The organism is Aquibacillus sediminis (genome assembly GCF_005870085.1).
Classification (GTDB): Bacteria; Bacillota; Bacilli; order Bacillales; family Amphibacillaceae; genus Aquibacillus_E; species Aquibacillus_E sediminis.
In genome coordinates this window covers 1-57671 of record NZ_SZNM01000021.1, presented here as the reverse complement: position 1 = coordinate 57671, position 57671 = coordinate 1, and the positions used below count along the sequence as shown (strand labels likewise).

Genomic DNA, 57671 nt, shown 5'->3' with positions numbered 1-57671 from the left:
TAGCGCATCACCTCAATTGGTTGTTGAAGCTGATTAAATATACTGTCCTGCCGATGCGCTAAGGTAGAAGTTTTGCCGTGTTTAATCGTTTCGGCATGTGCAATTGTTGCTCCATACGCCGCCCCAATCGCCTGGTGTCCTAAACAAATACCAAGAATCGGAAACTCCGTCGCAAGTTCACGAACGACTTCGATACAGATACCCGCATCCTGTGGTGTCCCAGGACCTGGTGACAGAATAATTGCTTCTGGACTTAGTTCACGGATTTCCTCTAATGTGATTTTATTGTTTCGTACGACCTTTACTTGTTTGCCTAATTCCGATACATATTGAAACAAGTTATACGTGAATGAATCATAATTATCAATCAACAAGATCATGACTGTTCACCTCCAGTAGTGATTTGGCTTTATTTAACGTTTCTTGGTATTCACTAGCTGGATCTGAATCGTAGACAACCCCTGCTCCCGCTTGCACGTATGCACTTTTTCCTTTTATAACGAGCGTTCGAATTGCTAAAGCTAAATCGATATCGCCATTCATATTGATATAGCCAATCGCCCCTGCATAGGCACCTCGTTTTTTCTGTTCGAGGTCATTAATAATTTGCATGGCGCGGATTTTTGGTGCTCCCGAAACCGTCCCAGCTGGCAAGGTAGAAATCAGCGCATCAATGCCGTTGTAATCTTCTGACAACTGCCCTTGTACCTCTGATACGATGTGCATGACATGTTGATACCGTTCAATCGTCATATACTTCGGAATCGTAATGGATCCTATTTCACAAACCCTACCCAGATCATTCCGGCTTAAATCAACTAGCATTTTATGTTCGGCCAATTCTTTTTCATCTGCAAGTAGTTCTGTTGCTAACTGTTCATCCTTTTGACTTGTTTTTCCACGTGGCCTTGTGCCAGCAATTGGGTTGGTTATCACTTGTTTTCCGTTCGTTTTTATTAAACTTTCTGGCGAAGCTCCCAATACAATATAATCTTCAAAATCAACATAAAACATATATGGGGACGGATTCGCGCGTCGAAGGCTTCGATAGAAACTAAATGGATCTGTATCAAAATCAGCCTTCATTCGTTGCGACAAGACAACTTGAAAAATATCCCCATCAACAATATGCTGTTTTGCCTTTTCCACCATGGTCATAAATGTTTCCTTATCAATCGATGGTTCAAAGGAAATATTGGGTTGGTGGTGGTCTTCCATAACTAGTGTCGCAATGTCCATTTTAACCGTTTTTAAACTTTCCTCCATCTGCTCGTCTGTACGCTTTCCTGTTAAATTAATCGCTAGTACTGTCACGGTTTGCCGCAGATGATCAAACACAATCACATCTTGATAACACATTAAATGGACATCAGGCATCTCAATTTCATCTTCATTTAACACACCAATATCCTCATACTGACGGATTGCATCGTAACCGATATAGCCAACCGCTCCACCATAAAATGCAAACGGTAATGGCAACTCCTCATTTGGGATATGTTTTTTTAAAATTTCTAATGGTTTGCCTTGTTCCACAACTGTCTGCTCTTCATGTACATCACGTACTTTTGTTTCCCTTTCCGTTCCAATGATCTCTTTGTACGGATTTAAACCAATGAATGAATAACGACCTTTTTCATCGTGTTTTACAGAGCTTTCTAATAAAAATTTCTTCTTGCCCTGCAGTCGATTAAACACAGAAATTGGTGTTAACGTATCACCATTCAATTGAATGCTCTTATAACGAACCGTCGAACATGTAGATTGTGCCATTCTCCACTCTCCTTTACTCATGCTTCCTTCCTAATTAAACTCAACTCAACTTTACTTTGACAGGGAAAATTCCCCCTAGGGCAATCTACTAAAAAAACCCTATAAAAACAGAGCAATCATTGATCTGCTTTTATAGGGGACGGTTCTGTCACCGCGGTGCCACCACTATTTGAAGGATTGTTCCTTCCACTCTATCCCGATAACGGAGGAAACCGAATCTCCCTACTGCAAGTTCAGGAGACCACTCATAAGTCCATTCCGCTTACTTATCATACTGGCATTCCAGCACCACCAGCTCTCTGTTATGACACAGTAAGCGTACTACTCTTAGTCGTTGATTTGTTTGTATTTTATTTTAGCTTGAGGTTGTGCATATAAGCTGTATTATACGAATCACTTTCAACTTCCTTTAAAGGATGAGTGCTAATAGATCGCTACGGAAATACACTACGCTTTCCTGTGGGGGGCTGGTGAGCTCGGGCCAACACGATGTTGGTCACGTAGGCGTTGCCACAGGACGTGGCGATCTTAGCCTTCGCTCCTTACCAATCACTGCGGGGTCTCACCGATGATAAATTAAGGATCACAGGCTAAAACCGTCCTTGTCGGACAACGCCTGCATAACCCTTGCCGGGCCTCGGGAGTCTCCGTGTATTTCCTCCGCTTTTTCCAGTAATCTGAAGTTTGATAGTGCTTTGCTTAAAAAATCATATAATATAAAATTATCTATGTTAATTGGCATGTTGTAACATAACCTTGCAGTAAATTCGTTACTTTTGAATTTATAAAGTTTAACACCTATTACTCATCAGAAAACTTATATCAGCGTAGGCAGAATACGGAGACTCCTATGGGAACAGCACGAGCTGAAGATCCACTTGGTAAAGTGGTTTTCTTTACCAAGTTAGCTGAAGCCGTGCCCATGGAAAGCGGAGTATTCTGCCGAAGCGAGAGTATAACACTCATTTCAATCAGAATGAAAGAAAGTAAAGTTAATGCATATAATACAGCTTATATGCATTAACAGTAATTTATAGACCTAAAATGAACAGCAATACAAAAAGGGTTTCCGCATCCGAAAAGGACGAGGAAACCCGTGGTACCACCTTTGTTAGCCATATCAATAACAGCTCACTTTAGCAGTATCAAGCTCTTACACTTAATACCTGTCTCAGATAACGATGAGACCGTTCGCCAAAGCCTACTGTTTTGTTTAAAAGTTCGGTTTGGGGCTCAGAAGTCCATTCACTCACATTCTCACGCTGGTTCACACCACCCACCAGCTCTCTTTAGTGATTTTATGAGTTACTACTCTTCATCATAGCCAAAAAGTTTTTTTGATGTTGCTTAATATCTTAGTACTTTGGGTACTATTTGTCAACACTAATTTATAGATTTATTTAAATTTTCTAAATACTAGCTTTGTTAGGTATGTGTATCATCTTATTTTTGCAGTTGCTTATGTTGAACATTTTAAAGGTAGACGTTGCTAGAAACTCCGATCTAACTTTTATATGTCGCCTCCCCTTTAATCACAAAGTTTTAAATAAGCGACATAAAATTAGAGGGAGAGGTGTTTTGGTGTCGTGAATCCCTTAGATGCGACATGAAATCTCAGGGTAATTGATTTTCGTGTCGTAAACACTTTAAATGCGACTCGAAATCTAAGGGAGCAGAAGTTTTTAAGATCTGTAATTGAAAAACGCAAACTACTAAACCTATAATAAACATTTTTAAGAAATCGACATCACAACTCCACCTTCGCAACTACTTGCAAATTCCAAGAGTATTTTATATTGGCCGGGTAAACCCACCGTTTCCTTTTGTCTGTTAGCTTGCGGCTAGTGATATCCCAACTTTGGGCATACCAAAATGCTTGCCACACAAACTTGGAACAATAATTATGAGAAACATTGTTTAATTTCGGATCAAATAGATAACGTTTTACATAAGGAATATTGTTTTGTGCCCACATTGCTGCTTCTTCTGCTCCAACTCTCGGGCGAAAAACGGTTAGCGTTCCTCCGAATTTATGTCGAGACAAATAGGCTCGTAACGATTCAGCAAAGCCCCCTCGTGGATGTGAATGGTAAATTAACAAATCAGGTCCAACAATACCTACATGCCCTACTAAAAAAGTTGACCAACCTTTGGATGAATAAAGAATATCCCCAGGCACTATTGGCTCATTTGTCTGGGGATAGTTGTTTGCTGTTTTTTGGGTAGTATATGCCATACACTCTCTACCTCACATTAAATTTCTTTTCGATTAATTTTACGCTTGATTCCCTTTTCAATTATTTTTATATATTGACTATCTTTGGAAGCAACAAATGTGATCGCAATTCCATCACCACCAGCACGGCCAGTCCGACCAATCCGGTGAATATAGCTTTCTACATCATGTGGAATATCATAGTTGATTACATGCGTAACCCCTTCTACATCTAACCCTCTAGCCGCCACATCGGTCGCAACTAAATACTGTGTTTTCATCTCTCTGAACCGTTTCATCGCCTTTTCCCGTTTAGCTTGGGATAAATCCCCATGAAGTTCATCCGTTTCGTACCCATGTTGCTGTAAAGCCTGATTTAACTTAATTGCTCTCCGTTTTGTCCGGCAAAAGATAATCGCTAAAAATGGGCGGAATTGATCTAATACACGCATTAATTTTTCCTGTTTCTCACGGTCTGTTGTTTCAATCACGATTTGTTTCACGTCATCAACCGTAATATTATTGCCTTTGACTCGAATATCTTTAGGGTGATCCATATAGTTTTTCGCCAATGCCCTTACCTCATTTGGCATAGTAGCCGAGAACAATAATGTCTGCCGCTTTGTCGGCAGCTGTTCGATTACTGTTTCTACCTCTGGCAAAAAGCCCATATGTAACATTTGGTCCGCCTCATCAAGAACAAACATCGACACTTCTGATAAACGAATTGTTTCTCTTCGCAAATGATCCAATAACCGCCCTGGGGTGGCAACAACAACTTGGACATTTCGTTTCAATTTCTTTAACTGCCCCTCAATGTCCTGGCCACCATATACGGCCAAAGTATGAATATTCCCCGTTGGTTCTGTTAATTTGTTTAGTTCCTTCGTAATTTGTAAAGCAAGCTCTCTAGTTGGTGTGAGAATTAGTGCTTGAATATTCGGATTACTTTCGTCTATTTGCTCAACTATTGGTAATAAAAACGCTAGTGTTTTACCTGTACCTGTTTGTGCTTGTCCAATTATATCTTGTTTGTTTAATACTACTGGAATTGCTTTTTCTTGAATTGGGGTTGGTTGATATACACCATTTTCATGTAAAAGATCGACCCATTCTTGTCTAATTCCAATTGATGAAAAATCAGTCATTGTCTCACCTTTTTCTTTAAGCTGTATTCTTACTTTTTTATTCCCGTATTTCAGCTGTACTCACACTTTGCTTTCCCAAAGGAGGCTTCGGATATGCAGGGTTGATGATTGTTTATTGTTTTACGGTTTTTGCATAGTACATTTGGGATGACTTTAAGCTAGATATGCATGCTTATTTCGTTTTCGTCTATATCTATAGGATATTTAGGCTCTATTATGCACGTTTCTCTCGTTTTCGTGCACATCTAGCTAGCTTTTCGGCTCTAATATGCACATTTCTTCCTTTTTCGTGCACATCCACCGATCATTTCGGCTCTATTGTATGTGCATCCCTTATGTTTTCGTAGAAGTTATAGCATTCCGATTACATCCCCTGTCACAAACCCATCAATACTCCTCTATCTCTTCTTCTATTTTCTCTCCTAAGTGACGTCCTGGTTCATCAGGAATCGCCATGATCTGGTCACCAACTTCAAGGTCAACGACTGCTTTTGCCTTACCTTGTTCTGTTAGCACATGAACGCTATCGGATTCCTGCAATGTTGCTGAAATCTGTCCAGTTTCTGTTTGACAAACTACACGAATAAACTTTCTTTTTTCAACTTTTACTCGTCCAACAGTGACCTTGCGAATTTGGTTATCTTTTAAAATCGGTACTTCCATTCCTGGTTTTACTTCAGATAAGTATGTAGTTTTGTTTTCCCCAAACGAAATATATTGATGAATGGCACCACCGTTGATTCGAAAAGGTCTTGCAGGGTACGTTTCAGTCGCGCGATTTTCTGATAATACGATTAAATAACCATGACCAGTGTTGCCGACTGCGATTCCTTCTAACGGATCTAATGTATCAATCATATCTAAACATACACGTGTTCCAAGACCTACTCGTTCAATTGCAACAACTTCGGCTATCATTGACTGTAGCATGTAATCCCTCCTATGCATAATCTATATTATCCCATAGAATTTTTTAAGAAACGAATAATTTGTAAACATTTTCCTATATTATTCATAGTAGAATTCCTTTACAATGAAATATAGATTTCACAAACAGGAGGCGGCTTCTTTGAGGAAATTATTAGTTGTATTATTTCTGTTATTAATTACAACCTTTAGTATAATTGGCTATTTAGATACCTCACAGCCTGATAATGTTCAATCACCAGCAAATAATATGGAGATCGTAAATTAAAAAACGTGGAAAGCGCGACAAGGCACTTTCCACGTTTTTTCTTTTTAATAAGGGTCGGCTTCATGGCCTTTTTCGACAGCATCATCCGTTGCTTTATTGGTAGCTAATGAGCCTTGTCCAAATTTTGATTGTCCTGCTTCACGGCCCGGAACTTCTTTTGTCATATTTTGCAATTCTTTCATCTTCATTTCAAGACCTTCTTTGACACGACGACCATAATCTTCATCTGCTTTGGTGAAATGATCAATCATCGCATCTTGGATTTTTTTGTCACATACGGCAAGTGCTTCGGAGAGATTTTTGATTAATTCATCGCGCTCCCAATCTTTAAAGCTTCGATATGTTTCGCCCGCTTGTCCATAATTATTAGGTCGATCAATTGGTGCACTCATTGCTGCTGCATTATAGGTTGGCCGATGAGGTGTACGCCCCTCTGAATCTGCTTCTTTAAAGCCTCCAAGCATGGATGGTTCATAGTTAATATGTGGATTTTCTCCAGATTCTCTTGGGTCACGAACGTCCATTTGCCCACGTTCTTGATTGGTACGAATCTTTGTTTTAGGTTCATTTACTGGTAGTTTTAAATAATTCGCCCCAATCCGATAGCGTTGCGTATCAGAGTAGGAAAACGTACGACCTTGCAACATTTTATCATCTGAAAAATCCATCCCATCAACAAGTACCCCTGTTCCAAAAGCAGCTTGTTCAATCTCTGAATGGAAATCTTTTGGATTACGATCCAGTACCATTCGTCCTACTGGTAACCACGGGAATTTATCCTCTGGCCAAAGTTTCGTATCATCTAATGGGTCAAAATCAAGTTCGGGATGGTAATCATCCTCCATGATTTGGACAAACAGCTCCCACTCTGGATAATTTCCTTCCTCGATTGCTTCGTATAAATCCTGTGTTGCATGCCCAACATTTTTTGCTTGAATTTCATCCGCCTCTTCTTGGGTTAAATTACGGATTCCTTGTTTTGGTTCCCAATGATATTTTACTAGAACGGACTCACCTTTGTCGTTCACCCATTTATAAGTGTTCACACCGGAACCTTGCATATGGCGGTATGTAGCCGGAATACCCCATGGAGAAAATAGAAAAGTAATCATATGGGTTGCCTCAGGAGAACGGGAAACAAAGTCAAACATCCGCTGTGGATTTGGAACGTTTGAAGCTGGATCTGCTTTAAATGCATGAATCATATCAGGAAACTTCATCGCATCGCGGATAAAGAAAATTTTTAAGTTGTTGCCAACGAGATCCCAGTTTCCATCTTCCGTATACATTTTCACCGCAAAACCACGAGGGTCACGGTCTGTTTCTGGTGCATGCTTCGATCCTGCCACAGTAGAAAAGCGAACCATTAACGGTGTACGCTTACCAGCACCAGAAAATACTTTTGCACGGGTATATTTTTCTACTGGTTCATCCCCAACTTTTCCATACGTTTCAAAATAACCAAATGCGCCAGATCCACGTGCGTGTACGACACGTTCTGGTACTTCCTCCCTATCAAAGTGGGAAATCTTCTCAATGAAGTGATAATTCTCAAGTGTAGCTGGACCACGGTTACCAATGGTTCGGATGTTTTGATTATCCGACACAGGATGGCCTTGACGGGTTGTCAATGTCTCACGATTTTCATCTTTGTTTGGTTTGTTTTTATCGTTGTTTTCTGACAAAATGATTCCCTCCTTAATAACATTCGCCAATAGTTTTCTCTTATAAGTTTGAACTATACAATGGAGTAGAAATAGAAACAGATACTTAATTTTCACCTTTTTAGGACTGTTTTTTTAGAGATTGATTTTTGTATAAAAGCTATATTTATGCAGTAACGTTTACTTGTTTTTCGCTTTGGCGCTGATCTAAGACATGAGGCTTGTCCCATATGAAACGGAGGTCCTGCTGAAACGAGTTCACAATTTTTAGTCACTAAGTTTATATCTCGCTTAGTACTCGGCTAATTTTCTTTAAAATGGAGTTCAACCTACTTAATTAATGGTTGGATAATAAATAACTGCGTATTATAATGAACGTATTAGTGCTTGAAATGAGGATAATCATGTTTACAAATGAACAAATTGCCGGTTTTTCAGAATTAGAATTTGCTTTATATAATTATATTATTTCAAACGAAGAAAAAGTCGTTTACATGAGGGTACGTGATTTAGCACAGGAAACACATGTCTCCACAACATCTATTTTGCGTTTTTGTAAAAAAATAGGCTGTGATGGATTCTCTGAATTCAAAGTAAAGCTCAAACTTCACTTAGAAAAAAATAACAACGATGATCATACAATTATAAATCCTAAAAGTGCTGTAAATGAATTTTTACAACGAACCTTAACACATGACTTTGAGGATAACATTCAGCACATTGCTTCCGTTATTGCCAAGGCGAATAATGTTATTTTTATTGGGGCAGGAAGCTCTGGCATTCTAGCGGAATATGGTTCCCGATATTTTTCTGGTTTTAAAAAGTTTGCCCTTTATATAAAGGATCCATTTCTGCCGATACACGGAAACTATTTAAAAGATAGTATTACGATTGTCCTGTCCGTTTCAGGTGAATCCCCAACGACTCTGTCACAGGTCAATCAATTTAAACAAGAAGGCAGTAAAATTGTCAGCATCACCAATCACTCCGATTGTTCCTTAGCCAAAATATCTGATTACAATTTATCTTACTATATCACCACTGAGTACATTGGCGATTCCAACTTAACAACACAAATACCAGTCGTTTATTTACTGGAGAGTCTTGCCAAAGCAACCTATCAACAGACACAGGATACGAACTGAATAACAAAACTTTTTCTATAAGATTATTGTTTTGCCGCAATAACGATAAAATTTGTGTAACATTTCACTTTTTAATAAGGAGTACCATGTGAAAGATTCTCCACCACTGACTGCATTGTAATGCGTAAAATCGTGTGTGATAAGCATTTAATCAGCTTGATCTCATGGTAAATGCACTTAACCGCGTTAGATTAGCTCTTATTCTTACGCGGGCTCTCTTTAAAAGCGCTTAACCGCGTTAGAATAGAGTCAAAAACCCCCAAAAAAGCAAGACATCCACTCAACCAGTGATGTCCTGCTTTTTTAATCGTATTTAATTCCGATCCACTAGTCCATTTGCTTTTATGACATCTTGGTACCAGTAGAAACTTTTCTTCTTAATCCGACGCAAGTCTTTTGGACCATCTTCATCACGATTTACATATACGAAACCGTAGCGTTTTTGGTAACCATTTAACCAACTTAGTAAGTCGGTAAATGACCAGGTGCAATAGCCTAATACATCAACACCATCACTAATAGCACCCTGGATTTCATCTAGATGGCTTTCAAGAAAGTCAATTCGATAATCATCGTTCACGACATCCCCATCTTCTAACGTATCGAAGGCGCCAAGGCCATTTTCTGTAATAAGGATTGGCAGTTGGTAACGATTAGCAATTCGACGTAGTGCGACTCTCAATCCTTTTGGATCAATCGTCCAATCCCAGTCTGTTGTTCCAAGGAAAGGATTTTTAATCGTTTTAAACAGGCCTGGTACTCCTGTATCGGAAGAACTCCCTTTTTTACCAGTTGTGTTCATTTTTGCTTCTCCAATTCCATCGAGTGGATTATACTCGTAGGTTGCCGTCTGGTAATAGTTTAATCCCATAAAATCAGGCTTCGCACTTGCTAGTAGTTCCATATCTCCATCTTCAATCGTTGGAGCTAACCCATGGTCTTCTAAGTAATTCCATATAGCTTGCGGATATTTGCCCCATGCATAGATATCCATCCACCAATGACTGTTCATTTCCTCTGCATTTTCAGCCGCAATCACATTGCTTGGATCACTGTTATACGGATAGGCTGGAGAGTAGGCAAAACTTGGGCCAACTTTACCATCTGGAACAAGTTTTCTAAATGATTGAATCACTTTAGCATTTGCTACGTTCGCTATATGATTTGCTTGATACATCCGCTTTAAGTCTTTCACACCTGGTGGATGTACGCCTGAACGATAGCCTAATCCAACAAAAATATTTTGTTCATTTAAAGTCACCCAGTGTTTAACACGGTCACCATAACGTTCAAATAAAATCGAACAATAATGGTTGAAGTCCTCAATAATTTGACGGGACTCCCATGCGCCATAGGCATCCATTAACGCTTGTGGCACATCCCAATGATAGACCGTTACAACTGGTTCAATGTCATGTTTAAGTAATTCATCGATTAACCGGTCATAAAATTTCAGACCTGCTTCGTTCACCTTTCCGCGACCTTCAGGTAGGATTCTGCTCCAGGCAATTGAGAATCGGTATGCTTTTAGCCCCATTTCTGCCATCAGTGCCACGTCTTCTTTATATCGATTATAGTGATCCACAGCTACATCACCATTTGTACCCTTATACGTTGTTCCTGGTTCTTTTGTATAAACATCCCACACAGATGGGCCTTTTCCATCTTGGTCCCATGCTCCTTCAATTTGGTATGCAGCCGATGCGGAGCCCCAAAGAAAATCGGCTGGGAAAGATTTCATTTTTTTATGTTCCACTATAGGTACCTCCTTTGGAAACTTACTATTTACAGGATAACGAATTACTAGATTCGAATAAATAGAACGAAACAAACCTGTACTTAATTCCACCGATAGAAACCTGTTCCACACATGTAACAACTCGTTCCAGTCTAATTCATTTGATCACTTTCCAATTTTGATTACATGCGGGTGCTATTGTTTCCCGTTTGAACAAGTAATCAGTGATTAGCTCTGGCATATCTGTGGAAATTTCTTTTATCACAGGTTTACCTTGAAACATCGTGTAATTCCCTCCACCAGTAGCCCGGTAGTGATTCATTACCACATCAAATTGCTGGTTTTGATCGACTGGTTTTCCATGATAATTCAATTGCACCACTCGTTCACCGACTGGATTGGATATGCTTAATTGATAGTCAATCCCTTCCCACATATCATAGTTGTAGTGTTGCGGTTTAGGTTCCACAAAAGCAGGGTTAACAACAATTTCTCCATCTTGGTTGAGTTGAAAGTATGTTGCTGACTGTTCCAACGCTTCCTTTATGTCCTTGCCAGATAACCGTAATACGGTCAATGCATTCGGATAAATGTAGTTTGCAATAATTTCTCGCATGGTTACGTGCGAGCTAAGTCCCGGGATCGTATTCGTGAATAGAGACGTATTGGAAATATCTACTCCCGCCGCCTCCATTTGTACCTTGTTAATAAACTCAATAAATGGATGCTCCCTCAAACGCGCCTGAAATGGATTCGTTATTTTCATATCACCATCGATTTTTCCAATTGGTTGATCTAACCACTGTTGGGTTGTGTGTTCCTGTTTACGGCTAAGTTCAAGAACTTGTTCATCTGCTTCCACAGTATCATCGATTGATATTAAGGTTGGTTTTGTATCGACTACTTGCCACTTTCCATTTTCATAGACAAGATCTATCTGTACGTCAGCTAATCCACGACCTTGGTGGCTTGGTTGTACAATCGCTACACCGTTTTGTTTTTCCGCTAACGACCGATGTTGATGACCAGTAACTAAAACATCAATCCCTGCTACTTGGGTACATATGTCATAAGCTCGATTCTCACCAGTTAGTTCTTCTGTTGGTTCACCAGTAGCTAAATCACGTTCAAAACCACCGTGATAAGCTACGACCATCACATCTGGTCTTTCTTCTTGTTTTAAATCGCGGACCCATCGCTTCGCTGTTTCAAGTGGATTACGAAATTGCAGTCCTTTAATGTGTTGGGTTTTTTCCCAATTTGGTATGTAGTCAGTGGTTATCCCCAAAACCACGACCTTCACTCCGTCGATATACTTAACGAGATAAGGATCCCCAATTGTTTCCCCTTGTTGATTGACGATGTTTGCCGCTAACCATGGATGATTGGATTGCTTTATCGTGGCTTGTAGATAAGCTAAACCATAGTTAAATTCATGGTTCCCAAATACGGAAGCATCATATTGCAAATGATTGATTACTTTGACCATTGGATTATCACTTTCAGATTGATACTTAGCATGGTAATAAGTCAGCGGACTGCCTTGAATTAAATCACCATTTTCTACTAATACAACATCATGTTGCTCTTTCTTTGCTTTTATAATAGTTGCAAGTTTAGCTAAACCTAAGTTTTGGTCTTGATGATCGAGATAATTAGTTGGATAAATGTAACCATGAATATCACTTGTAGCCAAAAGTGTAATCTGTTTTGAATTGTTTGACACAAACCGCACCCCTTTCTTTCAACCCGTCTCTTGGAATACCTTTATAGTATAGTAGCGATGTTTAAGATGTACACATTTGATAAAGAATTATGATTGATTTTTTTGGCTGTTCAGCGTACACTATAGTTAATAAATTAATTTAATTAAGTTTCAAGGTAAGGAATGGGGGCTAATAATGAATAAGCTAGAACTCTATCAAAACTATAAAACAATCTTTGAAACAAATGACACACCACGTATGTTTTTTGCACCAGGCCGGATCAACTTAATCGGTGAACATACAGATTACAATGGTGGCCATGTTTTTCCTGCCGCAATTTCTTTTGGTACGTATGCACTTGCACACAAACGTACTGACCGAAAAGTTCGCTTCTATTCTTTAAACATGGAAGAAAGCGGCATCATTGAGTGTGAGTTAGACAATCTTGCGTATAAGGAAAGCGATGATTGGGCCAATTACCCAAAAGGTATGATGCAGTATATTGCAAAGGCAGGCTATGACATTTCGACTGGGGTGGATATCTTATTCTACGGCAATATTCCGAATGGAGCTGGATTATCTTCCTCCGCATCAATTGAAATGGTTACCGGCGTTGTGATCGAGCAGTTATTCCAGCTAAAGATTGATCGCGTTCACATGATTCAATTAGGCCAGAAAGTAGAAAATCAATACATGGGTGTGAATAGCGGCATTATGGATCAGTTTGCGATTGGGAAGGGAAAAAAAGATCACGCACTATTATTAAACTGCCAAACATTAAACTATCATTACGCACCGCTTGATTTACAAAACTATAAAATTATGATTATTAACACAAATAAACGTCGTGAATTGGCATCGTCAAAGTATAATGAACGTCGTGAACAATGCGAACGAGCGCTAACAGATTTACAAACAAGCCTTTCCATCTCAAGCTTAGGGGATTTATCAAAGCAAGAATTTGAAGCGAATAAACACTTGATTACAAATGATATTGACCGTAAACGAGCCAAGCATGCTGTCTATGAAAATGACCGAACCATTCAAGCTTTAGTCTATTTACAAGCAGGCGATTTATCAAACTTCGGCAAATTAATGAACCAATCACATCTTTCTTTACAACATGACTATGAAGTAACTGGTGAAGAGTTAGATACAATTGTCGAAACGGCTTGGCAACAAGAAGGTGTACTTGGGGCTAGAATGACTGGCGCTGGTTTTGGTGGTTGTGCGATTGCGATTGTTGCAGATAATGGAGTAGATCGCTTTAAACAGGTTGTCACGACTACCTATCAAGAAAAAATAGGTTATCAACCTAGCTTCTATTTAGCCACTACCGATGATGGCGCAAAAGAAATAACGACAGAAGGAGTGTTATAAATGAGTGTATTAGTATTAGGCGGAGCAGGCTATATTGGCTCACATGCAGTTTATCAGTTAATTGATCAAAATAGGCAAGTCGTCGTCATAGATAATTTAGAAACAGGACATCGTGATGCCGTCCATCCTGATGCAACCTTTTACCACGGGGACATCCGTGATATAGAGTTTTTACGAAATGTATTCCAGAACGAAACGATTGATTCTGTTCTGCATTTTGCGGCAAACTCCTTGGTCGGGGAATCGATGGAGAAACCCTTGAAATATTTTGACAACAATGTACACGGAACACAAGTATTATTACAAGCAATGCAAGAGTTCAACATAAAGCATATCGTCTTTTCTTCCACCGCTGCAACATATGGCGAACCTAATGCCATTCCAATTACAGAGAATGCACCAACACAACCAACTAGCACATATGGGGAAACCAAATTGACGATGGAAAAATTAATGAAGTGGTGCGGGGCAGCTCATGGTACAAAGTATGTATCTTTACGCTACTTCAATGTGGCGGGTGCACGAGGAGAAATCGGCGAAGACCATCAACCAGAAACACACTTAATTCCGATTGTTCTACAAGTAGCACTTGGACAACGCGACCATATTACCATATTCGGAGACGACTACAATACGGATGATGGTACGTGTATTCGTGATTACATTCATGTAGAAGATTTAATTGATGCCCACTTGTTAGCCTTAGACTATTTAAAACAAGGTGGCGAAAGTAACATCTTTAATTTAGGTAGTAGCCAAGGTTTCTCTGTCAAACAAATTATTGATACAGCAAGAAACGTGACGGGGAAAGAAATCCCTGCAAAAATTGGCGACAGACGTGCTGGTGATCCAAGTACTTTAATTGCCTCCTCGGATAAAGCGAAGCAAGTACTTGGTTGGCAACCAACCCGTACATCGATTGACCGCATTATCCAAGATGCTTGGACCTGGCACGCACAGCATCCAAGCGGCTATCGAAAGGAAGTGTAAGCGATATGTCTATTTTCACAACGATATCTCAACTTATTGACAAAGGCGTACAAGCAAAACTAATCGAGCACCGCGACCGTATCTATGTGCGTAACCAGATATTAGGGCTGTTACGGCTAGAAAACTTCGAAACTACAGAAACAGAACCTACTAATTTATCTATCCCAGACTTACTGGAGGAGATGATTGCCTACGCCATCGATCATGACGTGATTGAAAATGTACTAGATGACAAAGAAATACTATCTGCTAACATCATGAACTGTTTTCTATCCAAGCCATCAGAAATAAACAAGACATTTTATGATTACTATCAACAGTCACCAAAGCAAGCAACCGACTATTTTTATCACTTAAGTAAACAGAGCAATTACATTCAAATGAAGCGAATCAGCAAAAATATTCATTATCAAACTGAAACACCATATGGGAATATGGATATCACGATTAATTTATCCAAACCAGAAAAAGATCCTGAGCAAATTAAACGCGAACGTGCAAAAAAACAAAAGGTGAGCTATCCCACTTGCCTCTTATGTTTAGAAAACGAGGGCTACGTTGGCCGAACAGGACATCCAGCTCGATCTAACCACCGCGTTATTGAAGTTCCTATAGATAACGAAACATGGTACCTTCAGTATTCGCCATATGTATACTACAACGAACATAGTATTTTGTTTAGCGAGCACCACCGCCCAATGAAAATTGACCGTGGTTCATTTGCAAGGTTGCTGACATTTGTAGAAAAGTTCCCACACTACTTCATGGGTTCCAATGCTGATTTACCAATTGTTGGCGGGTCTATCTTAAGCCACGACCACTACCAAGGTGGCAGCTATACTTTCGCAATGACAAATGCGGAAGACTTATTCAGTTTTACATTATCAGACTATCCCGACATTGATGCCTCCGTAATTCGATGGCCAATGTCTGCTATTCGCCTAAAAGCCACATCCAAACAATCACTGATTGATGTAGCTAACCATATTTTAAACACATGGCGTAACTATAGTGATCCTTCAGTGCAAATTCAAGCATTTACAGGGGATGTCCCCCATAACACGATTACACCAATTGCGAGAATGCGTGGCAATCACTATGAACTAGATTTAGTGCTAAGAAATAATCGAACAACAGATGAACACCCACTCGGAATTTTCCACCCCCATGAAGATGTTCATCATATTAAGAAGGAAAACATTGGTTTAATTGAAGTGATGGGACTTGCTGTTTTACCAGCCAGGCTTAAACTAGAATTAGAAGAAATTCGTAAGTTCTTATTGGATCAAGACGCAGATGTAGCTAACTATCATGTACCATGGGCCGAATCCATGAAGGAAACTTATCAAGCAAATCTCACTAAAAACAATGTAGATCAAGTGATGAAAGACGAACTTGGAAAAAAGTTCACAAAAGTTTTAGAGGATTCCGGTGTATTTAAAGCGAATGAAATAGGGAGAACTGCTTTCCATAAATTTATCGAAACAGTAAACAACAGCTAATCTAGGAGGAACATAACATGGAACTACGCACACAATCACTATCAACTCCTTCCAATTGGAAGCGCTACACACTAGTAAACGACAATGGAATGGAAGTTACTTGTCTTAACTACGGCGGTATTATTACAAAAATTTTAGCACCAGACCAGCATAACCATTTCGAAAATGTGGTATTAGGTTATAAAAATGAACAAGATTACCTCCACAACCCTAACTTTTTTGGTGCATTAATCGGGCGCGTTGCAGGCAGAATTCAAAATTCTACCTTTTCCATAGACGGTACAACCTATGAGCTTGATGCGAATGAGGGCCCTAACCATTTACACGGTGGAGCAAATGGCTTTGATCGAGTCATTTGGGATGTAGAACCTTTTGAAGAGAGCGATAAAGTGGGCTTAACATTAACACACACTAGTCCAGATGGTGAAGGGGGTTACCCTGGGACAGTTCAAGTACAGGTCACTTACACACTAACAAACGACAATCAATTGCAAATCACGTATGACGCTCAATCAGATAAGAAAACGGCATTAACACTAACGAACCATTCTTATTTCAATTTAAGCGGAGATCTCAAACAGGATATTTTACATCATGACGTGACGATTGATAGTAGTCATGTAGTTGAACTTGATGATACACTGATTCCAACCGGAAATAAACTGGAAGTAGAGGGGACTGTATTTGATTTTCGCAACGGCCGCCAACTAAAAGATGGCGTCTCCTCTTCTCACCCACAAAACCAATATGCCGGAAACGGATACGACCATAACTTCATTTTTGATAAATATAAGCAACATGACATTGTTGTTCGTGACGAAACAAGTGGTCGTCAATTAACGGTTGATACAGAACAACCTGGATTCGTTATGTATACGTCAAATAATTTAGATGAAAGTTTACAACTTTCTGAAGGTGTTTCTAAAAAGTATTTGGGTGTTTGTTTAGAAACTCAAGGTTCACCTGCGTCCCTTGAGCATCAAGGGTTTCCTTCGATTGTTTTAGACAAGGACCAACCGTACCGTTATACCACGACGTTTACCTTTGGAGTAATTGAAAAGTAATATAAACAAACGCTTCCCTCAGTCTTTTCTGGGGGGAGCTTTTTTTATTTGGGCTGTTTGTAAGTATCGTGCGGAAATACTTAACGCACTCTCGACAGTTTCACGGTCTATTTGTTACTGGAACTGTCGTGATAGGGGGTCTCTCGACACTTTCGTCGGCTATATGTTGTTGGAACTGCCGTGACAGAGGCTCTCTCGACACTTTCTAGGGCAAAATGATATTGGAACTGCCGTGACAAAGGCTCTCTCGACACTTTCATGGGCTAAACGTTGCTGGAACTGCCGTGACTGGGACTCTCTCGACACTTTCGTGGACTAAATGTTATCGGAACTGCCGTGACTGAGGTTCTCTCGACACTTTCAAGGACTAAATGTTATCGGAACTGCCGTGACTGGGGCTCTCTCGACACTTTCGTCGGCTATTTGTTGCTGGAACTGCCGTGACAGAAGCTCTCTCGACACTTTCGTGGGCTAAATGTTGCTGGAACTGCCGTGACTGGGGCTCTCTCGACACTTTCTAGGGCTATTTGTCGCTGGAACTGCCGTGACTGGGGCTCTCTCGACACTTTCGCGGGCTATTTGTTGCTGGAACTGCCGTGACAGAAGCTCTCTCGACAGTTTCTAGGGCTAAACTAATCGGCGCATGGCAGCGGGAAGTTAATTCAAGTAGTACCGAGTCAGAGGTCGTGCCCATGGAAAACGTAGTAGTATTCTACCAAATCGATTTTATTAAGCTTAATTCAAATCAAGAAAAGGTTAAGTACACAAATGTAACGTCGGATTCTATATTTAATGCATTAATTCAGGCAATTAATAAACAAAAAAACCGATTCTTAACTTTAATTAGTTAGAATCGGTTAATGGATCACTTTGAAAATATTGGTTTTGAATCATATAAACATCCACCTTTACTTTCATTCATATTTGACTTATAAGTAACGTTTTCCGTACATTTCCATACCTACTTTGAATGCATCAATTAATTTTCTCATTATTTTCAACTCCTTTGTTTTTGTTAAGTCTATTATCTACTAATTTGGTAAATGTTACAAAGGAGTTGGAAACGGAAACATATTCAATGAAAACGGGAACATATCCGATGAAAACGATAATATCTCTTTCAGCCTTACAATCTCGCTTTTTTTCTTCTATTTACTTTACAACTTGAATTTCCCATTATAATAGAGTGGTACTAACAATCAGTGGGGATTCGTTCATCCACTGATTGTTAGTACCACTAGGGAGATACTCAGGCCCCTGAACTAATCGGGGTGGAAGCAAAAGTTTACTCCCACTTAAACATTTCCTATCATGTTTTGAAGCAGGAAACTTACTGACGATTGCACCGGGATAAATGGGATTATTTACAAAAAGCTCGTTTACCCGTTCATCATCTGCCAGCTTAGTTAGCAGTATTCGGACTAAATAAGTCAACTAAAACTAACGCAACTGCACCTAACACCGTTGCATTGCTTCCCAGTTTAGAAACGGTAACCTCTGTTTGTTTCGACTGTACTGTTAAAGCACGTTTTTTTATCGTGTGTAGGATCGGATCAAGGATAAACTCGTGTGCGTTTGAAACACCTCCACCAATGATAATGCGCGTTGGATTCACAATGTGGATTAAATTAGTTAAGCCAACACCTATCGCAATACCCGTTTGATGTAAATGTTGGATCGCAAAACGGTCATCTTGCTTCGCTGCCCGATAAATTATCTCGCCCGTTAACCGGGATAAGTCTCCATCGACCATGGAAGGTAATTTACTTTCATATCCATGCGCCAAAGCCTCTTTTGCTCTTTTGACGATAGCTGGACCTGAAGCAATCGTCTGCAAACAACCTTGGTTGCCACATTGACATTCTTCTCCATTAAGGTCAATTGTCATATGCCCTATTTCACCAGCTAAGTCATGCTCTCCATGATACAATTCCCCATCAATCACAATTCCTGCTCCAATTCCCGTTCCAATGTTCACCGCCAACATCGACTTCGTATCATGACTTTCCCCAAACCAAGCTTCACCTAACGCAAAGGCTCTGGCATCATTTTCTACATTAACGATAAGATCAAATGCTTGTTCCAACTCCTGTTTAATTGGCACATCCCGCAACTTCAAATTTGGCGCAAACAGCGATATACCTTCGTCAACATCGACTACCCCATGCATCGCAACACCAATACCAATAACTTTACTTTTTATATAATAATAACGGTCTAAAATGTCATTGATTCCTTCTTTCAACGTACGGATAAATTCCTGTTCTGATATCGGCATCCGAATACGTTTTTCGACTTGTTCAATCACTTCACCAGATAGATCCGCTAACACGAACACGATATCTTCAGGACCTGCATCAATACCAATAATAAAAAATTCACTATTGTTGATCACTAACATTGTCGGTTTCCGACCACCTTGCGACGTACCTTGAGCACTTTCTTTAATAATTCCTTGTTCAATTAGTTCTTTTACAATCGTGCCAACAGTAGGGGGTGTTAATTTCGTATCTTTGGCAATTTGCGCCCTTGAAATCGGACCATCTTTGCGAATTTTATTTAAAATAATCGACTTATTTAGTGATTTCATCCATTGAAAACTTCCTCGTTGCATGTCTCTCATCCTTTTTTTATGACATTCATTAATGGAAGTATACCATGTTAACTAAATTAAATTAATTAATAAATATTTTTTGTAAAAATGTGTCCGAAAATGTAAAAATATAGCTTACCAAGTAGACTTGGTAAGCTAGTAAAATATATCTTTAAAAGGACGTGTTTAAAAAAGCAGCTAATAAGAATCAAGCGTATGCTGTTAGATCCCGTACAAACAAGCCACTAGAACTCCGCTATGTTATTTTGGGACCGCCTCTTTAGTAGACACCCCGAATATGATCATGTACTTGTTCTTGGTAAAATTGCGCGATTCTCTCCATTTCTGCTTGCGAATAACCTTTTACGTCGATTGCTTGTAAATTGTCTTCCACTTGTTTAACATTTTTAAAACCTGGAATAACAGTGGAGACTGCATCATGTTCTAAAATCCATTTTAGTGCCGCTCTTGTCATACTTGCTCGGTCCTCAGCAATCCATTTCAACTCGTTGCTAAGTTCAACACCTTTAGCAAACTCTAAACCACCAAATGTCTCGCCAACATTAAATGCTTCTCCATTCTGATTAAATCTACGATGATCGTCTGACTCAAATTGGTGATTTACAGAAAATTTACCTGTTAGCAATCCACTAGCAAGCGGAACACGAGCTAAAATGCCCACACCTTTTTCTTTTGCTTGCGGGAATAACTGTTCCAATGGTTTTTGCCGTAGCATATTAAAAATGACTTGAAGTGTACTTACATTAGGTTGCTCTAAGCAATACAAGCCTTCTTCAACTGTTTCAACACTAACACCATAATAACGGATTTTTCCTTGTTGCTTAAGTTTATCTAATACATCAAACACTCGCCCATCTTTCAAAATCTCAAATGGTGGGCAGTGAATTTGGAACAAGTCGACTTGTTCCCGCTCTAATCGTTTTAAACTTGCATCAAGATACGCCGTGACCGACTTTTCTGAATATGTTTCAGGATCATGAATATCTCCTGCACGGCAAAACTTCGTGGCAATATGGATCTCATCTTCTTTTCCTTTTGTCGCTTTTGCTAATAATTCTTCACTATGGCCATCACCGTACACATCTGCTGTATCAAAAAAGTTAACACCAGCATCCATTGCTCGCTGTAAACCTTTTAACGCCTCTTGGTCATTTGATTTCCCCCAGGCACCACCAATTGCCCAAGTACCAAAGCTTAATTCACTTACTTTTAAATCTGTATTTCCTAACTGGCGATAATTCATATCTATCAACCTCACTTATTTTAAAACTTTTGAATCAACCTCTACATTGTCACGCCATTTATGTACGGGCTGCCATCCTAATACTTGTTTTGCCTTTTTATTACTTAACAGTGTTTCATATCCATTTAAAGGTTCTCTGAAATCTGCAACCTCTGGAAAACAAGTCTCCATTAATTCACGACTCTTGATATCCATACTCGTATCATCGGCTGCTATATTTAACGCAACCGTTCCTAGACCATCTTTTTCGATAGCTAACCGGTATGCTGAAGCCGCATCACGCGCATCAATATAACTCCACAAAATAGGCTTTCTTTCTTGGGGGTTATGAATAAAACTAGGGAAGTTTTCATACATATGTGGCGCAATCACATTACCCACTCTAAGAGAAACAACCTGCATACCCGTCCGGTTATAGATCATTTCCGCTGTTTGCTCATTAACCATTTTCGATAGCCCATAACTATCCTCGGATAACCTCGGATGTTCTTCATCAACAGGCACATATTGTGGACCTAAATCACTTTTAGCAAATACAATGCCATAGGATGACTCACTAGAAGTAATCACCGCTTTTTTGATACCCAATGTTCCTGCCGCTTCCAAAATATTAAACGTTGACATTGTATTGTTTCGAAATGTTACATCAGTTGCAACCATATATGCTCTAGGAATGGCTGCCAAATGAACAACTGCATCCGCACCCGCTAACACATCATATGCTTCACCCAGGTTCGTTAAATCAGCCGCAATCGTTTCACACATTGGATTTTCTGGTACCTGGTGGTCCACGTTTAACACATCATAACCATGATCTAAAAATTCTTTAATCACCGAAGGGCCTAACAATCCACTTCCACCTGTAACTACAACTTTTGTCATTTCAATACCCCCTGAAATGTTTTCGCTTTCACAACCATTATACAACCAATAAACAAAGTTTGAAAACTAAAACACTTACTAGCTGCATATAATGTGACTGTTTTTTGAAGGAGTATTTAAAATATAGCTGCTATACATTATATAAGTGAGATTTAGACTAGCTCTTTAGCAGTGATAGAAGTCTTTCCGTATGCTATTTTTTGCAAAAAAAAGAACTATACATTATAGTTCATTTTTTCGTCTCGTATTTATCCCTAATCATACTAAAGTCAACCATTCGATCACTCACTCTATTCAATAGAGCATTGTCATGGCTGATAGCAAGAACACCGATATTTTTCTTTTCTACCATATGAAGAACAGTATGCCAAATTTGAGCTTGGGTAATTGCATCCAACATCGTTGTCATTTCATCCGCTATAAGATAACCCGGAGAGGCTCCCAATGCTCTTGCTAAACAAATACGCTGTAACTCCCCGCCTGACAGTTCACTCGGCCAACGCCTTAACCAATCTTTTTTTATCTCTAAATCTTGCAGCAACTCATCAGTATACGTTCCGCCTTCCAGTAGTGTCTTTTCCATGCGCCACCTTGGATTTATTACCTTTTCCGGATGTTGCCATACTAACTGTACTGGGTGTGGAGCATTCTTTTCCTGTAGAAGGTAACCATCAATGGTAACTCTTCCGTGGTTTGGTTTTAAATAACCGGCTATAATTTTAGCTAACGTTGTTTTTCCGGCGCCACTTTTACCTGTTAAACCTACCACTTCACCTGGTTTAACACCGAGATTCACATCTTCCATAATCCATGACCCAGTCCCGTATCGGTAACTTATTTCTCTAGCTTGTAACACTGTTTCACCTCTAGACTTTAACTGAAGTTTGTTTTTAATAAGATTATTTTGATTGTTTAAGTTCGAATGAAACATAAACTCCGACATAAATTCATCATAATTCCTGCCATTTTAAAAAAGGTAATTACCGCTACGGAAATACACTACGCTTCCCATAGGTAGCTGAGAGCGTGCCCATGGAAAGCGGAGTATTCTACCCAAGCGACCGTAAGCACCTAATTTAGTTAGGAAACAGAAATTCATAAATATCAGTTACGTCAATGTTTCTATCATCTACAACACTTCACCCACATCCCCCCCACTCACGGGGTATGGAAACCGTTTTGGGGTAAGGCATTCCAAAGTTGTTTTGTATATGGGTGTCTTAATGCTTCCCCTTTTCCATAAAAATCTTTTACATTTGCAGTTTCTATTGTTTTCCCATCATTGAAAACAACAATTTTATCCGCTAACCTCAGAGCTGTCCCAATATCGTGTGTAATAAACATAACCCCTTTACCTTGATCGGCGAGTAACCGGATTGGACGTATACTGTCCTCCAATGCTTGCTCATCTAACCCAGGTGTTGGTTCATCGGCTACAATTAACTCGGCACTACTTACCATCGCAATCGCAATTAATACACGTCTAGCCATACCACCTGACAATTGAAACGGATAGTTTCTTTCTACCTTTTCATCTAAACCAACCGCTGCAAATATCTCTCTTTGTTTTTCTTTTTTGTTTTTTCCTTTTATCATTGTCCTTACTTGTTTACCAGCTTTCATTAATGGATCTAGTGAGTTAACAGATTGCGGGATCATCGCAATTTCCGTACCGCGTAACTGTACTTGATCTTGTAACGTAAGAGCTTTTCCTTTATATTTTATTAAGCCGCTAACGGTTGCATTAGCCGGTAGCATGCCTAAGATGGCATTAGCAAGTAAACTTTTACCAGAGCCACTAGCCCCAACAACCGCTACAATTTCTCCTGTATCTATTGTCATATCCAGTTTTTTTATCGCTTGTTCGGTTGTTTCTTTAAGGCCTCCGGTGTATGTGGTAAACGATAGTGCAAAATCCGTTACTTCAAGTAATCGCGAGGAACGAAAATGTGTCCCTTCTTCCTGTTTGTGTGATGCTCGGTTTATCCTCATCCCCCTACCGTACTCCTTTATTTAAATATGGTTTTTATTGATAGCGCCCGAACCAAGCTTAACAGCCGAGCACTCCTGATATTGTTTAAGTAAGCTTTCATTGCACAAAGGCTTTTGGATAATGTGATAAAGTGCTTTCCTCTTAGGGTTGGGCCGTATGTATGTAGGTCTTTTCTTACGTTATCCTTGCTCTTTTCCCTCGATAACGTACATTTTGAATCCATCACACAACCAAGCAAAGCATTACTTCATCGCATGATAGGGATCAATCATTTTTCGAACACTTTGTCCTAGTAAATCAAATAGGGCTACCATACATACAAGGGAAAGTCCCGGGAAAAATGCAAGCCACCACATGCCTGTAGTTAAATAATTCATTGATTCTGATAAAATAACGCCAATAGCTGGTTGTTCTGCAGACAAACCAAACCCTAAAAACGTAACAGCTGCTTCATGTAAGATCGCATGCGGAAATAATAAGGTGAATCCGATTAACAACTGTGGCATTAAATGAGGTAAGTAGTGATGTCTAGCAATCCACCCTCGTGTTTTCCCTAATCGTTTTGAAACTTGAATATATTCTGCTTGTTTGATTTGCAGTAATTCTGCCCGTAGTACACGCGTTAAACTAGGCCAATGGGTCAAAGATAAACCAATGACCACCCCTTTGAACCCACCGCCAACCGTAAAGGAGATTAAGATCAATGTCACCAAATGTGGCACACTTAAAAAAAGATCAATCAACCAACTAACGAGTCGGTCTGTCCAACTACTCCAAGCCGCAACAAGACTAAGTAACAGTGCGATACATGTACTAGCAAATGCGGCTAGCACCCCAACACCGAGACTTAACACAAGTCCTTTTAATGTCCTTGCTAGCATATCTCTACCAAGCCAATCTGTCCCAAACAGGAAATCTAAGGAAGGAGATTGGTTTCTCAGGTCAAGGTTAACCCCCAATCGGTCAGGTCCTATTAGCAAACTTGATACCACCATGATCAACAGCAACACTAGTGCAATGACGATTTTCGCAATCGTACGTTGCCTCAAACTATACTTTCTTTTCCTTACTTTATTATTCATAGTTCCCCTCCGCTCTTATTCGCGGATCAATGATTCGATAAAATACGTCAGCTAATAAGTTACCTATAAAAACAAAGAGTGCACTAAATAAAACAATACCAAGAAGTAATGGTACATCGCCTTCTAAGCCTGCCTGTACGATTGCTTGTCCTAAGCCTGGATAGGAAAATACTTGTTCCGCTAATACCGCACCACCAAACAGTTCTCCAAAAGAAGCAAACTGTAACGAAATCGCGGGTAAAGAAATATTTCGTAACCCATGTCGCCAATATAAAGAAAAGCCCTTCTCTCCTTTTGCTTTAGCAAACCGGACATAGTCACTGTTCAGTACTTCGACTAGCTTTTGACGTGTGTGTAACGCTACATTAGCAACGCCAACGATACTTAATGTTAAGGCAGGTAAAACTAAATGTTTCAACCGATCAAACAACGTGACATCTTCTGCTAACATGCCAGCAGGTGATCCAAGACCAATCGGGAACCAGCCTAACCAAACAGAAAACGCCATTAGCGCTACTAGCCCTAACCAAAAAGTTGGTGTCGAAGCGAGAATAAAACAATACCCTTTAATGAATCGATCTAACCAGGATCCTTGCTTCATTCCTGCTATTGACCCAAGGATAAAGCCAAACAAACCAGATAATCCCCAAGCAACTGCCATTAATGCTAACGAAGCCAAAAATCGTTCTGCAATAACGTCCGTGACCGGAACACGGTATAGCAGAGAAGTTCCTAAGTCCCCTTGGCTTACTGCCTTCACCCAATGAAAAAACTGACTGGTTTTGGATTCATTTAATCCCCAGTATTCCGCAATTTGTTGCCGTTGTTCCGGGCTAACAAGCATCATGTCTGCCCCAATATACGAACGGACAGGATCAATTGGGGAATTGCTAATTAAAATGAAAGATAGCAAGCTAATAGCCCCTAACAAGGTGATTAGCCTTATTAACTTTTTCACTATATAAAAAATTATCTGTTTAGGCTGCAAAACTAATCTTCCCTTTCATCTGTCCAGTGCCAATTGGTAATAAAATCGGTAATCGGCCATCCATGACCATGTGGTTGTACTTTTTGCTCACCAATGTTTAATCCTTCTCTTATATAGTACAGGTGATCTAAGTTAACTAGCCATGCCCATGGCGCATCCCCTTTTGCACTATGCCCTGTCTCTCCATCCCATTGAGCTTGTTGCCAATATTGATTTGCTTCCTCTTGTGAAGTGGCATGCATGGCTTGTTGCAAATAATGATCGACCGTCTCATTGGAGTAGTAGTTGGCATTGTAATACCCTTCACCTCTTGTTTCACTACTAAAAAGGTTATAGATTTCAATAGGGTCATGACTTCCCCACCCCATCATTACTGGATTAGAATACATTAGTGTTTCCAATTCACTCCAACTTTTCCCTTCTGTTCTGATATCCATACCAAAGGGTTGTAACTGACTGGCAACTGCCATAGCAAGTGACTGTCGAATTCTGTCTCCTGTTGGGTAATGTAATGTAAATGCAGCCTTCAACCCGTCTTTTTCGAAAATACCTTGTTCTCCTTTAAACCAGCCAGCCTCATTCAAAATGGCAGTTGCTTCTTCTGGGTCGGCATCTTCAATTACTGTATCCGCATTCCACCACGGCAAGCCATCTGCTACAGTATAAGCAGGGGTGCCATGACCTTCTAAGACGCCTTCTACTAATGCTTCCCGATCTATCGCTAGATTAATTGCCTGGCGAATTGCTCGATCAGCTGTTACATCATGGCCAATCGGGTGTCCTTCTTCCGTCTCCTCACCAGTTTGCACATAAGGGAACATAATTCCACGATTATCAACACTTTGAACTGCCGCTAAGTCCATACCGTCGATTGTTTGGTTCGCATACGTCGCCGGTACAGAAACAACATCAACATCGCCGGCTTGGGCTGCTGCTAGTGCTGACTCCTCGGATAAAAATAGAAAAGTTAACCTTTTAAAAGAAGGGGTATCTCCATAATAATAAGGATTTGCCTCCACCATTAACTGTTGTCCTTTATCCCACTGCACTAGTTGATAAGGGCCAGACCCAACTGGCTGTTCACGATACTGATCGTTATAGGCATGTTTAGGAACAATCCCTGTTGTTACTAATAAACTAACAAATGTTGACTGGGGTTGTTCTAATGTAAACTGAACCGTATACTGATCCATTTGTTCTATTGTTTCCACATTCGTTAAGTCAATAACAGATTGACTCTTAGCGGCTGTCTCAAAGGTAAACACAACATCTTCAGCAGTTAACGGCTCCCCATCGGAAAATTGCACATCATCACGAATGGTAACCGTCCAAACTAAACCATTATCGGAAACCTTATAATCTTTCGCCAAATCTTCCACAATCGAAAGATCATTGTCCCTTTTTAACAATGTACTTTGAAATAGTGGCGATCCATAACGCCCCCATCCAGTTGTTGGATCAAACCCTTCATCGGGTTCACCTCCTACAGCCAACACTAACTGATCGTCTCTTTCATCCTCGTTATTTGCTTTAGCGTTATCTGAATTGGAGCACCCAACCATTACAATGCTAGCTAGCATGAACACTAAAAAAACTATCTTTCGCTTAGACATGTTTCATCCCTCTATTCATTGTGTATAGAATCATAATTAAATCTAGTCTACTCTTCTCTTGTTTTAATCCTTTCAAACTTTTATTATAGCATAGAAAAAAGAGCAGATGAGCTTTCCCCAACTGCCCTTTCTTATGAATTTTTCTCTTATTTACATTGGATTTATTTCTATAGGATGAGCTTACGATTTTGATAAGTCTTCGGTAATCTTAGCAAAGGTTTGATCATCTAATTTATAACCAAACTTAAAGATAAAGAAACAGATCACTCCGGAGACAGCAGGTAATAATACCATCATTGCTTTTATCCCTATTAATGTGTCTGGTGTTTGCATAACATTCGGGACATAACCAATTAATGTAAGTCCCATACCAGCTGCCCAACCTGCTACTGCTTGTGACAACTTACGCATAAAGCTATACATGGAATAAGTCGTACCTTCTTGGCGGACACCAGTCTTCCACTCCCCATAGTCAATGACATCGGAAACAAACGCCCATACAAGTGTATTAGGGATCATAATTCCTAGCATTCCTAAACAAGCAAAGATAATAAATGTCATTGTATTTGTTGGTAGGAAAAACAATAGACTATAAAATACAACACTCACAAGAAAACCTATTAATGTAAGTTTCTTTTTACCAAATATGGCTGTTAACTTAGGAATGATCATAATGAAAGCAATCGTAAGTCCCATGTTTACGACGTTATAGACTGCAAACATTGATTCATTTTGCAAATTATATTTAAAGAAATATAAGCCAACCGATTGATTAAGTAACAATGATAAAAGGGTAAAGAAGGACATTAGCGATAAAGCGAGAAACGGTCCATTCTTTAACGTTCTTGTAATCATGCTGAATGATAGTTTATCAGGACTACTTCCTTGTACTGGTCGAATTCTTTCTCTCGTATTTCTATACGTTAAATAATAGAAGGTTAATGCAATGATACCGATCATGGCCATAACTGCCGGATAACCAATTTTCTGTGTTGGGAACAAGTTCACAATCGGAACTACTAATGAACCAACAACAAACAAACCAATCATGGATCCTAAACCACGAAATGATGCTAGTGAGGATCTCTCCACAGAATCTCTTGTCATCACAGATGCTAACGATCCATACGGAATATTGATAAAGGTATAGGCCATCCCAAATAAAATATATGTCACATACGCATACACTAATTTACCGCTTTCAGATAAATCAGGTGTAATAAACATAACAACTGAAATAATGACTAACGGAATTCCAGCCCAGCGTAAATATGGTCGAAATTTTCCTTTAGGATTCCCTTGGTTAAATCGGTCAACAACTGCTCCCATTACAGGGTCATTAATTGCATCCCAAATTCGTGCCACTAAAAATAATATACCTACTGCGCCTGCGGTAATGCCAAACACATCGGTGTAAAACACTAATAGGTAAGTGGTTACCATCGAAAATGTTAAATTATTCGCTGCATCACCTAAACCATAGGATAACTTTTCTTTAAAATCTAGTTTATCAGCTGTTTTCTTACCTTCGTATTCGTTTTCAAAAGATGGTTGTTCTTGGATAGTTTCCGTTTCCATTTTATGCTCCTCCTCTATTGCAATCGATTCCAATATTCATTATAATAAAAAAATAAACGTTTTCATAAGGACTTTTAAAACATTAGAAGGACAAATATAACATATTTGATCATTTCTATTAAAATTCGACAATAATCTATTATTATTTTACTAAAAGGGGGAATCTTTCATGGAACAGTCTAATATCGTTTCTGCTGCAGTACACCTTAACATTTTAACAGAACTAAATATATATGTTTTAGATCCTAAAGGAGACTTCATTTATCAACACGCTCCGATGAAAATTCCTCCTTTTATGCCAGGGGCTAATGAAGCAGATATTATATACTTTTTTAATGAAATGCAATTATATGAAAATCGACACCAGTTGTATGCTTTTGCCAATGAATGGGGATTGAATTATTTAAGTTATACCTTTGAAAAAGGAGAAACTTACACCGTCGTAATTGGACCTTATTTGGAGTTGACATCAGATATTTACCGTTTGGCGAGAAGGTATAACCTTAATAATCATGAAAGAGAAGAATTGAAAACATTTTGTAATCAAATACAGGTATTAAACCCTGAAAAAATAAACAGTTTATCAAGCATCCTACAATTATTTGATCGATTTGCTGTTGTAGAAACCTTACCTACTACCATTACTGCTGACGGAAATGAACTTAACAATAATTTGAAAGCACATTCACAGACTGATGATGATGCCGAGATTATTAATATGCGCTATAAAATTGAAACGTCACTCATTCATGCCGTCGAGCAAGGGAACAAATCCAAAGCCAAAGTATTATTCCATTCAAACAATGGTTTGTTTGCTTTTTCTGAACGTTTGCCAAATCAGCCTTTACGTAGACATAAAAATTTAAATGTTATTTTAAATTCATTACTCCGTTCAGCAGCAGTACGAAAACAAGTACCACCAGTGTTAATCCATCGCATATCAGAGCAATTCGCATACAAAATAGAACGAGCGAACCAGCTCATTAAATTACAAAATAATATCGACCAAATGATTGAATCGTATTGCGATCTAATCATCACTAACTCTCTTAACAGCTATTCGACAATGACCAAAAAAGTCATCGAACACCTCATGTCTTTCTATGATAGACGAGTAGATAAAAATGAGTTAGCAGCACTTTGCAATACTCACCCGAACCACTTATCAAGAAAATTCAAACAAGAAACGAACAAAACCATTATTGGCTATCAACAGATGATTCGGATTGACAAAGCAAAGCATTTATTAAAAAATGAAAGCCTATCCATTGAAGAAATCGCTTGGTTAATTGGTTATGAGGATTCCTCTTATTTTTCGAGGGTGTTTAAGAAAGAAACCGGATTCACCCCTTCGCTATATAAAGAGGCTGGTGTTTAGTATTAAGTAGTTCCTGCATATAAGCTGTATTATGCGACATAACCTATTAGTTTGCTTTCTACTATTCTGGCTGGAATAAGTGTTATACCATCGCTACGGCAGAATACTCCGCTTTCCATGGGCACGGCCTCAGCTAACTTGGTAAAGAAAACCACTTTACCAAGTGGATCTTCACCTCGTGCTGTTCCCATAGGAGTCTCCGTACTCTGCCTTCGCTGATATAAGATTTCTTATTAGTGATAGATGTAATACTATAAATTAAAAATAAAGAATTTACTGTAAGGTTATGTTGCAACATGCTAATAAACATAAAAAGATATAGTATATGATTTTATTAAGCAAAGCACTAAAAAACTTCAGAGTATCGAAAAAAGCGGAGGAAATACACCGAAGACTCCTGCGGGACTAATGGCCTCGATGAGACCCCGCAGTGGGACGAACGAGGAGGCTCATCAGCCACCCGCGGAAAGCGTAGGTGTATTTCCAAAGCGCCGTAAAGCACTAACCTTATTAAGAATGAATATGTGCAGTTATGTCGTATAATACAGCAAATACGCAATCAACTAGAACATTATTTATGTAGGTACACTTTTCCTTTCTATCCATAAACAGGAAATTTTAAATCAAAACTACTTTCCTGAACAACAAAAAGCGTAATCACCAAAAAGGTAATTACGCTTTACGACTTATAGACTTTAACTAGCTAACTTCTGTCTCAAGTGTTTGCTCAGGTAATACTTCATTCATACTTCCTGTACGATACCCTTGTAGATCCACTGTCACATAACTAAACCCTAAAGCAATAAGTTTTGCTTGAATATCGTCTTTATACTTCAACAACGCTGTCATTTCATCTGGAGTGACTTCAATTCGTGCCATATTGTTATGGTAGCGAACACGTACCATGTCAAACCCAAGCTTTGCAATATACTGCTCAGCTTGATCGACTTGATTAATTTTTTGCATATCAAGTTCTGTTCCATATGGAATTCTTGAAGCTAAACTACATGATGCAGGTTTATTCCAAACCGGAAGGCCAAGCTCTTGAGACAACGCACGAATTTCCTCTTTGTATAGGTTGGCTTCCTGTAGGACACTTCGAATGCCTGCTTCTGTTCTAGCTCGCAATCCTGGGCGAAAATCGTCGACATCATCCATAATCATGCCATCCAACACATGGGAGTATCCAAAATCGTTCGCTAAATCTGTTAAATGGGTATATAGTAACTTCTTACTGTGATACCAACTTTCAGGATTATTCGCTACAATTTCGGGACATTCTAACTCTTTTATCTCCGTCTTATATACACGAACTCCCATATCCTCTGCTAACTGAACGGCTTTAGTAAACTCTTGTTCCCGGAACAATTCAGATGCCACTACAACAGCTAAAACTTGGTCACCCAATTCCTGTTGTGCACGTTTTAACACATAAGTGCTGTCGACACCACCAGAGAAAGCAACCATTACACGGTCCATCCCTGAAAGAATTTCTCCTAGTTGGCGATCCTTCTTAATAACTGTGTTATTCATGTCCACTCGCCTCACTTTCTTTTATATAACTACTGAAAGCTTTAGACAACTGTAAATAAAAAGCTTCAAGTCTATTGCAACCCCTTACTTATAAGGGTAATGTCCATTTATCAAACTGTCAATATAACTGTAAAAAAGACCACTATACTAACCATAGCAGTTATCTAATGAATTTTAGCTTAATTATAATAGTATAATTTTATTGTATTAAAAAACGCACTATTTAATTAGGATTATTATCACATTTTCAGCACTATAATAACATGGCATTTCTATTAACCTTGCCAATCTTTTTCTGTAATTGAATAAAACATCAAAAAGGTACTCAACTTTTTAACACAATGTGAGTACCCCCTATTTTGTATAATGTTATTAAAAGTGTCAGTTAACTAATAAATCTGGTAAAAACGATACGACACTTGGTACAAAAGCAACTATTAAAAGCACAACAATCATTGCACCATAAAAAGGTAACAGGGTCTTTGATGCTTTTTCAATCGGCAACCGGCCTATCGCGGAACCAACAAATAATACCGTCCCTACCGGTGGTGTAATTAAACCAATAGACAAACATAGGATTAGGAGAACACCAAAGTGTACTGGGTCAATACCTACACTTGTCGCAACCGGTAATAAAATTGGAGTAGCAATTAAAATAAGTGGTGCCATATCCATAATTGTTCCTAGCAATAATAGTATCACTATAATCATAAGTATGGTGACGATATCATTCGGAGATATACTAATTAGCCCTTCAGATACCATAGCTGGTACTTTTAATAAGGCTAACATCCACCCAAATGCAGAAGAGGTTGCAATTAAAAATAGTACCATCGATAACGTTTTAAATGTTCGCTGTAAAATAACACCCATTCTTGATATCGGAATATCCCTATAAACAAAAAATGTAATAATAAATGCATAAAGTGTACCAATCGCAGCTGATTCCGTAGCTGTAAAGAAACCACTTACAATTCCGCCAATAATAATAACTGCTGTAAATAAACCTAGTAAACCTTCCCCTACAATCTTAGGGATTTCCTCTTTTTTTATCGGTTCACCCTTTGGATAATTTCTTTTCGTTGCAATAATGTAAGTAATGACCATTAATGCTAGCCCAAGAATCAGTCCTGGGAGAAGTCCACCCATGAATAACGCACCAACTGAAACCCCACCAGCAGCAGTTGAATAAATAATCATATTATGACTCGGAGGAATCATTACCCCTTGTGCCGAACTAGAAACCGTTACCGATACAGCATAATCTGCATCATACCCTTGTTTTTTCATCATTGGAATTAAGACGGAACCAACAGATGATGTATCGGCTACCGCTGATCCTGAAATACCTCCAAAAAATGTACTGGCCAATACGTTAACCATCGCAAGGCCACCTCTAACCTTACCGATGATGACATTAGAAAGATTAATCAAACGACGTGAAATTCCACCTTCATTCATAATCTCTCCAGCAAGTACAAAGAAAGGGATCGCTAATAAAGAGAAGGAGTTCAGTCCCCCTACCATTCGCTGTAAGATGGCAGCAGGTTCAATTTCTAAATAAATCCCTGTCGCTAACGAAGAGATTAATAGGGTTAATGCAATTGGGACTCTTAATAGAAGTAATAGAATAAAGGTTCCTAATAATATTAATACATCCATGTCGTCACTCCTCACCCACGCCGTCTAGTTTCTGATGCATGCCTTTTATAAACAATAGTTCTATGCCGTTTAAAGTAATAAATATACCTGCTAAAGGAATCGAAACATACAAAACGCTTGATGGTACGCCTAACCCCGAAATATTTGAACCACCCATTAACACAGTAAATTGCCATCCGTAATAGATCATTAGTACCCCAGAACCAATAACTAAAAGTTTGGCTAAATAATCGCAAATATCTTGAATTTTTTCGGGAAATAAATTAACAACTATTCCTACACCAATATGGAGCTTTTCTTTAAACCCATAAGCAATTCCTAAAAAGCTGATCCACACTAATAATAATTTAGACAAAGGCGTTGCCCAGGATGGAGTGGCATCTAAAAGCTGCCTTGAAAATACTTGATAAATAACAACGATTACCATAATTGTAAGTAATGTTAAGGCAGTTACTAACATGAACTGATCAATACCACTCTTTATTCTCTTTAAGGTCTTCATGATTGCACCTCCAATAAACGAAAGGGGAGTGTTATGCCCCCACTCCCCGCTTCCGTTATCTATTATTCTGTTAGCTTTTCAATCCACTCGCTATACTGATCACCATACTTTTCATACACTGGATCTACAGCGTCTCTCCATTCTGAAACATCATCTAATTCTAAAAGTTCACTTCCCGCTTCCTCAACAGCTGTTCTTGCTTCTTCTGTTAGCTCCGCCCATGCCTCGCGTTGAACAGGTACAGATTCCATTGCCGCTTCTTGGAATGCTTGCTTATCTTCATCACTCAAACTATCCCATAGTTTTTGTGAACTTAACAGTACTTCTGGAACTCCTTGGTAACCATTAACTGTGAAGTATGGCGCTACCTCATAATGGTTTGAAGTGTAATAACTTGGGAAATTATTTTCTCCACCCTCAATTACTCCTGTTTGAAGAGCAGAATATACTTCACCATATTCCATTGGCTCTGCAGATCCACCCAATGCTTCTACAATATCGATGGCTAGATCAGAGTTTTGCACTCGAATACCAAGTCCTTCCATATCTTCTGGTGATTCAAGAGGCCTTTCTGTATTATAGAAAGATCTAGTACCAGAGTCATAGAATGCAAGTCCTTTAAGATTGGATCCATCAAATGTTCCTAGAAGTTCTTGACCAACTTCCCCATTGAGCTTCTCCCACTTGGTTTCTTCATCTTCAAATAAGTATGGCATGGATAAAACACCTAAGTCCTCATTAAATTCAGTTAAAGGAACTGCGTTTACTCTTGTTAAATCAATAGAGCCTAATTGTACTTGCTCAATCACTTGTGTTTCTTCTCCAAGCTGTCCCCCAGCATAAACCTCAATTTCATAACGACCATCTGTTTTTTCTTCTACTAATCTAGCAAATTCTTTTGCACCTATTGTTGTTGGATAATCTTCTGGTTGGTTCTCTGCTAATTTTAATACAGTAGTTTCTGTTGCTGCCTCTTCATTTGACCCCTGCTCTTCGGATGTGTTTTCACTATCTCCAGTATCCTCGGAACTGGTCTGTTCGCCAGATCCTCCACATGCAGCTAATAAAAGAACGAATATAAACATAACACTAATTAGAGATAACGCTTTCTTATTCATGTTTTCTCCCCCTTATCCAAGTTATTTTGTTTGGCAAACAAATTATTACCATAGGGTTATTATAATTGTAAACGCTTTACTTTTCAAGTGTACTTTTTTTAATATTTAAAATTTTGCGCTAAGTCGCCTTCACTACGTACACCTATTTTACCAATGATAGATATTCAGCGATAACTTTGGCCATTTGTCCACGTGTTGCTTTACCATTTGGTTCAAATTCTTGATTGGCATCACCATCAAAGATTCCTGCTTGATAGACTGCCTCAATCGCATGTTTTAAACTATCATTCATTTCTTCTACATCTTTAAAATCGGAAATATTTTTTGAATGATCAAAAACGGACTGATCTACCTCTACATAATCCATCACACGATTAAACATTACCGCTATTTCTGTACGCGTTATTTTTTCCTGTGGTTCAAACTTTCCTTGTTTATTCCCTTTAATAATGCCGGCATTTATAGCAGCCATTAATTCCCCATTTTGATTATACCATTCATCACCTGTAACATCCGCGAAACGATCATCATATCTGACACCTTCGAGACCTAAAGCACGAACTAATTGAACGGTAAATTCAGCTCTTGTCACTTCTTGGTCTGGCTTAAATGTGCCATCACCAAATCCGTTAATAATACCCGCTGAAGCGAGTGTTTTGATATAGGATTTCGCCCAACTTTTTCCAATATCGGAAAACGGCAATTCATCCCCATCTTGATAAGAAAGGCCAAAGTTATATGCATATGCATCACCATTTGCATTCACATAAGCAAAGGACGGGTCTTCATCATAACTAGGAATATCACCAATTTCGGCATCAACAGCGTCCATACTTGCTGGAAGCGCAAATGGAAGTTTACCCGTAGGATTATATTTCCCACGAATGACATCCAATACCGCCTCAGGCTTCGTTCCGAATGTTCCTACTAATGCAGTCGTATTTGGTTCAATCTCATCTAATACCCATTGGTTCGTGAAATTAACCGAAGTAATCGTTGGTACTTTCTTCTGAATTTCGACAATTCGATCAACATTTTCAATACCAGTTACTTCATCAACCATAATATGTGGGTTATTATCCCAATTAGACTGAACCGGTTTAACCGAAATAAAGGCATGAGTTGCTTCGTTCAAATCATCGACTACAGTAATAGCATTATCATACGCCTTAATTTGATTTCTTATTGTCTCCGTAGCATTGCCTTCTTCGTCACTTTCAAATGCTTCCACGTAAAGTTTAACATCTTCTATCTTTTCATCTGTTAATGGTAACAATTTATCACCATTTACTTCATCATTACGTAATAAAACAACTGACTTTTGATGTGCTTCATAGGCAAGATCATGTGCTTCTTGATCTGCAACAACATCAATTGCATGTTGTGGATCTACATATGGATCTTCAAATAAACCTAAGTTCATCATCTCTTTTAATAAAAAGGATACCGATTCATTTACTACCTCTTCCGTAAGTAGACCTTCTTCCACCGCTTGAATTAATAGAGAAGGATCATCGTTTCCTGACATAATATCTGTCCCTGCGTGAATAGCTTTAGCAACTCTTTCATGAGCTTCTAATGCTTCTGCCCCCCAAGCATTGTTTCCAACAGCACCAGTATCCGAATTAACATATCCCTTAAAACCAAGTCCATCACGTAAGAAACCAAGAATACCATCGTTTAATGTAAATCCAATTTCTTCAAACTGTTGTGTTTGTTTATACCATTCTAAACCTTGATCTGCACTAACATTACTTGGGTAGGCATAATAAGGCATTACAGATGACACACCTGCTTCAACTGCTCTTTCGAATGGTGGTATATGATATTTTAGTAAACTACCTTCTGTTGGGTATGGATTAAAATTACCATTTTCAAAGTGTGGATCAGTACCATCATCACGAGCTCCCCCACCTGGGAAGTGTTTTACTGTAATGGCTACACCATCTGATGTTAGTTCATCACCTTGAAATCCTTTTACGATATTGTAAATCATATCCCCTGCTACTTCAGGATTTTCACCAAAGGTATCTTCAATTCTTGCCCATAATGGGTCAGTACCGATATCGGCTGTATAGCCATAAATTTTTCGAATACCTGCAGCTCTCCACTCTTTTGCTGCTAATTCGGCGAATTCTTTAACCTTTTCTGCATCACCATCTGCTGAGAAACCTAAAGGTCCTGGCCAATACGTATGTTGCCCTTCTGCTTCACCGATATTTGTGTAATCTGTTGATGCATGGTTTCGTGGATTGGACGTAATGACAACTGGAATCCCTAATGGCTGTTCTTCCGCTAGCTTTTGTAACTGGTTATTATAGTTTGCTACCAATCCTAAATTTGGTGTTTGACGAAAGATCACATAACGCATGTCTTTATCGACAATCATTGGATCATTGTCTTCTACATACACACCATTTTCTCTATCCTCAATCATTTGATGTGTATTAATCAGCATTAAGCCAGATTTTTGTTCAATAGACATACGCTCAACTAAGTCTGCCACACGTTCGTCTACAGGCAACCTCCAGTCTTCATACGGATCTAAATCACCATCTGCATTTGCATCTCTAAACTTTTTCCCCTCAACAGTTAGCAATAACTCTTCTTTAGCTACTTCAATCTCTGGTTGGCCATCAGCTTTTGGCACCTTAAAGGTATCTACCTCACCAACATCAGAATACGGAATAACATTAAAGTCTTGCTCCGCATACCCCAAGTCTTCGTTTTCTGCTGCCCCTACTTGTGCCAACGGAATTACTAATGACAACGCAAGCGTACTTGCTACCACTTTGTTCCGCAGTTTAGATGACTTTTTAATTTGTTTTAATACAGAAGCCATATTCTTCCTCCCACTTCCCTAGTTTTTTAAAGCGTTTTTAATATTTTACTAAACTTGGTTGATCGAGCTTGTTCACCCCTTTCCTCAACCGACTTCTCAATATATAACATTAACCCAATCTAATGGGATAACGCTTTCAATTTTATATGTAATAAATAAATCTTTGGATGGTATGACTGTATCTATGTGAGGATAATTATTACTTGCAGGTGCTTAATTGTCGAATGTTTGTGGTGATTCCTATCCATATTAGGGTTGTAATACAATATGTCATGTCTAATTCGTTCCATTTAATTTGTTCGCCAAACAAATTAAATCCATGTATTCATCTTAACTGAAAACGCTTTAATTTTCAATAGTTAATTTGGATTTATATGGAAATAATTTGAATTGAAACATTTCTATGTGAAAAGAAGTTTTGGGGAAAATGATAGTTGACTATAAAGAAGAGGAGCACATTAGAGTATATTTGAGATATAAAAGGAACGAGGACTCGACATAAAGATATAGTGAATCCTCATCCCGCTAAATAATAGATATGACTTAATTAGGCTGCTTATTTCTTAACCTTCGTCAATTCCTTATTCAGTGCATACAACATTTTCTCATTAAATTGGTCTGGTGCAATTTGGGCTAAATCTTCTACAACAAACCCTTTTAGCATTCCAAACATTGGGTGGTCTTCCACACCTGGTAAATATTCATCGATCACTGCTTTTGTTTCTTCATTAGCTAGCAAGTCTTTAAACGTTTCACGTGTTGAATAAACATCATCCGTAATCGTCAATTCTTCTACTTCCACATCCTCTAAAATCAGGCATTTCAAACCAGTTGTCAACAGGTCCTCCACCTTGATCAGGACATTCATAACTAGGGTTTGGTTCTTTCACCTTATTAAATCGTGCTACATCCTCATACGTATCGGTACCATCTGTTGCCACTGCATGGACTTGATTCCAACCATCTTGAAGTGCTACACCTTCAAAAGTAAAAATGCGGTCAGATCCTGTTTGTGTCGCAACTTTGTTACCATCTACAAATAGGCTTACTTCATCACAATTAGAGTATACTTTTACATTAATTTGATCCTCAGAACGATCAACAAATCGTTTGCTCGCAATGTGAACAAATTTTTCATCCGACCAATGCGCTTTATACATATAGAAAGCATCTTTCTTCACCTTACGATCATAGGTGACTAATCCTTTATTATTTCTACCTTTTACGCCACCTTCATCTCGAATATTGGCACCAAAGTCAAACATATTCCATACATATTTCTTTCTTGTCATAACTGTTTGTTTGCAAACTATTTTTATCCTTTTGAAAGTGTTTACATTTTAAGTGTAATAGATTCTTTATGTTTTATTTAGGATTATTTAAACATTTCGATTACTAAAATAACATTTGCTAATCTATAAGCTCTCTTTTCTAAAGAATGATGTTAATGAACACAAGCTGTATTATGTGCAGTAACATTTATAATAGTTTTTTAATTGTTGTTTTGTCATGATAACGTGTATTTAGATTTTTCTCGATAGCACGACGTATTTATAGTCTTTTCGTACATTATCCAGCACTAATTCTCTAGATGCTGCGTATTTAGGGCCTTTTCACGCATTATCCTGCGCTTTTTCTCTAGATCCTGCGCATTTAAGACTTTTTCATGCATTATCCAGCGCTTTTTCTCTAGATCCTGCGTATTTAGGGCCTTTTCACGCATTATCCTGCGCTTTTTCTTTAGATCCTGCGTATTTAAGACTTTTTCACGCATTATCCAGCGCTTTTTCTCTAGATCCTGCGCATTTAAGACTTTTTCACGCATTATCCAGCGCTTTTCCCTTGATTCCGTGTATTTTGCACATAATACAGCTAATGCACAGTAAAAAGCAACATCATTGTTTACGTATTGTCCAATAATAAAAAGGAGCTCCAGTCGAACTCCTTTTTCTCTAGTTACTCTTTCTATTTTCAGCTAATGCTTGCCAAACTTGTTCATATACCTTTTTTAAAGGCACATTCATTCGCTTGGCAATCTCTTTACAATCTTCAAATTCAGGTGAACTTTGGAAGACCTCTCCATTTGAAATCCCTTGCTTAACGGTAACTGCTCCCCAGTCTGTTTGCACCTTTTTAAAATTGCGTTCCATTCGATGAACGGTCAAAGGATAATAACGAATTCCCAATGTCGTTGTCTCTCGCAGCAAAATTTCTTTCATTTTTTCCATACTCGTTTTACTACATAATAACTGTAGCAAAATACCTGGTCTATTTTTTTTCATATAAATAGGCGTATAGAAAACGTCATTAGCGCCGGCTTCAAACAGGACATCCATGACATACCCTAGCCACTCTCCCGAAATATCATCCAGGTTTACTTCCATTTTCACCATTTGACCATCAATGTGTTCTTCATTAGGTGGATGAGGAACCATATGTACACTCCTCTCTAACTCAGACTACTACTCATTTGCTAGACGATGGATTAACGCTGCATTGTACGCTCCACCAAACCCATTATCAATATTGACGACACTAATTCCAGACGCACAAGAATTTAACATCGTTAAAAGAGCGGATAACCCTTGAAAATTCGCACCATACCCAACACTTGTCGGAACAGCCATGACTGGATGGGAGACAAGTCCACCTACAACGCTAGGGAGTGCCCCTTCCATTCCTGCAACAACAACAGATACGGTTGCATTTTGAATCTCTTCTATATTATCAAGTAGACGGTGAATTCCTGCTACACCAACATCATAAAAGCGACGAACGTCACATCCTAAGGCTTCAGCAGTAATAGCCGCCTCTTCTGCCACAGGTAAATCCGAAGTACCTGCACACACAATTGCTATGTATCCCGACTGTTTGCTTTGTTCCTCTACATCTTGCTTCCAGAATAGTACCCGTGCTTGCTCATTATAAGTAAACTGTGTATATTGTTTACGGATCTGCTCCGCTTTTTCCTTTGTCACTCTAGTTATTAATACATTATTTTTCTTGGAAGCCATTGCATTTATAATTGATAATAGATGTTCGACTGACTTACCTTCTCCATAAATAACTTCTGGGAATCCTTGTCTCTTTTCACGATGATGATCCACTTTTGCAAATCCTAAATTTTCATAGGTCGCTAACTTTTCCTTTGCTTCTGTCACACTCAGTTTTCCTTCTTGTACTTGTTTTAAAATATCATCCATATTTTTGCCTCACTTTGTTGTTTTGACTAGATTATCTAGTTTTTGTACAATTTACTATTTATATCTTTTCCTATTGTAAATGAAAAATAAGCTTATTTGTAGTTGGGGACTTTCTTTACATTTGTAGTTAGGTGGAGTAGATAGAAACTACGACGTAACAAACAACAAAGGGCCTGCCTCCTCATGATTCATGAGAGAGGCAAACCCTTTCATTTCAAATCCAAACTCCCCGTTTATTCGTTATCTAATTTTTCCTCTCGCTTTTGAGCTAAGTCAGTAGCAAGTTGGTTTGTTCGCTTTTTGTTTAGCGGGTATGCAAACACTACGAGTAAAAATACTATAATATAGATAACCCCTGGTACAAGTGTTGCAACCGCATAAATACCATCTTTTACCGCTTCAGTTTGTGTGGAAGCACCTTCGTTATATCCGATTAATGCTAGCGCATAACCACCAAGACCACCAGCGAACGCTTGGCCTACTTTTCTTGCAAATGAATATACTGCATAAACTGTCCCATCTTCACGTTCTCCAGTTAAATATTCTTGGTAATCAATCGCATCTGTAACAAACGCCCAAATAATTAAATTAAATAGTGCGAAACCTAATAAACCAATACCATTTAAGATTAAGAACATTGTAAGTGAAATATTAGGTATGAAGTAGAGAACTATATAGAAGGTCCCTGCAAATAACATACCGGACGCGGCCATTTCCTTTTTACCAAATCTACCTACTAATGGTTTTAATGTTGGCATCATAAGGAATACTGCAGCACCTTGAAGGACACCGAATATACTCATAGTTGATGCGCTTCCAAAGTAATCTTTAAATAGATAGACATTAATTGTACCTACTAATAACATACACATCATAAACAATAGAGAAGCTAATAAAATGGAGATTAACGGTCTATTCTTCAGCAGTGCTTTAAACGTTTTACCAAGGCTATTCCCTTCACCTGGCTTCGTATCAGGATTTTGGATTCTTTCTCTTGATAACTTCACACATCCCATAAAACAAGCAAGCGCTAAAATACTAAAGACTACAGCAGTCATGAACATACGATTTGCAGATAGTTCATTATCGACGAATACGATTAATGGTGCAAGCGCGTTAATAAATAAGTTAGCCGCCATTGCCCCCATTGTTCTCCAACCTGACAATTGTGTACGGTGAACAGCATCATCTGATATAACTGCTGCCATGGAACCATAAGGTATATTAACGGTAGTATATAACATCCCCCATAAAATATAGGTTACATAAGCATAAGCTAAATAAAATCCGTCTCCCATACCAGGAATATAAGTGAACAGTAACACACTTGATATGACTAGTGGAAATGACATTCGGAAGATCCAAGGTCTGAACTTACCCATTGAAGTTGTTTTTCTTGAATCGATAAATCTTCCCCATAACACGTCCGTAACCGCATCCCATAATCGTGCAACTAAAAACAGTGTACCTACCGCACCTGCACTAACACCAAAAACATCGGTATAATACACCATTAGGAAAGCACTTACAAGAATGAACGAAAAGTCATTACCAAAATCGCCTAATAAATACCCTACTTTATCTTTCAAACCAAACGGACGAATGTTATTTCCTCCTCCATTTGGTGGTACCATTGCTTCTTGATTGTTTGCTGTTGTCTGGCTCATGCTAATCCCTCCATTTTCAAAGAAGTTTCTACACCTTCAAAAAGTTATTCCATATAATTCCTAATTATTTTGTTTGCAAAACAAACTAATTAACTTATCCTTATTTTATTGTATACGTTTGCAAAATGCAACCCTTTTTTATAGCGTTTTTTTCAAAATGATCAGTTCTTAATGGACAGGTGCTGTAAAAAGGGTCTTGCACGGCTGAATAAAACAACCATCCCCCACATTTAATAAGGGATGGTTCTCTTTAATCATTAAAATAACCAGCTAAATCTGTTGTTAACTTTTTATATTTTTTATAAATGTTTTGATACCTTTTGTGTTGTTCTAGGTTGGGGGATATCACTTTTCCAGTAGGGATATTTTGTTTAATGTCCTCAAAAGAATCTATCTTACCTAAGCCAACTAAAGCCGTCCAAGCAGCGCCCCATGCGGCATTATGGTGTGTATCTGATAGATGAATTTCTTGGCCGAACACATCTGCCATAATCTGCACCCATGTAGCGGACTTGGATAAGCCACCATTCACACTAATCTTCTTAGGTTTTCCTGCAACTTCCTCTAATGAAGTTCCAATTTGATAGAGATTGAACGTAATGCCTTCTAGAACAGCACGAGCTAAGTGATTCTTTTTATGCCCAATACTTAAGCCAAAAAAGTTCCCTCTAGCCTTTTGGTTCCATAATGGCGCTCTCTCTCCATTGACATATGGTAAGAATAGAATTCCTTCCGCACCAGCTTCAATATCCTCTACGCCTGCAAGAAACTCGTCATGAGTACCTTCAAATTCTAATAAGTCTTTTAACCACTGCAAAGCAATACCACCATTATTCGTGGCTCCACCAATGATAGACGTGTCGTGGGTAAATGCATACGTAAACGTTTCTTGCTTTTCATTCACTGGCATACCTGTTGTGAACTGACGGATAGCTCCACTTGTACCAACAGAAACAGCCACTTCTCCAGGTGAAATTGCCCCATTACCAAGGTTAGCTAACTGACCGTCAGCAGCACCAATCACAAACGGCATATCCGAAGAGATCCCCATTTCTGCTGCTAGTTCTTCTGACATATTTGTTAACGTTTTTGTTGGTGGAACAATTTCTGAAAGTTGACTTTCCTTAATCCCTACTAAATCAAGGGCAGCTTGATCCCATTTCAATGTCTCTAAATTCATTAGTCCAGAAGCAGAAGCCATTGAATAGTCAACCACGCGCTCACCAAACCATTGCTGCAGTAAAAATTCCTTCATGGACATGAAATAACTTGCTTGTTGATAAGGAGCGAAATCTGTTTCCTTCATCCACAGTAATTTAACAAGCGGAGACATTGGATGAATAGGTGTCCCTGTTTTCATATACATATCTTTACCAACAGTTTCTTTCAGTTTCTCTGCTTGCGCACTGCTTCGACCATCTGCCCAAATCAACATATTAGATAAGGCCTGATTATTTTCATCTACACAAATCAGGGAGTGCATCGCACATGAAATTCCTAACCCTAGTAACGCATCTTTTCCCACATTCGCTTTAGCTACTAAATCCTTAATCGCTACTAATGATTGCTTTTCAATTTCTTGTGGATCTTGTTCCACCCAATCTTGTTGTGGATAATAAGAGGTGATCATTTTTTCTACTTCTTCTACTAGATTCCCATTTAAGTCAAATAACACTGCTTTTACACTAGTCGTACCCATATCTAGGCCAATGATGAACTCTTTTTTCATAGCAACCTCTTCCTTTACTACATATCAAGCTAAAGGGGCAGTTCCCTTTAGCTTGATAGTACTTTATTCATGCTACCACTTTTATAACCTATCAAATCTAACGTAATATAGTTATAACCAAAGTCTTGAAGTTTCTTCGAGATTGTTTCATGATGATTTAAAATAACATTCATGTCATTTGGTTCTACTTCAATTCTAGCAATTTCTTCATGAGTTCGCACCCTTACTTGACGGATACCAAGCGATTTAAGGTATGCTTCTGATTTTTCCACTTTCGAAAGCTTTGCTTGGGTAATCTTTTCGCCATAAGCAATACGCGAAGATAAACAAGCAAACGACGGTTTATCCCATGTTGGCAATTCTCTTTCACGAGAAAGCTCCCTTATTTCATCTTTGTACAAACCAGCTTCTGCTAACGGACCACGTACACCTTGTTCCTTAGCTGCACGCATACCTGGACGATGCTCGCTTAAATCATCCGCAATCACACCATAGACAACATTTTGGAAACCTTTTTCCTCCATAATTGGTTTCAGATGATCAAATAAACTATTTTTGCAAAAGTAGCACCGGTTTTTATCATTTTCCGTATAACCCGGAATAGCTAACTCAGATGTTTCCATTACTTGGTGATTAGCCCCTATAAATTTAGCTAATCTTTTCGCTTCTAATAGTTCACTTGACGGATAGGTTTCAGAATCTGCTGTAACAGCTAATACATTGTCTGGACCTAATGTATCAAGGGCTACTTTTAATAAAAGTGTACTATCTACCCCGCCAGAAAAAGCGACAACAACCTTGTTCATATCTTGGAGAATAGATGTTAACTTCTCATACTTTTCCTTTAACAATGGTCTATCTCCCTTCTTTTCTTACCTTGCTTAAATGGTCATGCTACCGAATCCACCATCAACACGAAGAAGGTGTCCTGTTACAAAGCCTGAAGCTTTGTCTGAAGCAAGATATACGGCTGCTCCTTGCAATTCTTCTGGCTCACCAAAACGATCCATTGGTGTGTGACTCATGATTTGATTAATTCGCTCATCACTTAAGATCTTACGGTTTTGTTCCGCGGGGAAAAAGCCTGGAATAATAGCATTTACACGAATGCCATATGGTGCAAACTCTCTAGCTAAGAATTGTGTCACACTGTTTACTCCTGCTTTTGATGCAGAATACGTAAACACTTTTGATAATGGTGTAGTGGAAGAAACGGATGAGATATTAATGATACTTCCTTTTCTTTCTTGATCCACCATGCGCTTCGCAAATACTTGCGTAGTGAATACGAGACCTCTTAAGTTAACGTCCATGATGTCATCCCATTCATCTGTGTCTAAATCAAAGAAAGGTGTTGGGCTATTTTTACCAGATGAGTTGACTAGGATATCCCATCCGCCTGACCATGCTTCAATATCATTAGCAAGGTTTTCAATTGATTCTTTTGTACTTATATCAGCTTGAAAGGCTTTCGCTTTTCCACCGTCTCCCTTAATCTCAGCAGTTACTGCTTCTGCCTTTTCTAAATTACGTCCTACAATTGCTACCTCTGCTCCTTGTGCAGCTAAACCTTTAGCCATTGAGCCACCTAATACACCATTTCCACCAATTACTACTGCGATCTTTCCTGTTAAATCAAATAAGTTTGTCATTTCCGATTCCTCCCCTTATTGTTATGCTAAATTTCCTTGTTCATCAAGCTTGATTTCATATAGATCAGATTGCTGTTCCATGTCTGGATGCTGTTTCACTTCGTCTAACAATGCTTCAGACACTTCAATTTCACTTACTTCTAATGTGTTCTTTATGCGTACCATTTTCACTTTGGTAAAGTCTAAAATGTTACATGTCTTAATTGCCGCTTTAATTGCTTGAATATCATTTGGTAACGCTGTTGAGATGTGTGTTGGTCCAACAACCGTAGATGTTAAGCCATTGGCATAGGTTGTGTCACGATCCATTTTGTCCACAAGTCGTTGGGTGGTGAAGTCTGCTGTTCCAACTCCATTCGCATTTCCACCCGTTTCAGGGGTTAAATCAAGCACCACCATCTTCGTTACATCAGGACCACCATATGCATATGGCGTCGGATAACGTCCTGTAATGTTCGGATCCATGCCATCCCCACTTATGTTTTTACCAATTTCATCGATGACAAGCACATCAATTTCATCAAATTGAATTTTCGGCAAAGAATCTTTTGCAAGTTGTTGTAAAACGATCTCTCTTTCCTCGACTTCATCAGGTAGCAATACCTCTAAGGCCTTCACCTTATCAAAAGCATTTTCTACTGTGGCAACTGAAAATAATATTGGCATTTTTGACATGATCATTTTTGCCATTGCTGGCACATGCTCTGCCATATGTTTAAAACCTAATTGGTGGCAGGCCTCGGCACCCTTTTGTTTCCCTAAACCAATACTAATCATCTTCATAATGCCACTCTCAACTGGGCCACGAAAGGCTGTATGAGGCTTCACACGGTTGATGACCACAATGCCGTCTGCTTCTGATGAAATTTTATCCACATAAACAGGCAAGCCATTTTCTAACTCTCCTACCTTAATGACTTCCATAGAAGAACGAATCTCAGCGTTTACATTTTCCTTGGTGATCCCTAGATGTTCTAATACCTCTTTTTGTCCTTCATCTGTTGCACCACCATGACTCCCCATACAAGGAACTATAAATGGCTTTGCACCTAACTGTTGTAAATAGTTTATCGTTTCTGCTACCGTTTCAACTAAACGATCTAACCCTCGACTTCCAACCGCTACTGCAATCTCCATTCCAGGTTTGACCGTTTGTTTCACTTCGTCTCTGGCCAACTGCTCTTGTAAAGCCTCACTGAGATCATCTATTTGCGAACGGTCAAATTCTTGTTTCACCTTCGCCATTTTGGGTACTGGAATATCTTTCAACAGTTCTTGAATAACGCCCATCCATCACCACTCCTTCTTCTGTATTGTTCATATTCTAATTTCAACATACATGAAACTGGAATCCTTTACAAAAGGCTACTTTAAATTTGTTGTTTTTTTACTTTGTAGTTGAGGGACACCGACGTAACTTTGCTTGGGTGGGCCGGAAGTGGATCCTCATTCCGTTATTTAGCAAAACTGCCCGATTTTGGCGACAAAGCGGTTTCTTATTCCGCTATTTGCTATTTTTGTAACCATTTTTCCTTCTTTTAGGCCAAATAGAGGAATCACGAACCGCTTCCCCCTCTATTTAGTCCCTTTTCTTGAAATAACGGAATCACGAACCGTTTCATCTGTTGAACCGGTCCCTCAATAAGCTATCCAGTAAAAGACCCCCATTTTGAGAACGAGCAGGTCCTATCTTTGCTATCCTGTTACGTCGCATTCTATACTACTTAATATGACAAAACTTTTGGAATACAACTTTACCTAAAATTATCTCCCTCATCAGATCTTATACACTATTGCACTTACACTTATAATTGTTAAAATTTATAATTCTATACAACTTACATTAATAATTTGTTTAGTAAACAAATTATTAATGTAAGAATATCATTTCCCTGTCATTCAGTCAATCCAGGACAACTTATTTTGCTAATTAATCAGAAAAAGACTGCCGTTTTTCTTCTGCAATTTTCTTGGATAACTCTACTTCAAATAAGTTTTCATCAACAGGAACTGTTACCTCTTCGGCTAACCAACTAGATAAGTAGATAGCATTTGTTAATTCAACAGCGTGAACCCCTTCTTTACCGGGGGCTAGTAATGGGGTTCCATCCAAAATATTGGCTGCAAAGTTTTCTAATAATGCCGTGTGTTGTTCTCCCCATACACTGTTAAATTCAAGCACTTCTTCCTCATACATCTGTGCTGAGCCCTGTTGAGTTATCAACTCCTTTAAATCTTGCATGGCCAACGTATCACTTAATGTGGATTCTGATTGATGGAGACGTTTTATCGTTAGCTTTTTACTATCTTCCACAATCATTTTCCCTTTATCACCCATAATCTCTAAACGATCTGTGCCGATTATGTCATGTGTACACGTTGTGAATATACCCGTTGCACCATTTCCGTAATCAAAAATTGCTGTCACATCATCATCGACGGTTATGTCTCGTTGATAACCATATTGAATAGTAGCAAACACTTTTTTGGGCATGCCACAAAGCCATTGAAATAAATCCAGTTGGTGTGGTGCTTGATTGACAAGAACACCTCCACCTTCTCCTTCCCATGTTGCACGCCACGAGCTTTGATCGTAATATGCTTGTGGGCGCCACCACGTTGTTATCATCCAATTTGCACGTCGAATGGGCCCAATACCGTCATTGTCGATTACTTCCTTCACTTTTTGGTAAAGCTCGTTTGTCCTTTGGTTGTACATCATTGCAAATGTTAATGATGGCTTGTTCGTTGCTAGCTTATTCACTTCTTTTATGTGCTTGGCATGGATAGCTGCTGGCTTTTCTAATAAAACATGAAGATCATGATTCAATCCTTGCATGGCAATTTCGGGGTGCAAATAGTGAGGGACACAGATCACGACTGCATCCACTTCCCCACTTTTCATCATCGCTACATAATTATCAAAAACCGGTATGCCTGGAAATCTTCGCTCAGCTTCCTTTACTTTGCTTGAACGGTGGACGCATAGAGCACCGATTTCCATATTTTTAATTTTATTTTTAGCGATTAAGTCTGCATATGCACTACCTTGTACTCCTAAACCAATAATCCCTAACCTAACAGTTGTCATGATTCATTCTCCTCACTCTTTGTTTGAAGATACTGTATGACTATTTCTGTGTTGTGTCATTTTTTCAGTAGAATAAAGGTTACTTTCGATGTATTACCGTATCGCCGTTCATCAGCTAATAACGGAATAGTTATTATGAAAAAGAGCCTCAGTAAAAGAATTGGGATCTGTTTATCCTTATATACGACTACTCTTCTCCAACCATCACGCGAAGCACATTTGGCTGGTCTTTAAACGTTTTTGTTCCAGCACCATAGCCAACAGTCTGTATTTTCATGGAAGGTAGTGTACTAAATTCTTCTACAAGCACCGCTATGATAGCCGCTCCTGTTGGCGTCGTTAATTCAGCCTGCAATTCACTTTGTTGGATCGGTACTTCTGTTAACATTTCTAATGTTGCTGGAGCGGGAACGGGATAGACACCATGGTCAATTCGAATCTTTCCGGAACCTACTGCCACAGATGATGATTTCACAACATCAATATTTAAATCATCGATTAAAATAGCAGCACCGATAATATCGATAATCGAATCAACTGCGCCGACTTCGTGAAAATGCACTTTTTCCAAAGGCATTCCGTGAATTTTCCCTTCAGCTTTTCCAATCTTTTCAAAAATTTTCAGAGCCATTGTTTCGATTTGCTCCGAAAATCCTGCCGTTTTAATCAGCTTAACAATATCTTGATAAGTCCGATGTACGTGATCGTGATGATGGTCGTGTGCATGGTCATGATGACTATGATCATGGTGGTGACCAGAACTAGTTCCGTGACTATGTGCGTGATCGTGATGACTGTGGTCATGGTGATGATGGTGGTCGTGACTATGATGATGCTCATGAGCATGTTCGTGATGATGAGAATGGTCCTCATTTTTTAACAACACATCAAATTTAGTACTTGTTATACCGTTTTTCACCACTTTACTTGTCGTTAATTCATATTCTGCTTCTATATTCAGTTTCTTTAATTCTGTTTCTAGTTTATTGAAATCTGCTCCTGCATCTAACAGTGCGCCAATTACCATATCTCCGCTAATACCTGAAAAACAATCAAAATACAGTGTCCTCATGATTTAACTCCTTCTCATTTTTCGTGTTTGTTTTTTCTTCGACATAATCAATTACAGTCAAATAAAGTTGTTAAAATGACATTATTGTTTTATTATAGACATTGAGTAACTATAGTTTTATCGTAACCCCTTTCATTATTGATCTGACAACGATAATTTCTAAAAAATGGAACAATGAAGATGATGGTCATTATTATAACAAATATTTTCAAAGGGGGGATACCCATGATGACTGGTGATGGTGCTTATATTAAAAAGATAAATCGCAGTTACATTCTAGGTCAAATTGTGGAACACGGTATGATCTCAAGAGCAGAGTTATCTAAAATTACTGGATTAAATAAGGCAACCATTTCTGTCCAAGTGTCCGATTTACTAGATGAAGAACTAATCTATGAAACACGTCAAGAACATAACACGGTTGGAAGACGACCAATCATGCTTTCACTTAATAATCAGGCTGGGTATGTGTTAGGTATTGATTTAGAATATAAGCACATTACCTACAATGTTTCTGATTTACTAGGAAACTCTCTAACCCATGACATAGTTGAGTTAAACACATCTGACTATGATCAGATTATTCAAATCCTAGTTGATCACATTGGTGATTACATAAACACTTATTCTGATTCAGGTTATGGAATTGTCAATGTCGTGGTTTCTGTTCACGGAACAGTAAATAAAGATGAACAGGTCTTCTTTATTCCTCGACATCAATGGCATAACAAAAATCTTAAAGAAGATTTAGAAAACCAACTGGATACAACGATACACATCGAAAATAACGCCAATCTTTGTGCATTAGCTGAAAAAGTGTATCAGTATCACCATACCGATAACCTACTATGCATCAACATGTATACTGGAATCGGTCTTGGAATTATTATGGATGGTGAGTTGATCAAAGGGTACCACGGCTACGCTGGCGAAATGGGTCACATGGTACTGTTTCCAGAAGGCAAGCCATGCAGATGCGGAAACAAAGGTTGCTGGGAGTTATATGCGTCAGAATCAAGCTTATTTTCTTTATTGGCTGAACAAATGAATAATCAACAAGTCAGTTATGATCTGCTTAAGAAATGGCTTAAAGAACAAAATGCTGATGTTTGCGAACAAATGGAACAATTTCTGAAGTACATCTCGATTGGTCTCAATAATATTATTAATTTGTATAATCCTGAGACAATCGTGCTGAACAGTGAAGTTTTACATTTATATCCGAATGCGATTGATAAAATTAAGGAGCATCTCACTTCTTCAGTTAGTCAATATCGGGATATCGTCATCTCTGATTTAGGTAAAAGAGCATCCGTCATGGGTGCATGTGCTTTTGGAATTAAAAACTTTTTAAAAATTCCTGAGTTAAGTCTTGATATATCTGAAACGGTTTAATGGTAGTCCATACTTAACTTAAACAACAACCAAGTCGCTTATAAAGATATTTATTGGTTACCATTTGTTAGTGAATTATACCAGTAAAGAGTGTTTCGATTACCGAACCTTTCTTCTCTCGCTCTTTTCGGGACAGTAAAGCTAGTTTTTGTATTATGCGATCATCGCCTCTTTAGAATAGGATGGTCCCCCTATGATTAAAAACCATAGGGGGACTGTATTTTTTATTCATCCGGCCTTAATAAGCTGTTCGAACCTACTGATGGAAGTTTTCACTATATCATAAACAGGGTGAGCTGAGACTTCGTTATTATTCCATCCAGTTCGTATGGAACACGCCTTCTTTGTCGACACGTTGATACGTGTGTGCGCCAAAGTAGTCACGTTGTGCTTGTAAAAGGTTGGCTGGTAATGTCTCTGTACGATAGCTATCATAGTACGCAATGGCACTAGCAAATGATGGTACAGGAATACCTTGATCCATCGCTATTTTTACTACTTCACGTAAAGCAGATTGATAGTTCTCTACAATATCTTTAAAGTATGGATCTAATAATAAGTTTGCTAGTTGAGGATCATTGTCATATGCTTCTTTAATTTTTTGCAGGAATTGCGCACGAATGATACAACCGCCACGGAAGATCATCGCAATATCTCCATAACGCAAGTTCCAATCATTTTCTTCAGATGCTGCACGCATTTGTGCAAACCCTTGTGCATAAGAGCAAATTTTACTCATATATAAAGCTTTGCGAATTGCTTCGATAAGTTCTTTCTTATCACCATCGTAAGCTTTTGTTTCAGGTCCTTTTAATAGTTTGCTTGCTTTAACTCGCTCTTCTTTCATGGCAGAGATAAAACGTGCAAACACAGACTCAGTGATGACTGGAAGTGGTACACCTAAGTCAAGGGCATTTTGACTCGTCCATTTACCAGTACCTTTTTGTCCAGCAGTGTCTAAGATAACATCCACTAATGGCTTACCAGTCTCATCATCTTTTTTCGTAAAGATATCCGCTGTGATTTCAATTAGATAACTATCCAATTCCCCTTTATTCCACTCTGCGAACACTTCATGCAGTTCATCTGTACTTAATCCAAGCACGTGTTTCATAATGAAATAAGCTTCAGAAATCAGTTGCATATCTCCATATTCAATTCCATTATGGACCATTTTCACGTAGTGACCAGCACCATCTGGGCCAATGTACGTACAGCAGTCGTCTCCATCTACTTTAGCTGAAATGGCAGTTAGAATTGGTTCTACTAGATCATAGGCCTCTTTTTGACCACCAGGCATAATTGAAGGACCGTTTAGCGCACCTTCTTCTCCACCAGAAACACCTGCACCAATAAAGTGGATACCTCTTTCACTTAATTCTTTATTACGACGAACGGTATTTTCAAAGAATGTGTTCCCACCATCGATCAAGATATCATCTTTATCTAGATATGGCATTAAAGATTCAATAGTTGCATCTGTTGCTGGACCTGCTTTCACCATTAATAATATTTTACGTGGTTTTTCTAGTGAATTAACGAATTCTTCCACATTATAGGTGCCAACGAAGTTTTTTCCTGCTGCTTCATTTTGTAAAAATGCTTCTGTTTTTTCCGGGGAACGGTTAAATACGGAAACAGCGTACCCACGGCTTTCGATGTTTAATGCTAAATTTTTTCCCATTACTGCTAAACCAATAACACCAATTTGTTGTTTTGACATGTGTTTTCTCTCCTAATCTATTATTGTTTTAAAGGTTGGTTCTTTTTGTATAGTTTTTTGCTTTTAACGTCGGAGTTGATGGAAACTCTGACGTAACTGATTTTTGTAAAATAACATTTTCCTGATTTAAATTGAGTGCTAAACAATCGCTTCGGTAGAATACTCCGCTTTCCATGGGCACGGCTTCAGCTAACTTGGTAAAGAAAACCACTTTACCAAGTGGATCTTCAGCTCGCGCTGTTCCCATAGGAGTCTACGTATTCTACCTACGCTTTTAGTGGTGTTCTGAATAACGTCAGATAAAACACCTAAATCAATAGCTGAAGTTCATGGTTATCTATGAGAAATATGATTTTGTGTAAGTAAATCAAGTAAAAAGCTATAAAATTACGATGCACACAACAAAGCGGAGGAAATACACGAAGACTCCCCAGCTCCCCACAGGAAAGCGTAGTGTATTTCCGCAGCGGTAATAATACCACTCATTTTATTAAGAACAGAAGGAATAAAGTTACGTCGTAGTTTATATTAATCTGACATAAGCAACAAACTCTTAGAAAACAGCCTAAAGGTTAAAGTAACGCTTTGCGTTGCCATAGCAAATATTCTCGATATATTGAGATAGTAATGTCATATCTTTTGGTACTTTTCCTTGTTCAGCCCATCCACCAATTAGGTTACATAGAATTCTTCGGAAATACTCGTGTCTTGATAGGGACAAGAAACTTCTTGAATCGGTAAGCATACCAACAAAGTTACTAATCAAACCAATATTGGCAAGTGTCTTCATTTGATCTTCCATCCCATCGATATGGTCGTTAAACCACCATGCTGTTCCTGCCTGTACTTTACCAGGCACTTCTGCATTTTGGAAATTACCTGCCATAGCAGCAAGCACATTATTATCACGGGAGTTCAAGCTATAGAGAACGGTTTTTGGTAACTTTTCTTTTGCTTCCAAAGCATTCAAGAAGCTTGCCAATGGATCTGCTAACAAACGGTCACCAATTGAATCAAAACCACTGTCAGGACCGAGTTTCTCAAACATACGGGTATTGTTGTTTCTTAAAGCACCCATGTGTAGTTGCATGACCCAACCTTTATCAGCATACATTTCACCTAATGCGACTAGTGTATAGGTTTTAAACTGGTCAATTTCTTTTTTTGTTAATGCTTTTCCTTGTAATCTCTTAGAGAAAATTTCCGCAGCTTCTTGTTCTGTTGCTTCTTCATAGAACATCACACTAATGCCGTGATCAGAGCTTTTACATCCTTGTTGATCAAAGAAGTCGACGCGCTCAGCTAATTTTGCTAAGAAATCTTGATAGTTTTCAATCGACGTATTTGTCACTTGTTCTAATTTTTCCAACCATGATAGGAATTCATCTTTTTCAATGTTCAATCCTTTATCTGGACGGAAAGATGGGGATACCTTCGTTCCAAAATCTTCTTTTGCTAATTGAATATGGTATTCTAAACTATCTGTTGGGTCATCAGTTGTACCGACAAATTCAACTTGTTCTTTTTTCAATAACGATCTAACCGACATTTCAGGTGTAGCTAACTTTCGGTTTGCTTCTTCCCAAATAGCCGGCGCAGATTTCTCATTTAATAACTCATCAATATCGAAATATCTTAATAATTCCAAATGTGTCCAATGATATAATGGGTTACCAAATGAATTGGGAACTGTTTTTGCCCATGCTAAAAACTTTTCATAAGCACTTTTATTTCCAGTAACAAACTCTTCACTAATACCATTCGCTCGCATTGCTCGCCATTTATAATGGTCGCCAGCTAGCCAAATATCAGCAATGTTGTTATAGTTCGTATCATCTAAAATTTCCTTTTGATTTAAATGGTTATGGTAGTCAATAATTGGCATATGCTTTGCCGTATGATGATAAAGTTCTTTTGCCGTTTCACTATACAATAAGAAATCTTCTGTAATAAACGTCTTCATCATGTATTCACCCTTTGTAATAGATTGGTTTTCCTTTTCTTACACCAAGGTATCTTTTACCCTCAAATTATAAATATAAAATTATTTTGTTTACTAAACAAACTATTTTTCTTATAATTATCTTATAGCGAAACAACTAATTTTTCAAGTCTTAATTTAAAATTCATGTAACCGTTTTTAAATTTTGTATGAAACATAGCTTAGGGGGAAAGAGAGTGAATACTGGTGATGCAAGCTATATCAAAAAGTTAAACAGAAAAATATTAATTGAGGAATTAATTAAAAACAAATCCTTATCAAGAAGTAAACTAGCAAGAATCACCGGGCTAAATAAAGCGACGGTATCTGCGCAAGTTAGCGATCTTCTTCATGAGCAGATTGTGGTCGAAACAAATGAAGGCGCATCTGTCACACGAGGACGTAAACCAATCTTATTAGAAATTAATGGCGATGCGGGTTACAGCATTGGGATTGATATCGATGAAATTCATATGAATATTATTTTTACAAATTTACAGGGGAAGCCCTTTTATCGGATAAACTTATCCATAAACGATATTTCACTCGATCACGTTGCAGATTTTTTAGTTGAGGTATTATCACCAGTGATTGACCAATTTAACCAGTCCTACCATCCGATTGGTTTAGTTGGGGTTGGGGTTGGTATTCATGGGATCGTCAACAATAAAAATGAAGTGGTATTCACCCCAAACCAAAAATGGTCTACGATTAACATTTCTGAGCGGCTTGAAGCAGCTTTTCACACCGTCGTTTCTACAGATAATAATGCGAATCTGTGCGTTTTTGCTGAACATGTATATGAAGAGCCACTAGCTGACTTGTTCTCTATTACTTTATACTCCGGAATAGGACTTGGAATTGTTAATGACAATAAAATTTATCGCGGGTTTAAAGGCTTTGCTGGGGAAATTGGCCATATGATTGTAAAATCGAATGGCGACCGTTGCCCTTGTGGTAATCGAGGTTGCTGGGAACTATATGCATCTGAACGATCGTTTACCAATGAACTAAAAACGAGATTCCCATCCCTACCGCTTCCAGAAGGGATCGATGCGATGGTAAATGATAGTACTTTCAAGGCGATCTTGGACGACTATCTTCACTATTTGGCAATAGGACTTAATAATATTATTAATATATTTAATCCTGAGAAAATCATTTTAAACGGCGAAATCCTTAATGGACATTTGCCCTATATTGATGAAATCCAAAACAAATTAACATCAAAAATAAATAATTACCAGGAGATTCGAGCTTCCTATTTAGGGGCTGATGCTTGTGCACTTGGGGGAGCAGCCTTGGCACTTAAAAATTTCTATGATGTTGATATGATTAATTTTGTTGAGTATAACTATGCGTTGCGGTAGGTTTTTTAAAGGTGATAAAGCGCTGTTGATTGCTTAAAAGTTACATTATGCACCTAATGTGTGGTATGTCGCCTTTCATTATAAGTTATAACTTTGCAAGAGTTCGAGGCGGATCCTCTGGACCTCTGTCAAGAAAGTGGACACCAAAATAACGAAAAGTTGTTTAATATTGGTCGTGCAGAGACTTTTCTTAACTTTTTAAGATCATAGATGATGCCGTGGAAGCGTCAAGCCCAGCCC

At 38.6% G+C, this 57671-nt stretch carries 45 protein-coding genes and 2 other annotated features (1 of these 47 running past the window's edge); of the genes, 9 read left to right on the top strand and 36 right to left on the bottom strand.

Annotated features, from left to right (window positions below; genetic code table 11):
- The 5 genes from FCI53_RS16420 to FCI53_RS16400 all read right to left on the bottom strand — a co-directional run.
- Nucleotides 1-380 carry the 5' portion of an anthranilate synthase component II gene (locus FCI53_RS16420; RefSeq protein ID WP_138420130.1) on the bottom strand. Its footprint begins 220 nt before the window's first position, so the window shows 380 of its 600 coding nt (coding positions 1-380); the start codon lies at nt 378-380; its stop codon lies off the left edge, out of view.
- Nucleotides 364-1773, bottom strand: a complete 1410-nt coding sequence (trpE, locus tag FCI53_RS16415) for an anthranilate synthase component I (RefSeq protein ID WP_138420129.1) — start codon at nt 1771-1773, stop codon at nt 364-366. Before trpE ends, FCI53_RS16420 begins: the two co-directional genes overlap by 17 nt.
- A 132-nt stretch (nt 1774-1905) precedes the next feature.
- Nucleotides 1906-2117, bottom strand: a binding site (T-box leader).
- Nucleotides 2118-2850: 733 nt separating this feature from the next.
- Nucleotides 2851-3104 (bottom strand) — a binding site (T-box leader).
- A 416-nt stretch (nt 3105-3520) separates the two neighbouring features.
- Nucleotides 3521-4009 (bottom strand): C40 family peptidase, encoded by a 489-nt coding sequence (locus FCI53_RS16410; RefSeq protein ID WP_138420128.1) that lies wholly within the window; start codon nt 4007-4009, stop codon nt 3521-3523.
- A 17-nt stretch (nt 4010-4026) separates the two neighbouring features.
- Nucleotides 4027-5136 carry a DEAD/DEAH box helicase gene (locus tag FCI53_RS16405; RefSeq protein ID WP_138420127.1) on the bottom strand — a complete coding sequence of 370 codons (1110 nt, stop codon included), beginning with the start codon at nt 5134-5136 and terminating at the stop codon, nt 4027-4029.
- A 387-nt stretch (nt 5137-5523) separates the two neighbouring features.
- On the bottom strand, nt 5524-6066 hold the full coding sequence (locus FCI53_RS16400; protein WP_138420126.1) for a 3-dehydroquinate synthase II domain-containing protein: 543 nt from the start codon (nt 6064-6066) through the stop codon (nt 5524-5526).
- Between the two features lie 139 nt (nt 6067-6205).
- Here FCI53_RS16400 and FCI53_RS22075 point away from each other — a divergent pair, with 139 nt between their 5' ends.
- Nucleotides 6206-6331: a hypothetical protein gene (locus tag FCI53_RS22075; protein ID WP_281279551.1), complete on the top strand. Its 126-nt coding sequence runs from the start codon at nt 6206-6208 to the stop codon at nt 6329-6331.
- A 44-nt stretch (nt 6332-6375) separates the two neighbouring features.
- Here the strand turns inward: FCI53_RS22075 and FCI53_RS16395 are convergent, their stop codons facing one another.
- A complete protein-coding gene (locus FCI53_RS16395) occupies nt 6376-8016 on the bottom strand; it encodes a catalase (protein ID WP_138420125.1) in 1641 nt (546 codons plus the stop codon).
- A gap of 383 nt (nt 8017-8399) precedes the next feature.
- Here FCI53_RS16395 and FCI53_RS16390 point away from each other — a divergent pair, with 383 nt between their 5' ends.
- Nucleotides 8400-9140: a MurR/RpiR family transcriptional regulator gene (locus FCI53_RS16390; protein ID WP_138420124.1), complete on the top strand. Its 741-nt coding sequence runs from the start codon at nt 8400-8402 to the stop codon at nt 9138-9140.
- A 313-nt stretch (nt 9141-9453) separates the two neighbouring features.
- Here FCI53_RS16390 and FCI53_RS16385 read toward each other — a convergent pair whose 3' ends face one another.
- The gene (locus FCI53_RS16385; protein ID WP_138420123.1) at nt 9454-10896 is read right to left on the bottom strand and encodes a glycoside hydrolase family 1 protein; all 1443 of its coding nucleotides are present in this window, start codon (nt 10894-10896) and stop codon (nt 9454-9456) included.
- Between the two features lie 139 nt (nt 10897-11035).
- The gene (locus FCI53_RS16380) at nt 11036-12604 is read right to left on the bottom strand and encodes a bifunctional metallophosphatase/5'-nucleotidase (protein ID WP_138420122.1); all 1569 of its coding nucleotides are present in this window, start codon (nt 12602-12604) and stop codon (nt 11036-11038) included.
- A 175-nt stretch (nt 12605-12779) separates the two neighbouring features.
- Between FCI53_RS16380 and FCI53_RS16375 the strand changes: the two genes are divergently transcribed.
- From FCI53_RS16375 to FCI53_RS16360, 4 genes are read left to right on the top strand one after another with little or no spacing between them, the layout of a single operon-like run.
- Complete coding sequence (locus tag FCI53_RS16375; RefSeq protein ID WP_138420121.1) at nt 12780-13964, top strand: galactokinase; 1185 nt, start codon at nt 12780-12782, stop codon at nt 13962-13964.
- Complete coding sequence (galE, locus tag FCI53_RS16370; protein ID WP_138420120.1) at nt 13965-14954, top strand: UDP-glucose 4-epimerase GalE; 990 nt, start codon at nt 13965-13967, stop codon at nt 14952-14954.
- A 5-nt stretch (nt 14955-14959) separates the two neighbouring features.
- On the top strand, nt 14960-16456 hold the full coding sequence (gene galT / locus FCI53_RS16365; protein ID WP_138420119.1) for a UDP-glucose--hexose-1-phosphate uridylyltransferase: 1497 nt from the start codon (nt 14960-14962) through the stop codon (nt 16454-16456).
- A 17-nt stretch (nt 16457-16473) separates the two neighbouring features.
- Complete coding sequence (locus FCI53_RS16360) at nt 16474-17520, top strand: aldose epimerase family protein (RefSeq protein ID WP_138420118.1); 1047 nt, start codon at nt 16474-16476, stop codon at nt 17518-17520.
- A gap of 1402 nt (nt 17521-18922) precedes the next feature.
- Here FCI53_RS16360 and FCI53_RS16355 read toward each other — a convergent pair.
- The 9 genes from FCI53_RS16355 to FCI53_RS16315 form a co-directional block, all read right to left on the bottom strand.
- The gene (locus FCI53_RS16355) at nt 18923-20134 is read right to left on the bottom strand and encodes an ROK family transcriptional regulator (RefSeq protein WP_138420117.1); all 1212 of its coding nucleotides are present in this window, start codon (nt 20132-20134) and stop codon (nt 18923-18925) included.
- A gap of 259 nt (nt 20135-20393) precedes the next feature.
- Nucleotides 20394-21377 carry an aldo/keto reductase gene (locus tag FCI53_RS16350; RefSeq protein ID WP_138420116.1) on the bottom strand — a complete coding sequence of 328 codons (984 nt, stop codon included), beginning with the start codon at nt 21375-21377 and terminating at the stop codon, nt 20394-20396.
- Nucleotides 21378-21392: 15 nt separating this feature from the next.
- The gene (locus tag FCI53_RS16345) at nt 21393-22259 is read right to left on the bottom strand and encodes an NAD-dependent epimerase/dehydratase family protein (protein ID WP_138420115.1); all 867 of its coding nucleotides are present in this window, start codon (nt 22257-22259) and stop codon (nt 21393-21395) included.
- Between the two features lie 229 nt (nt 22260-22488).
- Nucleotides 22489-23115, bottom strand: coding sequence for an ABC transporter ATP-binding protein (locus FCI53_RS16340; RefSeq protein ID WP_246050136.1), 627 nt, complete (start codon nt 23113-23115; stop codon nt 22489-22491).
- Nucleotides 23116-23417: 302 nt separating this feature from the next.
- Entirely contained in the window at nt 23418-24251 is an 834-nt protein-coding gene (locus tag FCI53_RS16335; RefSeq protein WP_138420114.1) for an ATP-binding cassette domain-containing protein, read from the bottom strand.
- A gap of 243 nt (nt 24252-24494) precedes the next feature.
- Nucleotides 24495-25334 (bottom strand): ABC transporter permease, encoded by an 840-nt coding sequence (locus FCI53_RS16330; protein ID WP_138420113.1) that lies wholly within the window; start codon nt 25332-25334, stop codon nt 24495-24497.
- Nucleotides 25327-26322: an ABC transporter permease gene (locus FCI53_RS16325; RefSeq protein ID WP_138420112.1), complete on the bottom strand. Its 996-nt coding sequence runs from the start codon at nt 26320-26322 to the stop codon at nt 25327-25329. The genes FCI53_RS16330 and FCI53_RS16325 overlap by 8 nt, the downstream gene beginning before the upstream one ends.
- Before the next feature lie 2 nt (nt 26323-26324).
- Complete coding sequence (locus FCI53_RS16320) at nt 26325-27935, bottom strand: ABC transporter substrate-binding protein (RefSeq protein ID WP_138420111.1); 1611 nt, start codon at nt 27933-27935, stop codon at nt 26325-26327.
- A gap of 180 nt (nt 27936-28115) precedes the next feature.
- Nucleotides 28116-29513: a glycoside-pentoside-hexuronide (GPH):cation symporter gene (locus FCI53_RS16315; protein ID WP_138420110.1), complete on the bottom strand. Its 1398-nt coding sequence runs from the start codon at nt 29511-29513 to the stop codon at nt 28116-28118.
- A gap of 169 nt (nt 29514-29682) precedes the next feature.
- Here FCI53_RS16315 and FCI53_RS16310 point away from each other — a divergent pair, with 169 nt between their 5' ends.
- On the top strand, nt 29683-30891 hold the full coding sequence (locus FCI53_RS16310) for an AraC family transcriptional regulator (protein ID WP_138420109.1): 1209 nt from the start codon (nt 29683-29685) through the stop codon (nt 30889-30891).
- A gap of 699 nt (nt 30892-31590) precedes the next feature.
- Here the strand turns inward: FCI53_RS16310 and larE (FCI53_RS16305) are convergent.
- The 17 genes from larE (FCI53_RS16305) to larC form a co-directional block, all read right to left on the bottom strand.
- The gene (larE, locus tag FCI53_RS16305; RefSeq protein WP_138420108.1) at nt 31591-32424 is read right to left on the bottom strand and encodes an ATP-dependent sacrificial sulfur transferase LarE; all 834 of its coding nucleotides are present in this window, start codon (nt 32422-32424) and stop codon (nt 31591-31593) included.
- 381 nt (nt 32425-32805) lie between these two features.
- Nucleotides 32806-34086, bottom strand: coding sequence for a TRAP transporter large permease (locus tag FCI53_RS16300; protein WP_138420107.1), 1281 nt, complete (start codon nt 34084-34086; stop codon nt 32806-32808).
- Nucleotides 34087-34090: 4 nt separating this feature from the next.
- Nucleotides 34091-34588 (bottom strand): TRAP transporter small permease, encoded by a 498-nt coding sequence (locus FCI53_RS16295; protein WP_138420106.1) that lies wholly within the window; start codon nt 34586-34588, stop codon nt 34091-34093.
- Nucleotides 34589-34650: 62 nt separating this feature from the next.
- Nucleotides 34651-35706 (bottom strand): TRAP transporter substrate-binding protein, encoded by a 1056-nt coding sequence (locus FCI53_RS16290; protein WP_138420105.1) that lies wholly within the window; start codon nt 35704-35706, stop codon nt 34651-34653.
- A 142-nt stretch (nt 35707-35848) separates the two neighbouring features.
- Nucleotides 35849-38548, bottom strand: coding sequence for an S-layer homology domain-containing protein (locus tag FCI53_RS16285; protein WP_138420104.1), 2700 nt, complete (start codon nt 38546-38548; stop codon nt 35849-35851).
- A gap of 556 nt (nt 38549-39104) precedes the next feature.
- Complete coding sequence (locus FCI53_RS21950) at nt 39105-39335, bottom strand: hypothetical protein (protein ID WP_246050135.1); 231 nt, start codon at nt 39333-39335, stop codon at nt 39105-39107.
- Complete coding sequence (locus tag FCI53_RS16280) at nt 39319-39840, bottom strand: DUF4982 domain-containing protein (RefSeq protein ID WP_246050134.1); 522 nt, start codon at nt 39838-39840, stop codon at nt 39319-39321. The genes FCI53_RS21950 and FCI53_RS16280 overlap by 17 nt, the downstream gene beginning before the upstream one ends.
- Before the next feature lie 287 nt (nt 39841-40127).
- On the bottom strand, nt 40128-40373 hold the full coding sequence (locus FCI53_RS16275; protein WP_138420103.1) for a hypothetical protein: 246 nt from the start codon (nt 40371-40373) through the stop codon (nt 40128-40130).
- Between the two features lie 127 nt (nt 40374-40500).
- Nucleotides 40501-40983 carry a nickel pincer cofactor biosynthesis protein LarC2 gene (larC2, locus tag FCI53_RS16270; protein ID WP_138420102.1) on the bottom strand — a complete coding sequence of 161 codons (483 nt, stop codon included), beginning with the start codon at nt 40981-40983 and terminating at the stop codon, nt 40501-40503.
- Between the two features lie 27 nt (nt 40984-41010).
- Nucleotides 41011-41751: a nickel pincer cofactor biosynthesis protein LarB gene (gene larB / locus FCI53_RS16265; RefSeq protein ID WP_138420101.1), complete on the bottom strand. Its 741-nt coding sequence runs from the start codon at nt 41749-41751 to the stop codon at nt 41011-41013.
- A gap of 233 nt (nt 41752-41984) precedes the next feature.
- On the bottom strand, nt 41985-43418 hold the full coding sequence (locus FCI53_RS16260; RefSeq protein WP_138420100.1) for an MFS transporter: 1434 nt from the start codon (nt 43416-43418) through the stop codon (nt 41985-41987).
- 250 nt (nt 43419-43668) lie between these two features.
- Nucleotides 43669-45147 (bottom strand): gluconokinase, encoded by a 1479-nt coding sequence (locus FCI53_RS16255; RefSeq protein ID WP_138420099.1) that lies wholly within the window; start codon nt 45145-45147, stop codon nt 43669-43671.
- 47 nt (nt 45148-45194) lie between these two features.
- The gene (larE, locus tag FCI53_RS16250; RefSeq protein WP_138420098.1) at nt 45195-45998 is read right to left on the bottom strand and encodes an ATP-dependent sacrificial sulfur transferase LarE; all 804 of its coding nucleotides are present in this window, start codon (nt 45996-45998) and stop codon (nt 45195-45197) included.
- A 30-nt stretch (nt 45999-46028) separates the two neighbouring features.
- Nucleotides 46029-46799 (bottom strand): SDR family oxidoreductase, encoded by a 771-nt coding sequence (locus tag FCI53_RS16245; RefSeq protein ID WP_138420097.1) that lies wholly within the window; start codon nt 46797-46799, stop codon nt 46029-46031.
- 21 nt (nt 46800-46820) lie between these two features.
- On the bottom strand, nt 46821-48089 hold the full coding sequence (locus FCI53_RS16240; protein WP_138420096.1) for a nickel pincer cofactor-dependent isomerase, group 22: 1269 nt from the start codon (nt 48087-48089) through the stop codon (nt 46821-46823).
- Nucleotides 48090-48729: 640 nt separating this feature from the next.
- Entirely contained in the window at nt 48730-49890 is a 1161-nt protein-coding gene (locus FCI53_RS16235) for a Gfo/Idh/MocA family protein (RefSeq protein WP_138420095.1), read from the bottom strand.
- 187 nt (nt 49891-50077) lie between these two features.
- The gene (gene larC / locus FCI53_RS16230) at nt 50078-50962 is read right to left on the bottom strand and encodes a nickel pincer cofactor biosynthesis protein LarC (RefSeq protein WP_138420094.1); all 885 of its coding nucleotides are present in this window, start codon (nt 50960-50962) and stop codon (nt 50078-50080) included.
- A 225-nt stretch (nt 50963-51187) separates the two neighbouring features.
- Between larC and FCI53_RS16225 the strand changes: the two genes are divergently transcribed.
- Nucleotides 51188-52357, top strand: a complete 1170-nt coding sequence (locus FCI53_RS16225) for an ROK family transcriptional regulator (protein WP_138420093.1) — start codon at nt 51188-51190, stop codon at nt 52355-52357.
- A 310-nt stretch (nt 52358-52667) separates the two neighbouring features.
- Here the strand turns inward: FCI53_RS16225 and gndA are convergent, their stop codons facing one another.
- Together gndA and uxaC are read right to left on the bottom strand one after the other, a co-directional pair.
- Complete coding sequence (gene gndA / locus FCI53_RS16220) at nt 52668-54080, bottom strand: NADP-dependent phosphogluconate dehydrogenase (protein WP_138420092.1); 1413 nt, start codon at nt 54078-54080, stop codon at nt 52668-52670.
- Nucleotides 54081-54645: 565 nt separating this feature from the next.
- Entirely contained in the window at nt 54646-56043 is a 1398-nt protein-coding gene (gene uxaC / locus FCI53_RS16215) for a glucuronate isomerase (protein WP_138420091.1), read from the bottom strand.
- Between the two features lie 215 nt (nt 56044-56258).
- Between uxaC and FCI53_RS16210 the strand changes: the two genes are divergently transcribed.
- Nucleotides 56259-57431, top strand: coding sequence for an ROK family transcriptional regulator (locus FCI53_RS16210; protein WP_171038213.1), 1173 nt, complete (start codon nt 56259-56261; stop codon nt 57429-57431).
- Nucleotides 57432-57671 lie beyond the last annotated feature (240 nt).

Bases quoted from the DNA above. Each gene is read 5' to 3' on its own strand.
- FCI53_RS16240 (WP_138420096.1), bottom strand. From the start codon at position 48,089: ATGGGCGTTATTCAAGAACTGTTGAAAGATATTCCAGTACCCAAAATG.
- FCI53_RS16300 (WP_138420107.1), bottom strand. From the start codon at position 34,086: ATGGATGTATTAATATTATTAGGAACCTTTATTCTATTACTTCTATTA.
- FCI53_RS16400 (WP_138420126.1), bottom strand. From the start codon at position 6,066: ATGCTACAGTCAATGATAGCCGAAGTTGTTGCAATTGAACGAGTAGGT.
- galE (WP_138420120.1), top strand. From the start codon at position 13,965: ATGAGTGTATTAGTATTAGGCGGAGCAGGCTATATTGGCTCACATGCA.
- FCI53_RS16280 (WP_246050134.1), bottom strand. From the start codon at position 39,840: ATGACAAGAAAGAAATATGTATGGAATATGTTTGACTTTGGTGCCAAT.
- FCI53_RS16330 (WP_138420113.1), bottom strand. From the start codon at position 25,334: ATGAATAATAAAGTAAGGAAAAGAAAGTATAGTTTGAGGCAACGTACG.
- larC (WP_138420094.1), bottom strand. From the start codon at position 50,962: ATGAGGACACTGTATTTTGATTGTTTTTCAGGTATTAGCGGAGATATG.
- FCI53_RS16235 (WP_138420095.1), bottom strand. From the start codon at position 49,890: ATGACAACTGTTAGGTTAGGGATTATTGGTTTAGGAGTACAAGGTAGT.
- galT (WP_138420119.1), top strand. From the start codon at position 14,960: ATGTCTATTTTCACAACGATATCTCAACTTATTGACAAAGGCGTACAA.
- FCI53_RS16390 (WP_138420124.1), top strand. From the start codon at position 8,400: ATGTTTACAAATGAACAAATTGCCGGTTTTTCAGAATTAGAATTTGCT.
- FCI53_RS16255 (WP_138420099.1), bottom strand. From the start codon at position 45,147: ATGAAAAAAGAGTTCATCATTGGCCTAGATATGGGTACGACTAGTGTA.
- FCI53_RS16350 (WP_138420116.1), bottom strand. From the start codon at position 21,377: ATGAATTATCGCCAGTTAGGAAATACAGATTTAAAAGTAAGTGAATTA.
- FCI53_RS16355 (WP_138420117.1), bottom strand. From the start codon at position 20,134: ATGCAACGAGGAAGTTTTCAATGGATGAAATCACTAAATAAGTCGATT.
- FCI53_RS16275 (WP_138420103.1), bottom strand. From the start codon at position 40,373: ATGCGTGAAAAAGTCTTAAATGCGCAGGATCTAGAGAAAAAGCGCTGG.
- FCI53_RS16315 (WP_138420110.1), bottom strand. From the start codon at position 29,513: ATGGAAACGGAAACTATCCAAGAACAACCATCTTTTGAAAACGAATAC.
- FCI53_RS16295 (WP_138420106.1), bottom strand. From the start codon at position 34,588: ATGAAGACCTTAAAGAGAATAAAGAGTGGTATTGATCAGTTCATGTTA.
- trpE (WP_138420129.1), bottom strand. From the start codon at position 1,773: ATGGCACAATCTACATGTTCGACGGTTCGTTATAAGAGCATTCAATTG.
- FCI53_RS16225 (WP_138420093.1), top strand. From the start codon at position 51,188: ATGATGACTGGTGATGGTGCTTATATTAAAAAGATAAATCGCAGTTAC.
- larC2 (WP_138420102.1), bottom strand. From the start codon at position 40,983: ATGGTTCCTCATCCACCTAATGAAGAACACATTGATGGTCAAATGGTG.
- FCI53_RS16285 (WP_138420104.1), bottom strand. From the start codon at position 38,548: ATGGCTTCTGTATTAAAACAAATTAAAAAGTCATCTAAACTGCGGAAC.
- FCI53_RS16320 (WP_138420111.1), bottom strand. From the start codon at position 27,935: ATGTCTAAGCGAAAGATAGTTTTTTTAGTGTTCATGCTAGCTAGCATT.
- FCI53_RS16410 (WP_138420128.1), bottom strand. From the start codon at position 4,009: ATGGCATATACTACCCAAAAAACAGCAAACAACTATCCCCAGACAAAT.
- gndA (WP_138420092.1), bottom strand. From the start codon at position 54,080: ATGTCAAAACAACAAATTGGTGTTATTGGTTTAGCAGTAATGGGAAAA.
- FCI53_RS16290 (WP_138420105.1), bottom strand. From the start codon at position 35,706: ATGAATAAGAAAGCGTTATCTCTAATTAGTGTTATGTTTATATTCGTT.
- uxaC (WP_138420091.1), bottom strand. From the start codon at position 56,043: ATGAAGACGTTTATTACAGAAGATTTCTTATTGTATAGTGAAACGGCA.
- FCI53_RS16245 (WP_138420097.1), bottom strand. From the start codon at position 46,799: ATGACAAACTTATTTGATTTAACAGGAAAGATCGCAGTAGTAATTGGT.
- FCI53_RS16345 (WP_138420115.1), bottom strand. From the start codon at position 22,259: ATGACAAAAGTTGTAGTTACAGGTGGAAGTGGATTGTTAGGCCCTTCG.
- FCI53_RS16375 (WP_138420121.1), top strand. From the start codon at position 12,780: ATGAATAAGCTAGAACTCTATCAAAACTATAAAACAATCTTTGAAACA.
- FCI53_RS16405 (WP_138420127.1), bottom strand. From the start codon at position 5,136: ATGACTGATTTTTCATCAATTGGAATTAGACAAGAATGGGTCGATCTT.
- FCI53_RS16360 (WP_138420118.1), top strand. From the start codon at position 16,474: ATGGAACTACGCACACAATCACTATCAACTCCTTCCAATTGGAAGCGC.
- FCI53_RS16310 (WP_138420109.1), top strand. From the start codon at position 29,683: ATGGAACAGTCTAATATCGTTTCTGCTGCAGTACACCTTAACATTTTA.
- larB (WP_138420101.1), bottom strand. From the start codon at position 41,751: ATGGATGATATTTTAAAACAAGTACAAGAAGGAAAACTGAGTGTGACA.
- larE (WP_138420108.1), bottom strand. From the start codon at position 32,424: ATGAATAACACAGTTATTAAGAAGGATCGCCAACTAGGAGAAATTCTT.
- FCI53_RS16335 (WP_138420114.1), bottom strand. From the start codon at position 24,251: ATGAGGATAAACCGAGCATCACACAAACAGGAAGAAGGGACACATTTT.
- FCI53_RS16260 (WP_138420100.1), bottom strand. From the start codon at position 43,418: ATGAGCCAGACAACAGCAAACAATCAAGAAGCAATGGTACCACCAAAT.